We start from the raw sequence: 56,489 nt of genomic DNA on the forward strand, positions 1-56,489 counted from the left end.
TTGCGGCCGAGCCAATTTGCGGCCACGAGCGTCAGCGGATCGCTCGCAGACGGCGTGAAGCAAATGGCGTAGCGCATAAAATCTCCTCCAGAGCGCGAAAAGCCGGCCGACCGATCCAACCGGCAGCCGATGGGCAAGGAGATAGGTGATTTGCGTGACAGATTAACGACCTGAACGGCGTTTATATTCACGTTTTATGTGATGCTACCATAATGTGATGCGAAAGGGCGAAGCCTTCGGGCAGCTTGAAAGAACAGGGAATTTCCATGGCCTCCCGGATCGCTGCTTCGGCCAGGCGATGCGCAAGGCCGAAGCTGACCTTGAAGCCGCCGGTCAGCGCGATGAGCCGCGGATGGTCCGGATGCGCTCCCACCATGGGGTCCCGATCGATCGCCTTCGGCCGCAAGCCGGCCCAGCGTTCGACCACTTCGGCATCCGCCAGTTCCGGCGCCATTGTTCGCGCAGCGGTCAGCAGCTTATCCAACTGACCATCCGTCGATACCGGATCGTCGAAGCGGTTCTCGCTCGTGCTGCCGACTGCGACCAATCCGCCCTCATGCGGAACGATATAGAGCCCATCGCGGAAAATCACCGGCGAGCCGAGATCGACATCCGCTTTCAGCAGCGCCGCCTGACCCTTGACCGGCTGACCGAGTAAAGAATGACGTCCGGGCGTCAATCCATCCAATAGCGGAAAGGAGCGATGCCCGGAGGAGAGGATGCAACGGCTAAAGCAAATGGTGCCTTCGCGAGTCGTCGCGATACCGCGATCTGGATCGATACTTTGGATTTCCAGACCTTCGGCAAGCCGGACATGCTTCGCCCTATCAAGAAAGCCGGTAAGAACCCTTATGAAAGCTCGCGGCGCCACGCGGGCGGCGAGCGTGTCGAAGACGAATCCGCTGTCGCCGGCGGCCGGATCGATCCAGCCGTCTACCGGCGCAGCTTCGAGCACATGCCAATGAAATCGCCGCTCGCCATGATGCCAATGCGTTTCGGCATCCTGCGAGTGGCCCAAAGCGATCTTATGTAGATGCGGCTTCGGCAAAGGCATCAGCCGGCCGGAACGACGGTATCCGGCGGCAAGCCCGGTTTCCGCTTCCATCGCGGCAATCTCGTCCTCGAGAGAAACCAGCGCATCGAACTGGAACTGCTTCTTCTCAGACCACTTATCCGGCATATGCGGCATCAGCGCGCCCAGCAGGCCGCCGCTTGCCCCCTGCCCCAGCCGACCTGCGTCGACGAGCAGAGTCTCGATGCCCAGACGCTCCGCATGCACCGCCGCCCAAAGGCCCATGATGCCGCCGCCGACGATCAGCAGTTCGACGGATGATTGACCGGCAAGCCCCGGAGGATTATCGGCTCTTCCCATGACAGATCCAGTTTCCGATCAGACGCCCGCGGCAAACACTAATGCGGCAAGCCAAACGCTGGAATGGCGCGACGGCGATATGCCCTATTCGACCGCCTTTGGCGACCATTTTTATTGCCAGACCGATGGCCGGCTGGAATGCGGCCATGTCTTTCTCGCCGGCAACGGTCTGCCCGCGCGCTGGGATGAGCAACGGAGCTTCCTGATCGGCGAGCTTGGTTTCGGCACCGGCCTGAATTTCTGCGAGACCTGGCGGCAATGGCGCCAGCACCGCAAACAGGGTTCGCAACTTCACTTCATGTCCTTCGAGCTCTATCCGATGCGCGCCGCGGAGATCGACCGCGCGCTGTCGCACTGGCCGGAAATCGATGTCGAACGTCGGGCACTCGTCGCCGCCTGGCCGGAAGAACCGCGCGACATCGTCACGCTCGCCCTCGATGCTGAGACGCGCTTGAGCGTCGTCTGTGGCCCGGCGATCGACGGCGTGCGCCAAGCTGCAACAGGCTTCGACGCCTGGTACCTCGACGGCTTTGCCCCTTCCAGAAACGGCGATATGTGGTCGCCGGAGCTGATGCAGTTCCTCCATGACAAGACCGTCGCCGGCGGCACCTTCGCCACCTATGCCGCCGCCGGTTTCGTGCGTCGCAACCTGCAGGCGGCGGGCTTCACGGTCGAGCGGCGCAAAGGATTTGCGGGAAAACGCGAAATGCTCTGCGGCGTCAAATAAGTTTACCTGGTGGAACGCTCGGTCTGCAGCATGGCATCGCCGAGCCAGCGGCGGGCTTTGGTTTCCAGGAGTTCCGGGCTGATCGGCTTGGACATATAGTCGTCCATGCCCGCATCCAGACACATGTCGCGGTCGACATCGAGCGCATGCGCCGTGACACCGACGATCGGTACGTGCCAGCCCTGTCCCGCCTCCGTTTCCAGTTGCCGGATCATGCGCGTTGCCTGATGGCCGTTCATGATCGGCATGGAGACATCCATCATGATCAGCGATGGCCGAAGCCTTCGCCAAGCCTCCACGGCTTCCTGGCCGTTCGGGACCACGAGGAAACGCAGGCCCGTAACCTGCAGAATCTGCGTGAAGACGATCTGGTTGACCTCATTGTCCTCGGCAACGAGGATATCGATAGCGCTAACCGGCTTCGCCGCCACTTCGCGCTCGACGGCATCGATGGCGGCAACGGCCTCGGCCTCGATCGACTTCGAAGCGGCAGCGATTTCATCGCCGCTCATCCGCTGCCGGCGTGCCGTGCGCACGACATCGATGATGGTGTTACGCAGCACATTGGCGCGGGCTGGCTTCATCAGATGTGCTTGACCGTTCAGCGCCGCAAATTCCTTGTCGCTGCCGGCGACGTCCATGGATGTCAGGAAAATCAGCGACACCTTGTCGAAGCGAGAATCGGCGCGAATTGCACGCGCGACTTCATCGCCGTTCATGTCCGGCATGTGATAGTCGAGGATCACGGCATCGACCGGCACGCCCATGTCGAAAGCGGCATGGAGGATCGCGAGCCCCGTCTTGCCATCCTCGGCCGCGTAGCCGTCAAAACTCCATTGCTCCAACTGCTCGGTCAATATCCGGCGGTTGATCTCATTGTCGTCGACGACAAGAATACTCGCGCCCTTGACATTGACCGGCACCGGACGCGCTTCGTTGCGCATGGCCGCCGGTGGCATGGGCAGATGCACGGTGAAAACCGAACCCTTGCCCCACTCGCTCTCGACTTCGAGATAGCCGCCAAAGAGATCGACCAGCCCGGCAGTAATGGCAAGGCCAAGGCCTGTGCCTTCGTGGCGGCGCGTCGAAGAAGCGTCGACCTGCGAAAACTTCTCGAAAATGGAATCGAGCTTCTCGTCGGGAATACCAATGCCGGTGTCTTCGATACGCAACGTCAACATGATCTCGCCATTGTCGACCGGCCGGCTGTCCACCTCGACCAATACGTGGCCGCGCTCGGTGAATTTGACCGCATTGCCGACGAGGTTGGTGACGATCTGGCGGAAGCGGCCGGCGTCTCCCAGCACCATGGCCGGCACCTCGGGCGCGGTGCGCACCAGCAACTCGATGTCCTTGTCCGCCGCCGGCGAAGACAGCAGCGTCGCAACATCCTCCACCGCCTCGGCCGGATCGAAGGCAGCCTTGCGCAAGCGCATCTGCCCAGCATCGATCTTCGAGAAATCCAGAATATCGTTGATGATCGTCAACAGTGCATTGCCAGACTTGACGATGATGTCGACAAAGGTCTTCTGCCGGGCGTCGAGATCGGTCTTGGCGAGCAGCTCCGCCATGCCGAGAACACCGTTCATCGGCGTGCGGATTTCATGGCTCATGTTGGCGAGGAATTCGGACTTGGCACGGTCGGCGGCTTCGCTGCGCGAAAGCAGCAGTTGCAGCTCGGCCTCGCGTTCCTTCATCTCGGTGACATCGGTCAGCACCACGGTCCAACGGCGGCTTTCGCTCATCGTCGCTTCGAGCTGCATCCAGCGCTCGCCAGCGACCTGGAACACCGCCGAAACCGGCTTGCTCGCCGCCATGCTTCGGCTCCAGATACGCCGAACTGCCCCCGGATGGTGACCGAAATCGCCGCGCGCGGCGCAATGATGGAAGGCGGCGGACCAATGCTTACCGACCTCGAGATCGTCTGCCGGAATGCGCAGCATGTCCCGCACGGCATCGTTCGCCAGCATGATGATGCCGTCTTCGACGATGAGCAGTCCCTGCGACATGGCATGCGTCGCGTCCGTCATCAGCTCGCCGAGGCGTTCCAGCGCAAGACGCGCCTCGGTGATCTCACGGGCTTGCTGACGCACGGAGGAGATGTCCGCATAGGCGACCAGCATGCGGCCGTTCGAAATGCGGCGTGCATCCGCGATGACGGATTTGCCGTCGGCAAAGTTCATCTCAGTCTGGAAATGCGGTCCGGCATTGCGGAAGGATTCCAAACGCGCCTGATAAATATCGTCGATACTGCCGGCATCGGCATCGTATCGGCCAAGCTCAAAGTGCTTGGCGACAAGATCTCGATAAGACCGGCCTTCGAAGCGTTCGTCCTTCGGGAATTCCCAGATGTCGTAAAAGGCATCGTTGGTATATTCCACAACATAGTTGCCGTCGTGGATCATCACGCCGATCGGCATCGAGCGCAGGATGTTCTCCAAATCCTGATGCAATGTTTCGGCGTGCGCCTGCGCCTCGATCAACTCGGTCTCGCGCAGCTTCAACACCGAAATATCGGTCATGGACCCGACGGCATAGCGCTTGCCGTCAGAGGTGACGACGCGGTTGACGCGCGTCATGATCGGATGCGTCACATGCTCCCGATCGATCACCGTACCTTCGAATGCGAGTGCGCGCCCTTCGTTCAGCACCCGCTCGTTTTCCGCGAAGTAATCGTCGCCGCCGGTTTCGAACATTTCCTGTTCGGTCTTGCCCAGCACCTCGGCGCGGCTGAGCCCCGTGATGGCCGCATAGGCCTCGTTGGAATAGATCAGCCGATGGCTGGCATCGCGCACGAAGGCGGCAACCGGCAGGTCTTCGAGAATTGTGCGGTAAAGTCCGATCTCGTCGACGTCACCCGGGATATCGCCGCTTTCCCGATCAGAAGAGGCACGCGAAGGCACGGCCGGCGCGTCGAGGAACATGCCAAAGACATAAAGGCGGTCTTCAGACGGCGAAAAACTTTCGATCTGCACACGGGAACGTTCCCGCCCCGTCGGGTCGAAGCATAGCGCCATCTCTTCCGAGCCGAAGACCAGCGCCCGGCGCTCCTTGTCTTCGCGGTCGGCTTCCTCGCCGCTATCGAAGAGATCACGGCTGCGATTGCCGATGAAATCGCCGATGTCGCGGCGAAAAAAGCGCGCATAGGCTTCGTTGACGGCGACGTATCGCAGATCGCTGTTCTTGACATAGGCCGGCTGATCCAGATCTGCGATCCGGCGGCAGGCCATCTCCAGCAATTCACCGTCCGAGTTCAACGGGACCCCTCTTCTCACCGCTCGCTATAGTTTACTGAACCCAAGCTTTATCACAAATCGCTTTAACAAGCCGTTAACCATATTGCGAAGATGCAGAACGTCGCGTTCAGACCATTGACTATCCCAGAACGGACGTCCTTTGGTCGCAAACGACGGCAGCATTTGAGGTCGAACTCTGCCAAGAATCATATGAGCACAATGGTGGAGCGAGAGCATGAGCGACGATAGAAACACGGCCTTGCACGAGACTGACACTGCTGCCATTCCCGTCGAGCGCCGCCGCCGGGCCGGAGGTCGCGGGGCCGAGCGCAGCCGCAAGCCGAGTGGCACGAAATACCTCAACCTCGTCAACAATCTCGCCCGTACCGAACTTCTGTCGCCCGAGGCGCTCGACGATATCCACGAGGCGTCGCTGACCATTCTCGAAGAGATCGGCATGGACATCATCCTGCCGGAAGCGCGCGAGCGCATGAAGGCCGCCGGCGCCGATGTCACGCCGGGCAAGGAGCGCGTCCGCTTCGACCGCGGCATGATCACGGAGCTGATCGCCTCCGTCCCCTCGACCTTCACCTTGCACGCCCGCAACCCGCTCCGAAACGTTCAGATCGGCGGCAGGAACCTCGTCTTCGCCCAGGTCGCCTCGGCGCCTTTCGTCGCGGATCGCGAGGGCGGCAGACGCGCCGGGAATCAGGAGGACTTCCGCAAGTTGATCAAGCTTGCCCAATCCTACGACGTCATCCACCTGACCGGTGGCTATCCGGTCGAGCCTATCGATATTCACGCTTCGGTCCGCCATCTCGATTGCCTCTCCGATATCGTGAAGCTGACCGACAAGGCATTTCATTGCTATTCGCTCGGCAAACAGCGCAATCTCGATGCCATCGAGATCGCCCGCATCGGCCGCGGCATCAGCATGGAGCAGATGGAGCGGGAGCCGTCGCTCTTCACCGTCATCAATTCCTCCTCCCCGCTGCGCCTCGACGGACCGATGCTGCAGGGCATCATCGAGATGTCGTCGCGGGGTCAGGTCGTCATCGTTACGCCTTTCACGCTGGCGGGTGCCATGGCGCCGGTGACCATCGCTGGCGCGCTGGTGCAGCAGAATGCCGAGGCGCTCTGCGGCATTGCCTTCACGCAGATAGTGCGCAAGGGCGCGCCGGTCATGTATGGCGGCTTCACCTCGAACGTCGACATGAAAACGGGAGCCCCCGCCTTCGGCACGCCGGAATATATGAAGGCCGTGATTGCCGGCGGCCAGCTCGCCCGCCGCTATGGCATCCCCTACCGCACCTCCAACACCAATGCCTCCAATACGCTGGACGCCCAGGCAGCCTATGAATCGGCGCTGTCGCTCTGGGCGCTGACCCAAGGTGGCGGCAATTTCGTGCTGCATGCGGCCGGCTGGAGCGAGGGCGGCCTCACTGCCTCCTTCGAGAAATTCATTCTCGATGTCGACATGCTGCAGATGGTCGCCGAATTCCTGACACCGCTGGATGTCAGTAGCGAAGCGCTGGCGCTTGATGCCGTGCGCGATGTCGGCCCCGGCGGCCACTATTTCGGTACGGCGCACACACTCGCCCGTTACGAAACGGCCTTCTATTCGCCGATCCTGTCGGACTGGCGCAATCACGAGACCTGGACGGAAGCCGGCCGGCCAACGACCTATGATCACGCCAACCGCATTTTCAAGGAAACGCTCGCCCATTACGAACATCCGCCGCTCGACCCGGCGATTGAGGAAGAGCTGGACGCCTTTGTCGCCAAGCGCAAGAAGGAAGGCGGAGTCCCCACCGATTTCTAGTTGAAAATCAAAGGCTTTCACCTAGCTATCGTGAACAAAATTTAATGTCGAGACCCTCTTTTTAGCCGCGACTTCGCCCGCTTTCCTCCGCACCTTCAAGCTCGGCGTCGGCTGGGAGCTGTGTTTTGGGAAAGGGATTTCGATGTCTTTGCTTCGCACTTTAACGACGGACGGTTTGATCGCGCTGACGCTTGGCAGCGCCGCCGCCGTAACCACAACGACTGCCGGCGCCTCCGAGCGCGGCGCCTTCTTCGGCGGTCTTGCCGCCGGTGTCGTCGGCGGCGCCCTGGCTGCCGAAGCCGTGTGACCGGCCTACCCGGTCTATCCGGCTTATTATCCTGCCTATCGAACCTATTACGCTCCGGCCTATGTACGCGCCTATCCCGACTGCTACTGGGCATGGCGTCACGATGGTTGGGGTTGGCCCTACCGCGTCGAGGTCTGCCGCTAAGCCTATAAAGATCGGCCGCGACGCCGCCGGATTTCCGGCGGCACTTTCGCCGACCTTCCGAAAAGCTTTTGGCTTCACCTCTTGACTTCGGCGGCGAATAAGACCAAATGCGCGTCAGCTTTCACCTTCCGGCCGCCGCGTGAGCGTGCCCTGCGGGACTAAACGTACGCAAGAGAGGGACAAAAGCGCTTTTGAAATGAGACCGCACCCAAGGCGGTCGGATGCGCTGGAAAGCTTTTTCCAACTTACAAGTTCCCACTTCACGCGGGGTTCTTGACGCCAGAGACAGACCGGACCGCATGGTGCGACCCGGCCTATTCGCTTTGGCGCCCCGAAAGGTATTGAATTGACCGATTTTCACTCGCTTGGTCTCTCCAAGCAGATCGTTGACACGCTGTCGCAGAACAACTTCGCGACGCCGACGCCCATCCAGGCACAGGCTATCCCGCTTGTTCTCCAGGGCCGCGATCTCATCGGCCTCGCCCAGACAGGCACCGGCAAAACGGCCGCTTTCGGCCTGCCGATCATCGAAATGCTGCTGAAGGATGCCAAGCGTCCCGACAACCGCACCGTCCGCACGCTGATCCTCGCCCCCACCCGCGAACTGGTGAACCAGATCGCCGACAATCTTAAGCTGTTCGTCCGCAAGACGCCGCTGAGGATCAATGTCGTGGTCGGCGGCGCCTCGATCAACAAGCAGCAGCTTCAGCTTGAGCGCGGCACCGACATCCTCGTCGCAACCCCCGGCCGCCTGCTCGACCTCATCAACCGCCGCGCCCTGTCGCTCGGCCATGTCAGCTATCTCGTCCTCGACGAAGCCGACCAGATGCTCGACCTCGGCTTCATCCATGATCTCCGCAAGATCGCCAAGCTCGTCCCGGCCAAGCGCCAGACCCTGCTGTTTTCGGCCACCATGCCGAAGGCGATTGCCGATCTCGCTTCCGACTATCTGACCAATCCGCTGAAGGTCGAAGTCTCGCCTCCCGGCAAAGCTGCCGACAAGGTGGAGCAATATGTCCACTTCGTTGCCGGTCAGAACCACAAGACCGAGATCCTCAAGGAAACGATTTCAGCCAATCCGGATGGCCGCGCCATCGTGTTCCTGCGTACCAAGCACGGCGCCGAGAAGCTCATGAAGCATCTCGACCATGTTGGCTTTGCTGTCGCTTCCATTCACGGCAACAAGAGCCAGGGCCAGCGCGAGCGTGCGCTCAAGGGTTTCCGTGACGGTGAAGTCCGCGTTCTCGTCGCAACCGACGTCGCCGCCCGCGGCATCGATATTCCCGGCGTTTCGCATGTCTACAATTACGACCTGCCGGAAGTGCCGGATGCTTACGTTCACCGCATCGGCCGTACCGCGCGCGCCGGTCGCGACGGCATCGCCATCGCCTTCTGCTCTCCCGATGAAATCCGTCTGCTGCGCGACATCGAGCGCCTGATGGGCATCGAAATCGCCGTTGCCAGCGGCGAAGCTCCTGCCGATCGCGCCCGTCCGGCCCGCGGCAACAACCGAGGTGGCGGTCGTGGCGGCCAAGGTCAAGGCCGTGGCGCAGGCCAGGGTCGCTCCGAAGGTCGTCCGGCTCGCCCGGCTCGTCGTCCCTTCTTCGACAAAGAAAATGGCGAAGCCCGAGGCCAGACCGGCGAGCGCCAGGAGCGTCGTCCGCGCGAAGATCGTCCGCAGCGCGAAAACCATCGCAATGCCGATTTCCGCGGCCAGCGCCGCGACGAGCGGACACCGCGACCGGAAGCAGACAACGATCTCGTTTCGACGTCCGACTTCCGCCCGGCCAAGAAGCCGCATCACAACGGCCCGGCAAACGCTAACGGCGCCGCCCACGAAGCTGGCGCCCATCGCGGCCCCCGCCACGCCCATGGCCGCCCCTCGGGTCGCCACAATGAGGAGCGCGGCCACGGTCACGCCCACGGCGAACACCGCGAAGGCGGCAACGGCGGCATGAAGCGCCGCGGGCCGCGCAACGGCAACGGCCAGCGCCGCGAACGCGCTTGATCGAATGAAGAAAGGGGGCGAACAGCCCCCTTTTTTGTGAGTATTCCATAAGCGTTGGATTTCTTCCGACCATCCAAACGCTCGCCCTTTTTGGAGTGCCACCCAAGCAAACGGCAGCGATTTCGAAATCGCGTGGTTCTGCTGAAAATCTCGTTTCCAATGGCCTAGAACATTTGGATGTCTGTTCCGCCTCAATCGGGTCCCGTGCGAGTAGGATATTCGGGCATTCGCAGAATTCCCAACGTTGTAAGGCGAGACGTTGCGTGCGGCAGGATCAACACGGCCGATGTCTGCAAGCGACTGGGGGCAGCTCCTGCTTCTCGGCGGTCTTTGGGGCGGCTCGTTTTTCTTCGCCCGTATCGCCGTAGCCGAAATCCCGCCGCTGGCGCTTGTCCTCTACCGCGTCTCGATCGCCGCGCTTGTTCTGCACCTGTGGCTGCGAATACGCGGCATTTCGTTCTCTCCCGCCTTGGCCAGACCTGCCTCATTCCTGTGCCTGGCCATGCTCAATAACGTCATCCCATTTTCCCTGATCTTTACCGGGCAAACGAAAATCGGCGCGGGTCTCGCCTCCGTGCTCTATGCGACGACGCCTCTCTGGACGATCCTGGTGGCAAATCTGCTGACGGCAGACGAGAAGCTCTCGACCACAAAACTCGCGGGCGTGGGGCTTGGGATCGCTGGAGCGGCCGTCATGATCGGCCCCGGCCTTCTCTCCGATTTCGGCAGCCCGACTTGGGCGAAACTCGCCGTCGTCGGGGCAGCGATTTCCTATGCGTTTGCTGTCGTCTACGCCAAGCGATTCAAGGATTTAAAACCATCCGTCGTTGCAGCCGGCCAGCTCACCGCCTCCACCGTTCTGATGGTGCCGATTGTCCTTCTCGTCTACAGACCCCAGGATATCGTCACCTCAAGCCTTTCCATCTGGATGGCCATCGGTGTTCTTGCAGTCTTCACAACCGCATTCGCTTACATTCTCTATTTCAACATCATCGCCTCGGCAGGAGCGACTAACGCCTCCCTCGTGACGCTGCTGGTGCCCGCCAGCGCGATCATGCTGGGCACAGCCTTTTTAGGCGAGCGGCTTGAGCCTTATGAATTCGCCGGATTGGCGTTGATCATTTCCAGCCTGATTGTCGTGGACGGCAGATTATTTCGCCGCTGACGGGCGGATAACCGCCTGCCCCTACTCCGGAACCACGTCCGCCGTGCGTCGATTGGTAAGATAGACGCCGATCACCACGATCAGCGTGCCGATGATGATCGGCGGTGTCAGCGGTTCGCCGAAGACGATGGCCGCTTCGATGGCGACCGCGGGCGGCATCAGGTAGATCAGCGACGCAGCGCGCGATACCTGACCACGGCGAATGAGGTAGAGCAGCAGGCCGACCGCACCCATCGACAGGCCGAAGACCGACCAAGCGAGGGCAAAAAATGCTTCGTGCGTGCCGTCGAAGTGCAGATTCTCGAATATCAGCGCCAAAGGCGCGGTGACGATGAGAGCACCGACATATTGCAGCGTCGCGATGGTTCGGAGATCGCCGGTCTGCAGATGACGCTTTTGATAAAGCGTGCCGTACGTCACCGAGACCATCGACAACAGATTGACGCCGAGCGGGATCGCCGATTGCCAGAGATTGGCGGTATCCGATGCCAAAAGCTTCGGCGAGATGGCAATCGCTATGCCGACGAAGCCGAGCAGCAAGCCAAGCCGCTGCGCCGGCTTCAGGCGCTCGCCGACCAGATAGGGCGCGGCCATCGCCGTCATCAGCGGCTGCAGCGCCGCGATGATGCCCGAAATGCCCGCTGGCACGCCGCTGGCGATCGCCCACCAAAGACCGCCGAGATAAAACCCATGCAGAAAGATGCCGGAATAAATGGCGCGGAAGACGCTGGACCAATCACGCGGCCATCTCGCGCCGGTGAAAGCGCAAAACAGGACGAAAGCGAGCGCGGACAGGCTGTACCGGATCAGGAGAAAGGTAAACGGACCCGAGTGCATCGTCGCATATTTCGCAACGATCCAGCCTGTAGACCAAAGAAAGACGAAGATCGCCGGCGCGAATGTGTCGAGGGACATGGGGCTCTGACTGAAATTGATGTGGCAGGCTCGGTCCGGGCCTGAATTGAAACCGGGACGTCGCGTGCACAGGGGCAACCGCTGATAACCGAAGACGGCCAAAGCGTCAAAATCGAACCGCTGAAACCAATCATCAATTTTTCTTCATGTCCGCTTCCCGACCGTTGGCCTGAGGACTCGGCACACCACCATGCGCCGACGACAAAATAAGCACACGCTCAGATTTTGATCGCGGCGCCGCGGTAGTAAACTTTCATTTACGGATACGTCGGCTCAAAAAGCCCGGAATTCCGCCATTTTCGGCGGTTTCGAAATTCGTGCGCGCAAATGCGCATACTTCTTGCATTGTCAAAATTGTTGTATTCAAATGGGAAAAAACACGGGGACCGCGCCTTTGGCATTTGATGAAATGATTACTGCGGACGAAAATCCGCGCGCACCTTACGAAAAATATTTCGAGTGGTACTCAGGCCAGGACAGAGGCCACCTCATTGCCAAATCCCGCGATGCGGAAAACATCTTCCGAAAGACGGGCATTACCTTCGCAGTCTACGGGCACGCGGACTCCGCCGAAAAGCTCATCCCCTTCGACATCATCCCCCGCATCATTTCCGGCCGAGAATGGCGCAAGCTCGCCCAAGGCATCGAACAGCGCGTCATCGCGCTCAACGCTTTTCTCGACGATATCTACCACAAACAGGAAATCATTCGTGCCGGTCGCGTCCCGCGCGAGCTGATCGAGAGGAACGACGCTTTCCTGCCGGAAATGATCGGCTTCCGCCCGCCGGGTGGCGTCTACACCCACATCGTCGGCACCGATATCGTGCGCACCGGCGAGGATCAGTTCTACGTGCTGGAAGACAATGCCCGCACGCCCTCCGGCGTCAGCTACATGCTGGAAAACCGGGAAACGATGATGCAGATGTTCCCGGAACTGTTTCATCAGAACAAGGTGCAGCGCGTCGAGGACTATCCGCTGTTGCTGCGCCAGAGCCTCGCCTCGCTCGCTCCCCGCGGCTGCAACGGCAAGCCGCGCGTCGCCGTTCTGACCCCCGGCATCTACAATTCCGCCTATTACGAGCATTCCTTCCTTGCCGACATGATGGGCGTGGAGCTGGTCGAAGGCTCGGATCTGCGTGTCATCGACGGCAAGGTGAAGATGCGCACCACGCGCGGCTATGAGGCGATCGACGTTCTCTATCGCCGCGTCGACGACGACTTCCTCGACCCCCTCACCTTCCGTGCGGATTCGGCCCTCGGCATCCCCGGCATCATGGATGTCTATCGCGCCGGCCACATCACCATCGCCAATGCGCCCGGCACCGGCATCTCCGACGACAAGGCGATCTATTCCTACATGCCCGAGATCGTCGAATTCTACACCGGCCGCAAGCCGATCCTCGAAAACGTGCCGACCTGGCGCTGTTCCGAGCCGGCCAGCCTGAAATACGTACTCGAGAACCTGGCCGACCTCGTCGTCAAGGAAGTGCATGGTTCGGGCGGCTACGGCATGCTCGTCGGCCCGACCGCCTCGAAGAAAGAGCGGACGGAATTTGCCGAGAAGCTGAAGGCCAAGCCGAACAATTATATCGCCCAGCCGACCCTTTCGCTGTCGACCGTGCCTATCCTGGTCAACAAAGGCATCGCTCCCCGCCATGTCGACCTGCGCCCCTATGTCCTCGTTTCCGACAAGGTGCAGATCATTCCAGGCGGCTTGACCCGCGTGGCACTGAAGGAAGGGTCGCTGGTGGTCAATTCCAGCCAGGGCGGCGGCACCAAAGATACCTGGGTTCTGGAGGACTGAGACGGACATGCTTGGAAGAACCGCGAATGGCCTCTACTGGATGTTCCGTTACATCGAGCGCGCCGAAAACATAGCCCGTCTGGTCGATGCCGGCCAACGCATGTCGCTGACCCGCAGCGGTGCGGTGGAAGACGATTGGGATGGTGTATTGCAGAGCGCCGGCGTGCGTGAAGCCTATAACGAAGTGCACAGCAAGCTGACTGGCGCGGACGCGATCGATTACCTGATACGCGACCGCTCCAATCCGTCGAGTGTGATGTCCTGCATCGATTATGGCCGCAACAATGCCCGCATGGTCCGCACGGCGCTGACCCGCGACACCTGGGAAGCCACCAACGAATGCTGGATCGAGCTGAAGACATTGCTCGCCAAGCGCCTGAAGACCGCCGAAGTGCCGGAGATGATCGAGGTCATCAAGCGCCGCGCCGGATTGATCCGTGGCGCATTTCACGGCTCGATGCTACGCAACGAACTTTACAACTTCGCCCGCATCGGCACCTTCATCGAACGCGCTGACAACACGGCGCGCATTCTCGACGTGAAATACTACGTGCTGCTGCCGTCGATCTCGCATGTCGGCTCGTCGCTCGACAATGCGCAATGGGAATCGATCCTGCGCTCGGTCTCCGCCCATCGCGCCTATAAATGGGCGTATGATCCGGAGTACAAGCCGGCCAACATTGCCGACTTCCTGATCCTCAATGGCCAGATGCCGCGCTCGCTCGCCTATTGCTACGAAAAGATCGTCAGCAATATCGGCTATCTCGGGACCGAATACGATCAGCGGCTCCCCGCGCACGACACCGCCGATGCCATCCGCAAGATGCTGCAGACGCTCACGGTCAAAAGCATCATGGATCAGGGATTGCATGAGTTCCTGGAGGATTTCGTTTCGCGCAACAATAAGCTCAGCGCGGAAATCTCCGACGGCTACCGGTTCTATCAGTAAGCGGATCACACTATGAGACTGACGATCAGCCATACCACCGAATACCGCTACGACGAACCGGCGCAGTTTTCATTGCAGCGCCTGAGGCTCACGCCGCTCACCGGTCCCGGCCAGACCGTCCTCGATTGGAAGCTGACGGTCGAGGGCGCCCATCCGGAAGTGGAATATGAGGACCAGTTCGCCAATCGCGTGACGCTTGTTTCGCTCGACGGCGCACAGGACGCAACCCGGATCGTTGCCACCGGCGTGATCGAAACGCAGGACCTGAATGGCGTGACCGGCCAGCATACCGGCTTCAGCCCGCTCTGGCTCTTCCTGCGGGAAACGTCGCGCACCAAGGCCGGCAAGCTGGTGAAGGAGCTGTTGCGCGGCCTTTCCGGCGACAACGAACTCGGCAAGATGCATGCGCTGATGGGCGCAATCCACCAGACGGTGGAATACAAGCCCGGCACCAGCGATACGGAAACCACCGCAGAACAGGCGCTGGAAAAGAAGAGCGGCGTTTGCCAGGACCATGCCCACATCTTCATTGCCGGCGCCCGCGCGCTGCGCATACCGGCCCGCTATGTCTCAGGCTATCTCCTGATGGAAAGCAAGGCCGAGCAGGCCGCGACGCATGCCTGGGCTGAAGCGCATATTCCGGGTCTTGGCTGGGTGGGTTTCGATCCGGCCAACGATGTCTGCCCCGATGCGCGCTACGTTCGCATCGCGACCGGCCTCTGCTATCGCGACGCTGCCCCGGTCTCCGGCATGCGCCTCGGCACACCGGGCGAAAGCCTTTCTGTCAAGGTGACGGTGGAGAACCAGGGACAAAGCCAGAGTCAGAGCCAAAGCTGAGTTCAGAGCAGTTCATCGCTTCACGGAATCGCTGAACTGCTCTATCTCTTTGTTTTCACGCAATTCCGGACGGAAAACCGCTGCGCACTTTTCCTGGAATTGCCTAGTGCGCCTCGCCATCGGGCAACAGGAATTCCAACCCGTTGCGCCGCCCGATCTCAACCACACGCGGCATATCCTGAGGGTGCCCACCCGGCGGTGGCAGGTCGCGCGTGCCCACCGGCATCGCCTCGCCTGCTTCGGTAAAGAAGCCATCGTGAACGCGGCCGGGCGAATTGATGATCAGCAGCCGGCCCGGCGTCGAACCGATATTGCGGAACGCATGAATGGCGCCTGTCGGTATCTTGACGAAACTACCGGCCTGCGCCTGGACGGTCTCACCATCGACCATGAATTCGAACAGGCCCTCGAGGATATAAAACGCCTGGTCATCATCGGGATGCCTGTTCGGCGGCGCCCCCGCCCCTGGCGCCGTCAAAGTCTCGATGAGGCAATAGGCCCCGCCTGTGTCGGCGCTGTGAGCATGAAAACAAAAAAGATTGCCAAAGAGATAGTAGGTATCGGCCTGCAAGGCTGACATAGCGATCCCCCGGATGCCAGATTAAGAATGCAATCCGGAAGGAACTATATCATGAACTGCTGATCAAAGCAGCGCGGCCGGAAACAGGCACCGACATACGCCGCACACTTAGAGCGGTTCAGCGTTTCACGGAATCGCTTTCCCGCTCTATCCCTTTGGTTTGACGCATTCCGGACGGAAAACTGCTTCGCACTTTTCCTGGAATTGCTCCAGCGAACGGCCGCAACATACGAAAAGGGCGGAACTTTCGTCCCGCCCCTTTCCAATTCCAGTCGCCAAACTTAGTGGCTGTCGCGATTGTTCGGGATTTCCGAGCCGCGTGGGCCGACGAGGAAGTCGAGGTCAGCGCCGGTATCGGCCTGCATGACCGACTTCACATAGAGGCCGCCGTAACCGCCGGTAAGCGGCTTGACCGGGGAAACCCAGGCGGCGCGGCGCTTTGCCAATTCCTCATCCGACACTTCGAGCTGGATGGTGCGGGCAGGAACGTCGACGGCGATGATGTCGCCGTTCTGAACCAGTGCCAGCGGTCCGCCATCGGCAGCTTCCGGAGCCGTATGCAGGATAACGGTGCCGTAGGCCGTACCGGACATGCGCGCATCGGAAATGCGGATCATGTCGGTGATGCCCTTCTTCAGCACCTTCGGCGGAAGACCCATGTTGCCGACTTCGGCCATGCCCGGATAACCCTTCGGGCCGCAGTATTTCAGCACCATGACGCAGTTCTCGTCGATGTCGAGATCCTCGCGGTTGATGCGGGCGTGATAGTCCTCGATGCTTTCGAAGACGACGGCGCGGCCTTTATGCTGCATCAGATGCGGAGAAGCGGCCGACGGCTTCAAGACAGCACCCTTCGGAGCGAGGTTACCGCGCAGAACCGCGATACCGCCCGACTGCGTCAGCGCCTTTTCGCGCGGCACGATGACGTCGTCATTGTAGTTGACGACATCCTTGACGCCGGCCCAGATCGTGTCGCCGGTCACCGTGATGGCGTCCTTATGCAGCAGGCCCATTTCGCCGACTGCCTTGATGACGACGGGCAGGCCGCCGGCATAGTAGAACTCTTCCATCAGGTGCTTGCCCGACGGCTGCAGGTTGACGATCGTCGGCACTTCGCGGCCAAGGCGGTCCCAATCGTCCAGCGACAGATCGACGCCGACGCGGCCGGCAAGCGCTAGCAGGTGCAGAACGGCATTGGTCGAGCCGCCGACGGCGCCATTGACGCGGATGGCGTTTTCGAACGCTTCCTTGGTCAGAATGTCGGACGGCTTCAGATCTTCCTTGACCATGTCGACGATACGGCGGCCGGAAAGCTGCGAGATGACGCGGCGGCGCGCATCGACAGCCGGGATAGCCGCATTGCCGGGCAGCGTCATGCCGAGTGCTTCGGCCATCGACGCCATGGTCGAGGCTGTACCCATGGTCATACAGCTACCGGCCGAGCGAGCCATGCCCTGCTCTGCATCCATGAATTCATCCAGCGACATCTCGCCGGATTTCACCATTTCCGAGAACTGCCAGATTGCCGTGCCGGAGCCGACATCCTTGCCGCGCCACTTGCCGTTCAGCATCGGGCCGCCGGAAACGAGGATGACCGGGATGTCGACCGAAGCCGCACCCATCAGCAGGCTCGGCGTGGTCTTGTCGCAGCCGCCGAGCAGCACGACGCCGTCAACCGGATTGCCGCGGATCGCTTCTTCAACGTCCATAGCCGCCAGGTTGCGGAACATCATCGCCGTCGGGCGCAGCGTGCTTTCGCCAACAGAGAAGACCGGGAATTCGACCGGGAAACCACCCGCTTCGTAGACGCCGCGCTTCACGCGCTCCGCAAGATCACGCAGGTGCGCGTTGCAGGGCGTCAGCTCCGACCAGGTATTACAGATGCCAATGATCGGCCGGCCGTCGAAGGTGTCGGCCGGAAGGCCCTGGTTCTTCATCCAGGAGCGATGCATGATCGCGTTCTTGCCGGTGCCGCCGAACCAGTCATAGGAACGCAGCTTGCGCGGCCATTCAGCTTTCTTTTTCATGTCTCAGTACCTTTTGCGTCGCCCAGGCCGCCTCGTTCGCGCCTGGGCTTTGAAATCGATGGTCAGGCCAGCGTGTACGCGGTCTTGACGGTGGTGAAGAACTCGGCGGCATATTTGCCCTGCTCGCGCGGACCGAAGGACGAACCCTTGCGGCCGCCGAAAGGCACATGGAAATCGACGCCGGCCGTCGGCAGGTTGACCATCACCATGCCGGCTTCGGCATTGCGCTTGAAATGCATCGCGTGCTTCAGGCTGGTCGTGGCAATGCCGGAAGACAGGCCGAATGGCGTGTCGTTGGCCGTTGCCAGCGCCTCTTCGTAATCCTTCACCCGGATGACCGAGGCGACCGGCCCGAAGATCTCTTCGCGGCTGATACGCATCTGGTTCGTCGCTTCGGTGAACAGCGTCGGCTGCAGGTAGAAGCCGGGCGTGTCGCGGCTGACGAGTCCGCCGCCGAAGGCGAGCTTGGCGCCCTCCTGTTTGCCGATCTCGATATAGTCGGTATCCGTCTTCAACTGCTTGGCGTCGACGACCGGACCGATATGGGTGCCGGACTTCAGCGCGTTGTCGACATTCAGCGTCTTCAGCTTCTCCGTCAGCGCCGCCACGAACCTGTCGTGGATGCCTTCGGTGACGATCAGGCGTGACGAGGCCGTGCAGCGCTGGCCGGTCGAGAAGAAGGCGGAATTGGCAGCGGCCTCGACGGCAACGGTCAGATCGGCATCGTCAAGCACGACCATCGGGTTCTTGCCGCCCATTTCGAGCTGGTACTTGCGGCCATGCTCGACGGAGGAAAGTGCGACGCGCTTGCCAGTGCCGACCGAGCCGGTGAAGGTGATGCCGGAAAGAACCGGGCTGTCGAGCATTGCCTGACCGACGACCGAGCCCTTGCCCATGACGAGGTTCAACACGCCCTTCGGCAGGCCGGCGCGATGGAGAATATCGACGATCGCCCAAGAACAGCCGGGTACGAGATCGGCCGGCTTGAAGACGACAGTATTGCCGTAGCAGAGCGCCGGCGCGATCTTCCAGGCGGGAATGGCGATCGGGAAGTTCCAGGGCGTAATCACGCCGATGACGCCGAGCGGCTCGCGCGTGATTTCGACCCCGATGTTCGGGCGCACCGAAGGAACGACTTCGCCCGCCAGCCGCAGGGCTTCGCCGGCGAAGAATTCGAAGATCTGCGCGGCACGGATCGTCTCGCCGATCGCCTCGGGCAGCGTCTTGCCTTCTTCGCGGGCAAGCAGCGCACCGAGTTCATCCTTGCGCGCCAGGATTTCCTCGCCCGCCTTCTTCAGGATCGTGTGGCGCTCGAGAATGCCGGAACGCGACCACGCCGGAAAGGCTGCCTTGGCCGCGGCAATGGCGTCGGCAACGTCCTGTACGCTGGCGCTGGCATAGAGGCCGACAACTTCGTTGGTATCGGACGGATTGATATTCTCGGCGCCGGTCGTACCGGTCCATTCGCCGGCGATCAGATTCTGATGAATGGTCATGGCTTCATGCCTTCCTGGGTCTTCTTGGAGACGACCGGCCACTTAAGGAGTAGCCGGCCTCGATACACTAGAGCTGGCGAATGGCCACTTTCTCTTCGGCGGCAATAGCAAGTCGATTGCGCAGCGGCAGGCCGAAGTCGGCCACTTCGATTTCGAAGACATCGCCGGCTTCCGGCTTGATGCCTTCCGCGAAGGAGAGCGTCGCTGTGCCGAACATATGGACGTGGATGTCGCCGGGAATGCGGAACAGGCCGTACTTGAAATGATGGTATTCGAGATTGGCGAAAGTATGCGACATGTTCGCCTCGCCCGAGAGGAAGGGCTTTTCGAAGATCACCTTGTCGCCGCGCTTGATGCGCGAAGTGCCCCGGATATCTTCCGGTGCGGCGCCGATACGGATTTCCGGGCCGAAGCTTGCCGGGCGCAGCTTGGAATGGGCGAGATAGAGATAGTTGATCCGCTCGGTGACGTGATCGGAAAATTCGTTCGAGAGCGCGAAACCGATGCGGAACGGCGAGCCATCCTTGGCGATGACGTAAATGCCCGCCATCTCCGGCTCTTCGCCGCCATCAAGCGCGAAAGACGGTGACACGAGCGCCGCGCCGGGTGCCGTCGCACCAAAGCCGTTGCCCTTGTAGAACCATTCCGGCTGCACGCCCTTCTCGCCGTCCTTCGGCTTGCCGCCTTCGAGGCCCATCTTGAACATCTTCATCGAGTCAGTCAGCGTCTCTTCAGCAGCCTCCGTCGTCTTCTTGTGCATGGAATCGCGGGTTGCAGCGGAGCCGAGATGGGTCAGACCGGTACCGGTCAGATGCATGTGTGCGGCATCGGGATGGGTGATCGGCGGCAGGAAACGACCTTCGGCATATGCTTTTTCCAGATCGATCTCTTCGCCAAGCCCATGTGCCTCAATGACCGCGACGAGAGATTTGTCGTTGTCGGCGGCTTCCATGGCCAAGGCGTAGACGCTGCCGGCATTCAGAACAGCCTTAGCGGGGGTGCCCGGCCCATTGCGCACGGCGACGACGATGCCACCGTTCGAACCCTTGATCTGGGAAATGAGCATGTTTTTCATCCTTTTCTAACGGACAGAGATCGGATGCAGTTTCCCGCTCCGGCTCTCAGCGAGAGCCGGACTCTGTCATGGATTTGGTTTTAAAAGCCCGGCTGATCGCGCTGCGATCAGCCCTTGTTCTTGTTGTAGACGTCGATGAACACGGCAGCGAGAAGGACCGCACCCTTGATCATCTTCTGCGAGTCCGTCTGATAGCCGAGGATGGACATGCCCTGGTTCAGCACGCCCATGATCAAGGCACCGATGACGGCCCCCGTCACCTTACCGACGCCGCCGGATGCCGAAGCGCCGCCGATGAAGCAGGCCGCGATCACGTCGAGTTCCAGACCGTCGCCGCCCTTGGCAGTTGCCGAGTTCAGGCGCGTGGCGATGATGATGCCGGCAATGCTGGCAAGGATGCCCATGTTGATGAAGGTATAGAACGTCAAGCGGCGGGTATCGATACCCGAAAGCTTCGTCGCCTTCTCATTGCCGCCCATGGCATAGATGCGGCGGCCGATCGTAGTGCGCTGTGTGGCGAAGCTGTAGAGAGCAATCAACAGCAGCATCAGAACCAGAACGTTCGGCAGCCCTCTGTATGAGGAAATCTGGTAGCCGATGAAGATGGTCGCAGCCGCAACCACCAGATTCTGGCCAAGAAAGAAGCTGAACGGCTCGACGTCAATGCCGTGCTGCTCGTTAACATTGCGGCGACGCCATGAGAGGAGGAACATAACGATCGGGATGGCGATGGTCAGGAAAATCGACGTCGAACGGATGGTACCCATATCGACAAAGTCCGGAATGAAACCAGTCGCGACGATCTGGAAAGCAGGCGGGAACGGACCGATGCTGCTGCCGTTGCCGGTCGTATTGATGATCGTATAGGTCAAGCCGCGGAAAACCAGCATGCCCGAAAGCGTAACGATGAACGACGGAATGCGGTGGTAGGCGATGAAATATCCATGCCAGGCACCGACCGCGGCACCCATCAGAAGACAAATGACGGTCGCAAGCGCCAGATTCATATGCATCTGCACAACCAGCACGCCGGCAACGGCACCGACGAAACCGACGACGGAACCGACGGACAGGTCGATATGACCGGCCACGATGACCAGCAGCATGCCCAACGCCATGATGACAATGAATGAATTCTGCAGCACGATGTTGGTCAGGTTCTGCGGCCTGAACAGAACGCCGTTCGTGAGATACTGAAACAGCAGCATGATGACGACGAGCGCGATCAACATGCCGTATTCGCGAATATTGTTGCGGATATGGTCGCCGATGGAAACGACGTGGCTGCTTTCCGTAGCTGGGCTGGCCGTAGTCATTGATGCTTCTCCCCTGAGCGCATGATAGCGCGCATGATACTCTCCTGGCTTGCCTCTGCCTTCGGCAGCTCGGCAACGATTCGACCCTCGTTCATGACATAGATACGGTCGCAGGTACCGAGAAGCTCCGGCATTTCCGATGAAATCATCAGAACGCCCTTTCCGTCGGCGGCAAGCTGGTTGATGATGGAATAAATTTCGTATTTGGCGCCGACGTCGATGCCGCGCGTCGGCTCGTCAAGGATCAGGACGTCCGGATCAGAGAACAGCCACTTCGACAGCACCACCTTCTGCTGGTTGCCGCCGGACAGGTTGCCCGTCTCCTGGAAGACGCCTGCCGAGCGAATTCGCAGCTTCGAGCGATAGTTCGTCGCCACCTGCAGTTCCCGAACGTCGTCAATGACGGTCGCCTTGGAGACGCCCATCAAATTGGCGAGCGTCGTATTGTGCAGGATGCTGTTCGACAGCACGAGACCGAGCTGCTTGCGATCCTCGGTCACATAGGCGAGACCGGCATCGATCGCCCTGCGCACCGTGCTGGTGTCCACCTGCTTGCCATCGACGAAGACCTCGCCGCTGACCTTGTGACCGTAGGACTTGCCGAACACGCTCATGGCAAATTCGGTGCGGCCGGCGCCCATCAGGCCGGCAATGCCGACAACTTCGCCCTTGCGCACATTGACGTTGATATTGTGCAGGACCTGACGATCGCGATGGTGCTGGTGGAAGGCGTTCCAGTTTTTGACTTCGAAGATCGTCTCGCCGATCGGCACCGAGCGCGGCGGATAACGGTCGGCCAGCTCGCGGCCCACCATGTTACGAATGATGATGTCTTCGCTGATCTCTTCTTCGTGACAGTCCAGCGCCTTCACCGTCATGCCGTCACGCAATACCGTGATCTGATCGGCCACCTTGCGCACTTCGTTGAGCTTGTGCGTGATGATGATCGAGGTGATGCCCTGATTGCGGAACTCAATGAGGAGATTCAGGAGCGCATCGGAATCGCTTTCATTGAGCGACGCCGTCGGCTCGTCGAGAATGAGCAGCTTGACGCTTTTCGACAAGGCCTTGGCGATCTCGACGAGCTGCTGCTTGCCGACCCCGATGTCGGTGACCAGCGTATTCGGAGATTCCTTGAGGCCCACCTTGGCAAGAAGCTGCTTGGTGCGGGTGAAGGTTTCCTGCCAATTGATCATGCCATTGGCGACGACCTCATTGCCCAGAAAAATGTTTTCCGCGATCGACAGCAGCGGCACGAGCGCCAGCTCCTGGTGGATGATGATGATGCCGATCTCTTCGGAGTCTCTGATGGTTTTGAACTGACGGACGGCGCCGTCATAGAAGATATCGCCATCATAGGTGCCGGCCGGGTAGACGCCCGAAAGCACCTTCATGAGGGTGGACTTGCCTGCCCCATTTTCCCCGACCAAGGCATGGATTTCGCCCTGCCGGACCTTCAGATTGACATTTTCCAAGGCGTTCACACCAGGAAACGACTTGGTGATGCTCCGCATTTCGAGGATGGTATTGTCCATTGTCCGTATCCAACGCCGCGATCAAACATAACAGACCGGGCGATCGTCTTAAATATCAAAGCCAGGGCCCGCATTTCAGCGAGCCCTGACCGGTATGTCGGAAGATTACTTCAGCTGATCAGCCTTGTAGTAACCGCCTTCTACGAGGATCTTCTCATAGTTGGTCTTGTCGACTGCGACCGGGGTCAGCAGGTAGGACGGAACAACCTTGACGCCGTTGTCGTAGGTCTTGGTGTCGTTGACTTCAGGCGTCTTGCCTTCCATCAGAGCGTTGACCATGTTGACGGTGACCTTTGCGAGGTCACGGGTGTCCTTGAAGATCGTGGAGTGCTGCTCGCCAGCAATGATGGACTTAACCGACGGAATTTCGGAGTCCTGACCGGTAACGATCGGCAGCTTCACGCCGCCGCTGCCATAACCAACGCCCTTGAGCGAGGAGAGGATGCCGATCGACAGGCCGTCATAAGGAGACAGAACGGCATCGACTTTAGCGTCGGTGTAGTAGGCCGACAGCAGGTTGTCCATACGAGCTTGGGCCGTTGCCGGGTCCCAACGCAGCGTACCGACCTTGTCCATGCCCATCTGGCCGGACTTCACGACCAGCTTGCCGCTGTCGATGTAGGGCTTCAGGACAGACATTGCGCCGTCATAGAAGAAGAAGGCGTTGTTGTCGTCCGGAGAACCGCCGAAGAGTTCGATGTTGAACGGACCCTTGCCATCCTTGAGGCCGAGAGCGTCGACGATCGAGCCAGCCTGGAGAACGCCAACCTTGAAGTTGTCGAAGGTCGCATAATAGTCGACATTGCCGCTGTTGCGGATCAGACGGTCATAAGCGATGACCTTGATGCCGGCATCGTGAGCCTTCTGCAGAACGTCGGACAGCGTGGTGCCGTCGATCGAGGCAACGACGAGAACCTTGTCGCCCTTCGTGACCATGTTCTCGATCTGCGAGAGCTGGTTCGGAATGTCGTCGTCGCCATACTGCAGGTCGGTGCCGTAGCCGGCTGCCTGAAGCTGCTTGACGATGTTGTTGCCGTCATCGATCCAGCGAGCCGAAGCCTTGGTCGGCATAGCGATACCGACGGTACCCTTATCTGCCGCGAAGGCAGGCGCAACCAGCGTAGCGACGCCGAGCGCTGCGCCGGCCATCAATGAGATAATGGATTTCATTACTCTCTCCCTTAGTTAATAATGCGGCGGACGAAAAAACGCCCGCCCGAGACTGCGGCAGGTTCCGTAGAAGGAATGGTTACTTCTAATTGTGAGAAACGAAGTAGGTCTCCTCCACGCTCTCACGTGCATGAGCTGCACCCAGCGCACGACCGGCAAACTCGTACGATTTCGTATAACTGTCAAATAGAATAACTGGCGCGACATATACCTAGTTTGGTATAATGTTAAAAAATAGTACTTTTTTGCCGACGAACAGGAAATTTGGCCGTGATGGAGAAAATATATAGCGATTATCCGAGCGAAAGCATCGAGATTCATTCCGACAGTTTTCGTGACGACACGCTGCTCAAGGCCGGTTTGAAACTCAATCACCTGCGTATGATCGTCACAATCGAGGATCATGGTCAGATTTCGGCCGCCGCTGAGTCGATGAACATCTCACAACCTGCAGCCTCTCGCATGCTGTCAGAAATGGAGTCGATCGTCAAAAGCCCCCTTTACGAACGTGTCGCACGTGGCGTCGTGCTGACACCCTTCGGCCTGGCACTGGCCAAGCGGGCACGCAAGATCCTGCTCGAACTGCGTGAAGTCAGCCGCGAGATCGGCGAACTCAGGACCGGCAAAGGCGGTTCGGTCTTTCTCGGCGCCGTCACCGCACCCGCGATCAGCCTCGTTGTGCCGGCGATCCAGCGCGTGACGCGCGCCTATCCCGGCATCGAGATCAATATCGAGGTCGAGACCAGCAACGTGCTCGCGCGTGAACTGCTCGCCGCCCGCCACGACTTCATCATCAGCCGCATTCCAGACGAGCTCGATCCCCGCTTGTTCAACGCCCACGAGATCGGGGTGGAGAAGGCCTGCCTGATCGTCCGCAATGGCCATCCGCTGCTGGAAAAAGGCGTTGCCAGCCTCGAGGACCTGCCGGGCTATGACTGGGTCTTCCAACCGCCCGGCACGCTGTTGCGGCGCAAGGTAGAAGACATCTTCATCAAGGCCGGCGTGCCCCTGCCGGAAAACATTATCAACACCTCTTCGCTGCTCCTGACGCTCGCCATCGTCTGCAAGACGGACGCCATCACCCCGATCGCGCTCGATATGGCGCAATTCATCTGTGGACAGACATCGCAAGCCGGCGAATCCTGCATCCTGCCCATCGATTTCGATATCGAAGTGAAGCCTTACAGCCTGATTACGGCCCGCGAGCGTGCCATGCCACCAAGCGCCCGGCTGCTGCACGACATGATTCTGCAGGAAAGCAGGAACCCCGATCCGGCCATCGGCTTGCAGCCATAAGCTCCGCGCCAACTTGCACGGCTATCCCGAACACTTCTGGAGGCAGGCATGTTGTTCGGGCAATCGCTGTTTCAATCCGTCCTCGATCGTCTCGATGCGGAGGAAGAAAAGTCTGAGAAGAATGAGGCGGCGCATCGCATCCGCGGCCTCAACGTGAGCTTTGCCGCAACCGTTTTCGGAGGCGAGCCGGCGGCATCCTCCCGTCCGGACGATGCCTATGTCGACAATCTCGGCAACGACATCCCCTCGCGCGAGCCAATGCGGCCGGATTCTAAACCGAAAGAGCCGGAGCCGGCGGTCATGCCGGACTATCTCGCACGAACCTCGCGGGAAGACGTGGCGGCCGAACTGGAGATCTCTTCGCAGACCACCCTTCAGTCTCTTCACGAAAAACGCCGCGCGTTCGCCAAGGCCAATCATCCCGACGGCGTCGCCCCGCCCTTCCGCGAGCAGGCGACGACACGCATGATGATTGCCAATCAATTGATCGACGAGGCCATACGGCGTCTCGCGCGATAGCTACTTCTTCTCGTCCGTCGGCGCGTCGTCTTCCGCCTCGTCGCTCGCAGCGGCACGTTCAGCCTCGGCCTTGGGCGGCTGCGGATTGAAGCTGAAGAGCAGCATCCAGGCGGCATAGACGCCAAGGCCGCCTGCGAGGACCGCCCAGAAAGGCTGCGGCCCCAGAGCCTCGACGATCGCCCAGCCTAAGCAGACGGCAACGATCAGAACCCGCACCCAAAGCGGCTTATAGATAGGATGGTTGGGATCGATCAGTTGCATGGGCCTCGTTCGCCTGTTGGAGAGAACTTGTCTTTAGCGCATGATCCCGAAAAGTGCGAAGTGGTTTTGAAAGAGACTATGCCGATCAAATCGGGCACAGGGCGCCGATTTCAGAAAAAGCCATTTTCGCGACATGAATTTCAGAATTGTGAAATGCTAGCGGCTTGACGCCGCCATTGGAAAATGGAATGAAAATTCCATACGGATCATTATTCGGTTTATTTGTTCCGAATTAGGGAGGTAAAGATGACTGTCAGATTTGGTCTGCTCGGCGCCGGGCGCATCGGTAAAGTGCACGCGAAGGCCGTGAGCGGCGATGCCAACGCCAAACTCGTTGCGGTGGCGGATGCGTTCCCGGCCGCTGCGGAAGCGATTTCCTCCGCCTACGGCTGCGAAGTCCGCACCATCGAAGCGATCGAGGCTGCGAAGGACATCGATGCCGTCGTGATCTGCACGCCGACCGACACCCACGCCGATCTTATCGAGCGCTTTGCGCGCGCCGGCAAGGCAATTTTCTGCGAAAAGCCGATCGATCTCGATGTTGCCCGCGTCAAGGCCTGCATCAAGGTGGTCGAAGAGGTGAAGGGCAAGCTGATGGTCGGCTTCAACCGTCGCTTCGACCCGCATTTCATGGCGGTCAAGAAGGCCATCGACGATGGCCGCATCGGCGCGGTCGAGATGGTGACGATCACCTCGCGCGATCCCGGCGCCCCGCCGGTCGACTATATCAAGCGCTCCGGCGGTATCTTCCGCGACATGACCATCCATGATTTCGACATGGCCCGCTTCCTGCTCGGCGAAGAGCCGGTCGCCGTGACCGCCACCGCCGCAGTCCTCGTCGACAAGGCGATTGGCGAGGCCGGCGATTACGACAGCGTCTCCGTCATCCTGCAGACCGCATCCGGCAAACAGGCGATCATCTCCAACTCCCGCCGCGCCACCTATGGCTACGACCAGCGCATCGAGATCCATGGCTCGAAGGGCATGGTCGCTGCCGAAAACCAGCGCCCCTTCTCCATCGAAGTTGCCAACGGCGACGGCTATACCCGCCCGCCCCTGCACGACTTCTTCATGACCCGCTACACGGAAGCCTACGCCAACGAGATCGCAAGCTTCATCGCTGCAGTCGAAAAGGGCTCTGCGATCACGCCATCCGGCGCCGACGGCCTCGCCGCGCTCAAGCTTGCGGACGCAGCGGTTCAATCCGTCAAGGACGGGAAGCTGGTTAAGGTCGATTAAGACCGCGCTCAGCGTCCAGAAAATCAAAAATGGCCGGGTTGATCGCCCGGTCATTAACGTAAATGTGGAATCATCAAAAATGTTAAGGTTCCACATTTTTGCGATAACCGCTAACGCTGCCGGCCCCAAGCGCACGGTCGACTCATGTCGCTCACATCTCCGGAGTTCAAAGAGAAATACCGTTATTGCTCGCCCAGGCGAGGAAATACGTTCGGGCTGCAGGCCGAAGTCCAATTGCCTCTCGCAGTCGCCGAGTTGCCTCGTCTCTATCGCCCGACAGCAAGGCTGCGCTGAATGACAGCAAAGAGGGGCTGTCTTTCAGGGCCGCTGCAAGGCGCGAGGGATCGAGGTGAGATTCGAGCCATGGAATGCCAGTGGACTGCATCTTCTCAGCCAGATCAGCCGCGACCAAATCCAGGTCCGATGCCGCCGTAACCTCCCACCAATGATCTCGGCCATACACGAGTGTCCCCAACCTAGTGCGAAGGGTCGCGCTCGGCTCTGAAGGTTTTCCTTCAATGGCGTTCTGCCCTGCCATGGAGGCCACCGCAGCCACGAAGACGCCGAGGTTAACGGTAAACTTGCCGTTCTCTTCCAAATTCCAGCGGCTCGCTTGCAGGTTTACGATCAGCCAATCTTTGCCTTGAGACCGGTGCCAGTTGCGTCCCGACTTTTTAAACCCCTCACTTTTGAGCAATTGCGCAAATCCGCGCTTGATAACTTCATCTATGCTTTTTGCAGCGCCGCCCATACATTATCTCCAAGCTCGCAGACCACTATATGGATAGGAATTCGATCCTGTCACCGAGCAACTAGGCGAGAGCAATCATTAAACGGTTCGATGACCGCAATTGGCGGCTAGTTGCCATCAGGGGGAAGAAATCGAAACCGCGTTGGGCGGAGAAATCTTCGGGATACGCAACACCCCTCTTAACTGGCGTTACAAGGTTTTGGTGAAGGTTGGCCGGTCGATTCCACATTTAGGGCTTAATCGCCCGGCCATTTTTATTCGCTCATATCACTTCGTCGCCGGCTGATCGGTCACCGGTTGAGCGGTCGGCTCAGCCGCAGCGGCCTGATTCGCGTTTGGCGGCGACGCGAACCAGTATTTGGCCGATGTGGTACCCCGCTTGATGACGACGTGTTGGTTGGCGAAGATGCGATAGGGCTGGCTCCATTCTCCGTCCGGCCACTGCACGCGCACCACGGCACGTTCATTGGTTCCAAGACCGAAATGCGTGAAGCCGACATGGCCTGATGCGTGGCCACCGCCGATCTGGACGCGCTGCACCTGCGTCTGCGTGCCGGCCCGGACATTGATGGTGGCGCCGATGCCCATATGGTTGATCGGGCCGTTGTCCAATTCGATTTCGGTCCAATTGCCGAGGGGGCGATAACCCCAGTCGGTCTTGGCGCCGAGATTGCGGAACAGGAAGGCGCGCTGCATGCGGTTGACGACGAGGATGTCGAGCATGCCGTCATTGTTGAAGTCCTCGACCACCGCGCCGCGCCCCTTGCCGGGAAGCGCAATGCCGGCCTCGTCGCCCTTCTCGGTGAACTTTCCGTCGAAGCCGCCGAGCAGCAAGTTGTCGGGATCGCTGCTGGCGAAATCCGGCATGGCTTCGACATTGCCCTTGGTCAAAAACAGATCCATGTTGGTATCGTTGTTGATGTCGGCGAACTGCGCATGCCAGGCCGTCGACGGCCTGTGGTCCTTGCCGATATAGGGCCGATAGGCGGCTGCTCCCTTTTCATAGGCGGTGTCGCGATAGGTCGGGCTGTTCTCGTCAGCCTCGTCATCGAGTTCTTGCAGCTTGTTGTCACCCATCGATGTGATGAAGTATTCCGGCTTGCCATTTGCCTTCGGATCGGCCTCCGCAAGGCCCATGCCCCAGATCTTCAACGGCGCCCAGCCTTCTGCAGTCGTATATTGCCGCGGCGGCCGTCCCGGCGCGATGTCCCAGAGCTGCTCCTGTCCGCCGCGATAATATTGCCGGTCGTTGGCGACGCGCAGCGAATCCTGGCCCGAATGGTTCCAATCGGTGAACAGCATCGACAGCGTGCAATAGCTCGGCTTCAGCGGCAGCGGATTGGAATAGTCGACCTTGTCATTACTGACAGGACGATCGAAAACATTGTCGCTGCAGGTGCCGAAGGGCGTTCCCGGCGCATAGCGGTCGACATAATTGCCGAAAGCAAGCGTCGGATATTTATTGCCGGCTTCCCAGGTGGCCGCAAAAGCGACCGTCCAATCCTTGCCGCCGTCGAAGGCGAAGGTGCGATTGGCTTTTTCGAAGATGCAGTCCGGACCGCCCTTCAGGATGATATTTTCACCGAGCCGCAACAGCACGACATCCGTATAACCGTCATTGTCGATATCGATCGGATAGACGCCGAGGACGGACCGGAGATCCTTGTCGGAAAGATTGATCGGCTTCTCTTTGAATTTCAGAGCGCCGCCCGTCTCGCTTTCATTGACATAAAGCGCCAACGGGCTGGTGCCGCCGGCTATCATAAGATCGGGCTTGCGGTCGCCGTTGCAGTCGAAGCTGGCGACGCCGCCACCGACGAAATATTCCCAGCCGCCGGTATATTGATGATCTATGCCGGCGGCGACCGCTTCCTCCTGGAAATGCGGGACATCCATCAGAAAAGGCGCCGGCGCGGGCGTGTCCTCGGCGAAACCGCCGGGCGCGAATGAGAACGAAAACAAGCCGGCAACGGCAAGGAGGGCTGCGATCTTCTTCATTTATCCACCCCTGCCTGCTCGATAACCAGCGTCTTGAGGAAAGCGACGATGCGGGCGCGATCGTCATCGGACGCGCCGACATAGGCGTCACGGGCAGCGCGGCCGTCGCCGCCATGGGCGCGGATCACGCCGTCAAGGGTCGTGATGTCGTTGCGATGGCCGTAGGGCGGTGTCGAAGCCACACCCCAAAGCTCCGCCGTCATGAAGATATTGCGATCGACGAAGCGTTGCGCCAAAAGTTCGTTGCCGAGCTGGTCGACGGTGTTGTCGGTCATGGTGTGACGCTTGAGATCGCCGAACAGCGGCACCAGCACCTGCCCCTTATCATTGCGCTTCAGCTTCTTCGTCCAGTCGAGCTGCGACAGGTCGTAGACAGCAGGGTCTTTCACCTGCGAGACGTTCAACGTGCCGGCAACGTCGTTCGGACCGGGATCGGAGAAGGAGAGACTGTCGAGCGGCAGGCTCGTCCTGTGACAGGCCGTGCAGCCCATGCCATCGAATAGCTTCTCACCGGCGGCCGCCATGTCGCGCCATTGCGCGTTGTCCGGCACCTTCTGCACCGGCGCCGGCAAGGTTGCCTGCCAGGCCACCATCGCCGAAACGTCGCCGTCGCTGATCTCGTCGGCATGTCCGTCACCATCGAAATCCGTGGCCCCCGTCCAGCGGCCGCCGAAGCGCTCCACTGGCTCCATACCATGATGCTGGTTCAACGCGTTGACCGTGAACTGCCGGAGCGAGGTCATCACGCCCTTCTGGCTGAAGGGCCGGATGACAAGATCCATGTCGACGCCGTCGAGTTCCTGCATATCGACCAGGCCATTGGGCTGCGCGGTCAACCAGCCGAATTTGACGCCCTTGGTTTCGAGCGCGATGCGCTGGGGCTGGCCGGTTTTCGCCGCAAGCGTAATTGCCTCGGCGCGCTGGTGCTGCAGATCGACGGTCATCTCGCGCGCCAGAAGCTCGACCAGACCATCGCCGAACAGGCTGTTGGTGCCGCGCTCATTGGAGAATTGCGGATCGGTCGTGTCGAAATCCGCGCTCTCGAAACCTTCGGACACGAAGACATTGGTGGTGAAATCGCCGGCGCCGCCCGGAAAGGGCATGTTATGGCAGGAGGAACAGGCATTGGCGTCGACACCGGCCGTCCGGCTGAATTCGTTCATCACCGGGTGCTTGCGCTTGGTCGGCACGATCGCCTGCGTGGCGCCGGGGCGCCCTGCCCCGTCCTCCACCGTGAAGCGTGCCGTAAACAGCGCCTCGCCGATCTCGATGAGATTCTTGAGTTGCTCGACCGTCTGATGGCCGGAAACATCGGCGCCGGCCTGGCCCAGCGCCGCGGTCTTCTCCTCCCAAGGCTGCGCCGCGATAGCGGGCAATCCCGTCGCAGCAAGACAGAGGCACATCAGTGCCATTCGTTTCATAGTCCCCTCCTCAACCAGTCTGGCCGTTCAACTCCGTAACGACACCCGATCTGACGATATCGTCGTCCATCATCGCCAGCGCGCGGTTGAGATGCCCTTCGAACACCAGCGTCGGTTCGTCCGCCATCACCCGCAGCTCCGGCATGCCCTCCATGCGTACGACATGCGATTCCGCCAGCCCCTCGGAAATGCCCTCCAGCAACAGGTCGTAATAGCGCGTCCCCGGTCCGGTGATCGCGATCGGCATGCTTTCGTGCAGGCTGAGGACACGCGACAGGCCGATACCAAGCGCCAGCCCCGCCTGACGGAAGGCGAAAATGTTGCGGCGGCTGCCTTGCCGGGCGCTGGCGGCGATCTTGTCGAGTTCGGCAACCGGCACGAATTTCGCAGGGATCGTATCCAGCGGCACGTCGAAGGCGGCACGCAGGATGGCGTAAAAGCCGGCATAGGCTTCGATGCAGCCGCGCGAACCGCAGCGGCAGAGACCGCCGCCCGACATGTGCAGCATATGGCCGAAATTCGGCGCCGATATTTCGTGCTTTCCTTCCTCGCCGCGGCGCACGATTCCGAGACCAATGCTGTGGCCGAGCGAGAGAGCCGCAAGCCCCCGGAAGTCGCGGCCCTTTTTATTCTCTTCCTGCCGGCCGACGGCAGCGGCCACGAGCAGCGTCTCGTTGCCGAGGATGACTTTCGCCGACCATTCGTCGCGCAGCACCGCGGCAAAATCGATCTGCTCGCGCCCGAAGATCGGCGACCAGCGCAGCACCGGCTCGGAGCTCTCGACCAGGCCCTTGCTGCTGATCGAAATCATCAGCACCTTGTCCCGCGGCAATCGCGAACGGGCGACGATCCGGTTCAAGGCATCGCACAGCCCCGTGACGAAAGAGCCGACACCCGAGACGTTCTGCTGCCTCTCCTCGGTGAAGCGGTCGATCAGCCGGCCGGCATAATCCACAAGCGAATATTGCACTGCATCCGAGGAAATAATGACGACGATGAGATAGCCGCAATCGCGCCGCTGCGAGAAGAGCACGCGCGGCCGGCCGCGGCCGCTGGCGGCCTGCTGCTCTGCCTTTTCGATGATCTGCGCCCGCTCCAGGTCGGTGGTGATGACCGATACCGTCGCCGAGGAAAGCTTGGTGAAATCAGAGAGTTCCGTATGGGCGAGCGGGCCGTGACGGCGCAGTGCCGTCAGCACCAGAACACTGTTTTTCTGGCGGACCAATTCGGTGCTGGATTTGGCCAGCATTATCAAGCCTCCCGCTCATGCCATCCTCCCCTCCGCATCTCCGGCCGGCTTTTGTCAGCGGCGATTAAACCTGGAGATGCGGGTGTTGACAGGTGAAAAAATCTCTGACACTAAATTTCTCGACTGTCGAGAAAAAAATCCGAACCTTTCTCGTCAGCGTTATCGCGGCGGCCGGCGGGAGCTTAGGGCACGTGCGGTCGCATTCACTCGGGAGGATAATATGAGAGCTTTTATTAAGCTGGCTGCGGGCGCGGCCATCGTTTTGACCATGCAGACGACAGCCTTCGCGAAGGATCTGGTCGTCGGCGTTTCCTGGTCGAACTTCCAGGAAGAGCGTTGGAAGACCGATGAAGCAGCCATCAAGAAGGCTCTGGCAGCAGCCGGCGCCAAGTACATTTCCGCTGACGCTCAGTCGTCGGCTTCCAAGCAGCTCACGGACGTTGAGTCGCTGATTTCTCAGGGTGCCAACGCCCTCATCATCCTCGCACAGGATTCCGACGCCATCGGCCCGGCCGTTGAAAAGGCTGCCGACGAAGGCATTCCGGTTGTCGGCTATGACCGCCTGATCGAAAATCCGGCTGCCTTCTACATCACCTTCGACAACAAGGAAGTGGGCCGCATGCAGGCTCGCGAGATCCTGAAGGCGAAGCCGGAAGGCAACTACGTCTTCATCAAGGGCTCGTCGTCCGACCCGAACGCCGACTTCCTGTTCTCCGGCCAGATGGAAGTGCTGAAGCCTGCCATCGACGGCGGCAAGATCAAGAACGTCGGTGAAGCCTATACGGACGGCTGGCTGCCGCAGAACGCGCAGCGCAACATGGAGCAGTTCCTGACCGCCAACAACAACAAGGTTGACGCGGTCGTCGCCTCCAACGACGGCACCGCCGGCGGCGCCGTTGCAGCCCTCGACGCACAGGGCCTCGCCGGCTCCGTTCCGGTTTCCGGCCAGGATGCCGACAAGGCAGCTCTGAACCGTATCGCGCTCGGCAAGCAGACCGTTTCGGTCTGGAAGGACTCGCGCGAACTCGGCAAGCGCGCCGCTGAAATCGCCATCGACCTCGCTGGCGGCAAGACGATGGACAAGATCTCCGGCGTTCAGACCTTCAATGGCGGCCCGAAGCACGTTCCGATGAAGTCGGTCTTCCTGACCCCGATCCCGATCACCAAGGACAACCTCAACGTCGTCATCGACGCAGGCTGGATCAGCAAGGCTGAAGCTTGCCAGGGCGTTAAGGCCGGCAGCGTTGCAGCCTGCAAGTAAGCTGTCCTTGAACGGTTGACCCGACCATAACACCGACGCCGCAACGGCACCCCCGTTGCGGCGTCGAATGCGGATCAGGAGCAGACAACTCTCCCTTGCAGGTGGAGATGGAGCTTCCCGCATCCTTGCTGCGCCATCGCATATCCCATTGGCCTGCCGGATGGCGGTCATCGGGACCGGAACGAAGACCGGCCACACAGGCGATGACGCATTTTTGAGATCGGCGCGATATTGCCAGCGATTGCCCAGAATGCATCGCAGGCCGCGCCCAACAGTGGGAGAACGGCAAAGCGATGGCCGACATGACACAGTCCACCACATCGAGCGGTCCCCGCAATGCAGAAGCCGGAGCAATCACCCGGTTCCTGCGTGCCACCGAAATCGATACCCGCCTGCTCGGCATGATCGGAGCGCTGCTGATCATCTGGATCGGCTTCGATCTTTATCTTCGGATATTCGACGGCCGGGAATTCCTCACCGCCAGAAACCTTTGGAACCTTTCGGTGCAGACCTGCGAAATCGCGGTCCTCGCCACCGGCATGGTGCTGGTCATCGTCACGCGCAACATCGACCTTTCGGTCGGCTCGCTGCTCGGCTTCGTCGCCATGATCATGGGCGTCATCCAGGCCAAGTGGCTGCCGCAATATCTCGGCTTCGACAGTTCCTGGACCTGGGTCATCACACTGCTCTGCGGCCTGGCGATCGGCACGGCCATCGGCGCCTTCCAGGGCGCGATCACCGCCTTCTTGAATGTTCCCTCCTTCATCGTCACGCTCGGCGGGCTTCTCGTCTGGCGCGGCCTTGCCTGGTATGTCACCAGCGGCCAGACCGTGGCCCCGATGGACTCCACCTTCCTCGTCATGGGCGGCGGCGGCGCGACCGGTTCGATCGGCGCCACCTGGAGCTGGGTGGTGGGTGTGATCTCCTGCCTGCTGATCATCTTTGGCATCATCAGCTCGCGCCAGCAGAGAAAGCGCTTTCACTTTCCGCGCCGTCCGCTTTGGGCCGAATATTTCCTCGCCGCCCTCGGCTCGCTGCTCGTCCTCGGCACGGTCTATCTCTTCAACAGCTATTATTGGCCGATCGGCATCGCCAAGCGCTACGCCACGGATCATAATATCACCTGGCCGGAAACGGGATTGAACATTCCCTACGGCATCGCCGTTCCGGTTCTCATCGCCGTCTTCATCGGCATCGTGATGACCTTCATCGCCACGCGCCTTCGCTTCGGCCGCTATGTCTTCGCGATCGGCGGCAATCCGGAAGCTGCCGAACTCGCCGGCATCAAGACCAAATGGGTCATCGTGAGGATCTTCGCGCTGATGGGCTTCCTCGCCGCCGTCGCGGCCGCTATTTCCACGGCGCGCCTGAACTCGGCCGTCAACTCGCAGGGCACGACCTACGAACTCTTCACCATCGCCGCGGCCGTTATCGGCGGCACCTCGCTTGCCGGCGGCAGCGGCACGGTTGCCGGCGCCATGATCGGCGCCCTCGTCATGCAATCGCTGCAATCGGGCATGGGTCTCGCCAATGTCGATACGCCAATTCAGAACGTCGTCGTGGGCATTGTCCTGGTGGTCGCCGTTTGGCTTGACATCGTCTACCGCTCGCGCGCCAAGTAAAAGGAATTCGGAACCATGACGGACCAAACCACTCCGCTTGTGGAAATGAGGAACATTTCCATCTCCTTCGGCGGCATTCACGCCGTCGACAACGCCTCGGTCGACCTCTACCCCGGCGAAGTCGTGGCGCTGCTCGGCCATAACGGCGCCGGCAAGTCGACGCTGATCAAGATTCTCTCCGGCGCCTACAAGCGCGACAGCGGCGATATCCTGATCAACGGCGAACCGGCTGATATCCGCACGCCACGCGACGCCAAGAAATACGGCATCGAGACGATCTACCAGACGCTCGCCGTCGCCGACAATGTCGACGCCGCCGCCAATCTCTATCTCGGCCGCGAGCTGCAAACCCGCTGGGGCACGCTCGACGACGTCGCCATGGAGGCTTCGGCCCGCAAGGTGATGGGACGCCTGAACCCCAACTTCAAGCGCTTCAAGGAGCCGGTGAAGGCGCTCTCCGGCGGCCAGCGCCAGTCGGTGGCGATCGCCCGCGCCATCCTCTTCAACGCCCGCATCCTGATCATGGACGAGCCGACGGCGGCTCTCGGCCCGCAGGAAACCGCGCAGGTGGGCGACCTGATCAAGGAGCTGAAGAAGGACGGCATCGGCATCTTCCTCATCAGCCACGACATCCACGATGTCTTCGACCTCGCCGACCGCGTTTCGGTGATGAAGAACGGCCAGGTCGTCGGCCACGCCCGCACCGAAGACGTCACAAAGGACGAAGTCCTCGGCATGATCATCCTCGGCAAAGTCCCGCCCAAAGCCATCCCCGGTCCCGGCGCGATGAAGAGCTGAGCCCGATATCCTAAGCAAACAAACAGGGCCGCGCCCCCAGGGGATCGCGGCCCTTTTTCATTCTGAGATACCGATATGCGCTTTCCCGCATTTTCCGCATTGAAGCCAAACGCTTCCTAGGCTAAGAACCACCTCATCGGACAGGCGAGTCAACCCGCCTCAGGCATGCACCCGTAGCTCAGCTGGATAGAGTGTTGGATTCCGATTCCAAAGGTCACAGGTTCGAATCCTGTCGGGTGCGCCAACAATTTCAACTACATATGGTCATTTCGTTAGCAAAGCGCTCTTTCCACAGGAAGCATATAGGAAGCAAGCGCTTTAATCGTAGCTTAACTGCCATTGATGCGGATGTATGCGACTCGCGCGTTAATCATAACGCCACCATCTCAGGACTGACGCAACGTGCACCGGCATTTGCTCTAGGTCGGGTAAAGCCTGCGTGAACCTTTAGCGCTCTGCGCCGTCATAACGGCTTGTGCATTGTCATCGGATTTGCGCCAAACAGTCTACTATAAAACTCCATCGCATACCGATCAGTCATTCCGGCAATGAAGTCACAGATAGTGCGAGTCTTGCCGAGGCCGTCACTGTGACGAAAAATCTCGCGAAAGTCGGGAGGCATCAATCGTTCACCATTGGGCGAAGCTATCACCTCAAATATTTTCCTAATCACGTCCTTACCGCGATATTCGACCACCTGAAGCATCGGAGACCTGATTACCGCCTCGTATGTTATGTTCTTCATTACCTCCACAGAAACAAAGGTTTTGATATCGAACCTGGCTTGGTGAAGCTGCGGATATTCCTTGTGGGGAACAACTTCAATGCCATTGAGAAAAAGCGATATTAAGTTGGCTGTGAAACGGGTTCGATGATATCCATTTCCGGCAGTCAGAGAGGATAGTTTCTGTGCAGCTATAGAGGAATACATTTTTCGCTTATCAGGAGCTATCTTAGTATTTCTAAGAAAGGTCTGCTCATCACTGCCGATCGCGAATATTTTGCTGAATACCTCGTACAGAACCTCTTGAACGTCCGAGACACTCACTTTGGATTCATCTTTATACTGTTTGTCGATCCGCTTATTTATTGTTTCGACGACCGCCTCGTATATCGAGTCAGAAAAGCTGAAGAGATCGAGAGGTCCGTGAATTCCGCTTTTAAAAATATCCTCAAGATCGTATGTGGAGTATGCGATGTCGTCCGCGATATCCATTATTGAGCATTCGATCGTTTTGAAGTCGGCGATCTCGCTGACTCCGAGCACGTGCGACTTTATCTCCTGCACTAGGTCGAAGTCCGATTTGTAGAATCCCTTCATGGGAGTGGTCGCTTTGTCTTCAGGACGCTCCTTGCTCCCTATGGGTATTACCCGGTCATATTTCAGAACGGACGCCAAAGACCGATAAGTTAAATTCAACCCGCGCCGTAGATCCGTTCCGCGGCTAACTGGCGGCCCTGCTTCATCGCCATCAAGTGTCTTCTTCTCCAAGGTGGATAGGATGCGCAATGTCTGCGCATTTCCTTCGAATCCACCGGCATCGCGCATGCACTCATCGAGAGCTTCTTCGCCATTGTGCCCAAACGGCGGATGCCCAAGGTCATGAGCAAGACCTGCGAACTCAACAATGTCGACATTAATGGGTGATTTTTGGAAGAAATCCGAAGTGTTATTGAGTTTAATTGCTATCGACTTAGCAATCTGAGCCACTTCTAATGAATGAGTGAGCCGATTTCTAAAAAAATCGCTTTCATGACCGGGGAAGACCTGGGTTTTCCCTTGTAAGCGTCTGAAACTTGCACTGTGAATGAGGCGCGCATAGTCACGCCGCGCCTCCTCTCTGTATTCTTCTGGATTGTCCTGCGTTACGGGACGCTCGTCATCACCAGCAGAATACAATCCTTGCATGTCAATCTCATGGCTACTTTTTCACCTTATGATTGACGGTATGCTGCGATTTGTCATTGGTCAAGCTCCACTTGCCAGTGGATTGCTCGATCGCAGTCCTCAATGTTTTCAGTTCGCTAACGGCGGTGCGGTAAACCGGATCGTTGTCTGTCTTGACCGCCGTTACACTCCGACCAGATTTTAATGCCGTTGTAGCTGCCATAACGCTCTCCCCTTTGTGCCAACGCGTGAGCGCGTGCGCATGAAATGCGCACTCTATATGCTATGGGATTACCCATTGCATATAAGTTAATCCGCCGGCAAGTTGAATAACGCCGCAACTTCGCTTCAGTTTCCATCTGTAGCGATTCGCGTCGAAATTGCCGGTGGATCTTGATCGAAAGGTACGTGACCCGGCTGGTTTATGCAAGTGTGCCGGATTGCCACGCCATTAGCTGCTCATCAGAGCCGCGCTAGCGGAAAGCCGATTCTCCCACCTCTTAAATACCATGCCCGTGCCGACAGAGATCGGCCTTGACTCCTCGTTGACCCAGAACATAATAAGAACAAAAGGCGGCACCAATGAGGAAACGAGGAAGATTTATGCCGCGCGATATCCGTTCCGTCACACCTGCTTATGAAACCCTGCGCTTTGTCGCTTCAGTTTGCATGGAGAGAATCAGTAAACAGACGAGGCGAGACTTTGCGGGCTATGCCGTAGGAAAGCGCCGCAAGCTCTCTGTCGTGCCTTACATCGCGCACGACATGGCGAAAGAGCTTGTGCGTTCGGTGAAAGTTGCCAAGGGAGGGCAACTCGCCGCCCCGGAAGAGATCGCCGAAAAGATTGAAGCAATATTGCTCGGCATTGATGAGCAAACGGCCTTTAATTTGGCAAGCGTCTCAACCGAAGAAAAGGAAGCGGTTGTTGATCTGGTCGCCGATCAGGTGCGGGCGAAGATGCTTTCAGACTATTCGGTAGCGGAAATCGAGAAAGAACCGGAGCCGCCAAAGGCTATCGAGTGGAATGGATGGAAAGGTTTTGAATCCATCAAATCCGACGAGAAGCCTCAATACAAATGGCGGCATACGTGGGCAGATCGAAGCGGAAATGACTTCGTTGGCTACAAGTGCGGCGCCTGCATTGGGCGCATTTTTCAGATCGACTATACGGCCCAGCGGGATAAATGGTTTTGGCTGGTCGAGCATGTGCCGCTTGAGCGTCCGGAGCGGGAATGCCGTTCTGCCGGTTGGGAGTGGTCGGCCCGAGAGGCGGCATGTCGAGCAGAGAAATGCTATGACGCCATTGCGAGACTTAATGGACGGCAGGCTTAGGGAGAGAAGGCATGTGCGGTCGCATTTATATCAAAGCATCATTGCGCGAGCTGCTTGCGAATTTTTCATTCGCCGGCCCCGGTGATACGGAGCCGCTGTCAAACAGCTTTCCGAACTACAATGGCGCACCGACGCAATCCTATCCCGTCATTATCAGGGATATCGTCGGAGAGCCGGATATCACCGGCCCTATCTTTGCATCGGCCAAATGGGGATTTGTGCCCGAATGGGCAAAAGACGAGCAGCCCGGCAAGCCCGCGCCGATCAATGCCAAGGCGGAAGGAATCCAAACGAACGGCATGTTTCGGCAAGCCTACAAGTCAAAGCGCTGCCTCGTCCCGATCAATGGTTTTTTCGAATGGAAAGACATCTACGGGACCGGCAAGAACAAGCAACCCTATGCCATTGCCATGAAGGACGGCAGTCCCTTTGCGCTTGCCGGCATCTGGTCGCTTCGGCGAGATCGAGATACCGGCCTCGATAAGCGGACCTTCGCTGTCGTGACCTGCGCTCCAAACGAAATAATGGGAAAGATTCACGACCGAATGCCGGTCATCCTGCACCCGGAAGACTATGAGCGTTGGCTGTCGCCCGAGCCGGACCCTGCCGACCTTATGAAACCGTTTCCCTCCGATCTGATGACCATGTGGAAAATCGGCAAGGACGTTGGGAATGTAAAGAACAACCGGCCCGACATTATCGACCCCATTCCCAACGATCCGGAGCCGCCATTGCTATGAGCGACGAAACCCGCACCGATACCCATCCATTCCGTTGAGATTTGTTTAGAGGAAGGCGAGAACGGGCGTTGGGGATATGGCCGCGACTTGGGTGGACCAGACGAATGGAAGATTGCTATTGCATCGGCATCACGCCCGTAAACTGCAAAGCAACAGAAAATGAGCGAAACCATCCGTCAAGGCGACATTGTGCGCACCACAGGAATACGGTCTCCGGCAATGCTTGTGGTAAAGCTCCATCTGCAAGCAGACGATAGCGAGCTTGCGGAGCTGATCTGGTTTGATGCGAACATGAATGCGCGACAGTTGACCCTCGACACCGGATTCCTTGAACATGTCCCACGCGCCGAATGATCAAACGAAACCTGTACCCAAAACATCGGCGCAGTATGCCATGGACGACGCTTACCAAGCGCTGATTTACCTTGAGGCCGTGAGGAGAGTGCTCGGCCCAAGGGCGAACGGCCCATACAGCGATTTCGTTTACGACTACCCTATGTTGCATCCGTCGAGCTTTCTTCTCGCACATGCGATCGAGCTTTCGCTGACATCTTATTTGCGCGCTTCAGGAGAGAAGCGCGGCCAGAGCGGCCACGACCTAGTTCGCAGGCTTGAGGCAGCCGAAGCCATTGGCTTCACACCTAGCCAGTCATTTAGGCGATGCGTGATTGCTATCGCGAAGTCGCACAACACGATGCAATTTCGATTCGCCAAAAGCGATCCGGCCCCGTTCATGAGCCCAAGAGACGCTCTTGCTCAAGTGTTGCCCGATATGGAGGCGATTTACTTTTTCGTTGTCGACAAAGTCACAGGATCCGCACCTGGGGGCAATGCCAGTCCAGTAGGACCGCTTTAAAGCAAAGGCCGCCTTGCATGCGCAAGGCGGCCTCTCAATTAGGTAGCTATTTACCCGCAATCCGACGGGAAAACCATTTCTGAAACAACACTTCCGTGCCGCGTGGCCCGAGGTAGGCCAGCCCGGCAATCAGGCCCGTTGTGGCCGGCGGTCCGACGTTCAGATAGGAGGCAATCCCCTCCCCTATGAACGCCATTCCGAAGGCAACCGGGATTTCCCAAAGCAGTTCGAGGCCGAAGAATTTCCGACGCCCCTTGCGCGCTTCGTTGCTATGCCACATGGCCCGGCCAACCATCGCGCCGACGATAGTCGAGAGCGCGCCGCCACCCCAAGCATCCAGCAGCTCATAGAGCGAATTGTATTTGTCTGACATCAGCCGGGCTTTCCGCAATTGTATTGAGCAAAGCGCCCGCGATGGCGAGCGATATTGATGGCAACCGGCCTGTCATGGCCGACAAGATAGCTGTTGGTCTCTGGCATCGGGTCCATAGGCACCAGAAGATCGCACGGCTCAATTGCCTTGGTTGTCGGGCTGCACGCAGCCGCCGAGCAACAAGCACAAATCAACATCGTCAGCCTGAAATACTTTCGCATCGATCTTTTGTCCGTCTTTAAGGATGGTGACACGGCTTTCCTGAAGGCCTGCCGCAATCTCGGTTTTGGCCGCGCGCTTGCCGACCAGATAGGCCGGCGCGGACGCCAAGGCGGCACCGATTACGATGCCGCCTCCAATCTTGATAATGTCGAATGGCGTCATGAGAGCTTCCGCCAAGCGACGTAGAGGGTGAGGCCAACTACGACCACGGCGATAGCCATCCGCAGCCAGTCGCCGGACGAGAGATCGCCCTGTTGGGCCGAAACGACTTCGACGGCCTTCACAAGCGGCTCTTGAGCGATAGGTGCCGCCGCGCCGACGCCGCCGGCAACCAGCGCCACCGCCCTGGATTTGGCTTGCGTCTCCGTCTCCGCCGTGTACTTGGCGCCAGCAACCGGCCCCTTCGAAGGGTATTGCTTCCAGGGCAACTGCCAGTGCGGGCCATCCTTAAACGTCTTCCAGTCTCCGCCCCACTCGACGGCAATGCGGAGTTCCTTTGCCGCCTGCTTCATGGCCTTGGCGATCTTGTGATAGAGCGGCCAATCCCAAGAGACGGAGCCGTTGACGACCGGCGCGAGATCGACCGCATGGCCGTAGCCGTTTTCCGCCCGCAGATGCCGCGAATTCATCGTCGTGGATGCGCCGGATGATACCATCTCCTTTTGGCGTCCGATGTCACGGACGCCCTCAAGCACGGTGAAATCAACCTCTGTGATCTGGATTGCGCGACGCACGACGCGCACAAGATCAGGGTGGACGCAAATAAGGCGCGAATTGCTCCGCGTCGACAGCGTATAAGCCATAATTTCTCTCCATATTTTGGGGTAAAAATTGCACCACGTATCTTTACATAGTGCATAATATGCCCTATGTTTTACCCATCGAAGCGAGGGGTATATGGGCAAACTGGTTCAAATCGGAAACATCATCATTCGGGTCTATGCGAACGACCATTTGCCCCCGCACTTCCACGTCATCACCCCGGATGGGGATGCGCTGGTTGAGATTGCCACGCTGGAAATCCTGCGCGGCAAGCTGGCCCGCAAGGCACACGACACCGCCCTTGAATGGGCAGCAAAGAACAGGGCGGCGATTGCCGCCGAGTGGAACCGGACAAACCCCCGCTTTCCCATCGCTTGAAGAAGGAAAACAGATATGGACACGCCCCGCATTGAAAGCGTTACGCCAGCGTCGAACATGACGCTGGAAATTCAATGGAAGGACGCCCCGGCATCCGCCGCCAATCTTGTCGGCTGGATTGCAACGGGCGGCGAACTTCTGGCTCCGCTGAAGTCCGCGGATGTCTGGAAAACCGCGACTGTTGCGGACTATGGCGCAACGGTCGAATGGGCCGGCGACGATCTGGCGATAGATGCCTTTCACCTTTTCCAGATCGCAGAGGACCAACGCGATTTCGCGGTTGAGGATCTGCGCAAATGGCAGGAGGAAATCGGCCTTTCCAACAATGAGGCAGCAGATTTTCTTGGCGTCAGTCTGCGTACATGGAAGAATTACCGCGCCGGCGCACCGATCAGTCATGCCGTCAAGATGCTGCTACGCGCGAGCCAACGCGACCCGCTTTTGATGCATGCCCATTACCGACCGCGTCAGACTGGCAGGCCGAAAGCTGCCTAGCCGCCTCGGCACCGAGGGAACCTGCCTTCGCAGGTAACGGTATCCGTCACGGCCGATTTATCGTCCTCATACCAACGTTAGGCATCTCCCGACGCATTTGATAGAGAACCGTCCGCCACTTCAAGGCGGGGCGCAAAGAGGGAATCAGCGATAACTTCAAGCACCAACTCAGGTAACGCAGCTTCAACATACGTCTGAGCCGCATTGATATTCGGCCATATTGCGTCTCCCTTCTCACCTCCCATCAATGCACCCCAGTGCGTCGGGAAATATCGAGCCAACATTCCAAGGATGAAAGAAACCATATAAGTTATGGATAGCTGAGAAAACCAAGCGTCTGGGGAGAATCTCGACACTAGATGCGGGCTCGGATTGCCGCCCATCGTACGAATAACTCGCGTGTCTAGTACTTGTGGGAAATATTTTTTGACTCCGGTTTCATCTATCTTGAGAACGGTTCTTTCAGCGCTAGCGTCATAAGGGTCCTCTTCTGGCGAAAGCTCAAATCCGGCACCCGCATATTCGATACATACGGGATGATCAGGCGTGCCGTGAACAGTAATCGTCGCACCGGAATCGGGAGAATAGACAAAGTTCTTGAGTCGGATCCATCGTCGCGGGCGTTCAGCTGAAACATCAGTGGATATGTCGGGAAGCCGATCCAGTATATCCGAGAGCGACGTTTCCCGCCCAAGGCGCTGTTCTTCATTATCGAATGGGACAGGGATAGTGCGATCATAGACCCGCAACATCGTGCGTTTGTGGGTTGCCGCGACGAGGTCTGAGAACAGTCCTCCGCATGTGCGTACGCGAAGCTTACTGATCGAGGCTAGCGCGACAGGTAGATCGCTCGATAACGTCGCGGACCACGCTATCGCTTCTAATCCGTGCCCCTGCCTCAATCCCTCCTCGCCAGAGTCCCTACGATGCAATAGCGTCAACGAACGGCAGAGGGAGGCAACACCATAAAAAGCGAGAAGAGGTCGAACGGCGAACGACGCCGTAGATGCGCTGCGAAAATACTCACGTCCCTGTCGTGCGGAAGCGATAATTTCCTTCGCCCGTCGTGCGTTCAGTTTCCTTCCGTGAATCCTTTCAAACCAATCGCTGACGATATCTCGGCTTTCCAAATGTAGTAAGCTTTGCCAAACATCTGAGTTCATTAATATCCCCTCGGTCAGAAGTGACCATACACAAGCCGTTTCGGTATGTCGTTATGCCAAGCCTCGACAACGCAGGCCACTATAGGAAAACGGGACAGTGACCAGCGTTTTCTGGTGTCCGCTTCGCGGTGAAAGCGGTAACGAACCCGCCCGCTAATGCGCTGCCAACTAGTTCTCGTCCGTTCGGCCGGACCGGCGGGGCGTGAGGAATGCCGAAGGCGTGGCGGGAGTGCCCGGCGCGCTATTTGGAGCAACCTTTCCGCCGGCGTCCGCTGATTCGGACGGGTCACCAGCTTCGGCCGCTCTCTCCATACTGCCCTCGCCTTCCGTCGCCGACTTGCCGTCATAAAGCCGTCCGGACACTTCAACTTCGAAGCCCGAGGTTTTCGTATATTTGGACCGCGCCGTCTTGATGATGTACGGCACGCCGTCGAGCCCAGGACGAACGCCTGCGAATAGCAGAGGCAAGCCTGCCTCAATCTGCGGATCGCCCACCACCGCCACCGAGACGTTGCCCTCCCCGCGCGCAAGCTCTTTCGCCTTGGCACGCGCCGCCTTGTCAGCTTCTGCCGGCGAAGAAAACGCTTCGGGTATGCGGTAGATGCTATCGCCATCGGCATCCGCGGCCGCCTCGATTTCGACCCGCTTCGCCTTTTCCGCATCCTGATAGTAGGACACAACCTTGCTGTACTTCGTGCGGTCGTTGATATCGACTTTCAGCGTGCCGGTTTTGATGACGGCAGGCGTCAGGATGATCGAGCCGAGAGACGAGCCGGAGGCCGACAGGCCCGAGCCGCGCCGGGCAAACAATAACCGCCCCTGCTTGATCGCGAAGAGGGCGTTATGCCGGTCAGCCAGCCGCCGCAGGAAATGGATATTCGTCTCGTCCTGCTGCCCTATCCATTCGTAGCGATGTGCCGCTAGATCGGTGTCCACGGCGGGTGTCAGCCCGCTTTCGCCGGCAATGTCGGATATGAGATCGCCGAGCGTGACCTTATCCCAAGCGCGTTCCTGCCGCTCTTTCAACTTGCCGCTGCGCAGGTCCGCCGCCCTGCCCGCTATCGACATCTTATAGGGCAAGCAATCGAGGCTGATCTTGTCAGCCGTGAATTGCCCCTTTGGCACGAGGTTGTTGCCATATCCCATTTTGACAGAGATCACGGCACCCTTGCGCGGCAGAGCAAGGAAATTCGGCGGGCCGTCGTTCAGCTCGATATCGACCGTATCCGACTTCAATCCCTCTTCATCCGTCACCGTGACCGAAATCAGTCGCTCATAGAACTGCCCAGCGACGGGAACGCCATCGACAGTAATTTCGACACGAGGCTCCATGTTCAATCCCAAAGGCTAATCAGCCGACGTTCCACGCTCGCGCTCGGCATGTCGGGCATGATGATTCCCATGCCGAGCGGCAGGACGGGACCAAGGGCGGCAAGGCCGCGATTAGCGGCAAGCACCGCTTCGACAACGCCCGCCGTCCGTCCGTAGTGAGCGAGGCAGGCAAGATCGACCGTCTCGCCCTGTCGCGTGGTGTAAATGGTCGCCATCTGATCACCGAAAAAGTTTGGAAAGCAAAGAGCTTGCGCTATCGACCAACCCGGCGGCACCCGCCGCCGTTTCCGTCCGGTTCCGCTTGAGCGAGATTACGTAGGCATTACGGCGAGGCGCACCCTTGGCATCGTGGAACGATTGATCTTCCTCGACGGATTGCACCGTGAACATGCCGCGAATAATGCCTTCCATCGCATCGCCACTGACCAGCATCATTTCAGTTCCGGCCATTGACGCCGCTATGATGCCGTCAAGCTGCGATTGCCCCCCGAATTCTTCCGGAAATAAAACGCCCTGAATCGTCACTTCGTCGGACGTTGGTCCGGTCCATTGCTGCGGATTAAGGGTTTGGCCCACGGAGATCTCAACCCAAGGGGTATTCACCTTGCGCTTGATATTCTGATAGCCAAAGCCCAACGCCTCGAAGGCATAGCCTCCTAGCATCATCGATGTTACACCCGTCATAATCTACCTATAATTGAGCTGTTTTTGTAGCAAGCAATGAACGTCGGAGAGAATGCATGGGCTCAAACGTCAACTGCGAAGGCAGTTAGTTAGGCTATCTTCGACGCTACTGCGATCTGCCCATACGCATAGGGATCCCGTGTCCGTGCAACCTTTATCCGGCTTCGGCAGACCGTCCACTTCAACGCCCTCTACCTCTTTCTGATAGGGACCACAACCGCCGCGTTTAATGTATGATAAAGACGGTCGGAGATGGGGAGGACCAAAGATGTTACACATTAGGCATTATTTGGTTGCAGTAGCAATTTGCACACTGGTTCCAATCAACTCCTCTGCGCAAGAGGTGTGCTTCAAGGATGCGAGCAAGAAGTTCGAGGATTGGAGAGCAGAGAATGGAAAGACTTTAGATAGTCTTTCTGCCAAATTCAAAGCTTCCAAAGACCCCTATAAGGAATTAGTTGACTACGACGGTATGAAAATACCAATTGCTGCTGCTCTCATCATTGAAGGTGAAAAGTATGGGAAGAAAGCAGATGTCGAGGTTAACCTAGTTGTAGGTGACGCGCAGGGATGTTCGAAGCAAACGCAGGTGCCTCGCGGTGTGTATGATTTTGCGCGGGAAGTTCTCGGCATTACAACTGTCCTGCCTGAGAAGGCAACCAGAATTGACTTCGAAGAGCTTCGGCGCGGCAACATTGCAGGGGGTAAAGAATCGGTCATCAATAAAACAGGGCGCGATATTGACAAAATATTTAACCCCTTCAGATGGTGATTAAGTATCAACTGCGTATATGAGCGACGGGAGAGCGGGCCATCGAAGGTCCGCCTTCCATCAATTCCGGTCCTCTGCAGGCCAAGAATACTGGCGGCCTGAGCCTCATGCCGACGGCTGATTTTCGTTCGTTTATGATCCTGAGCCTAATCGCTGAATTGCGTATCGGCCGCATTCTTTATTGCCGCGCCGAGCTGAGCAATCGCGGCACCGGCCGCCACTTGCGGGTCAGCAACTCCGGTTATCGAGATCGGCGCATGCACCGTGATATTTGGCGGCTGCTGATTAACGACTCGAACATCTTGCGTTCCGCTCGGTCGGCTCATCGCCGCAATGGACGATGCATCGATACGGGCAGTTATCAAGCCAAGATCGTCGGCCGTCTTGCCGGGCAGGGTTTCCGTGGCTGATCCTCCCAAACCGGCGGCGCGGGCTGCACGCGCGCTATCAATCGCAGATTGTGCATAGACGCCAGTCGGAGCCGGGCCATTTGCGGGCATGGCGAATGACTTCAGATACGAACCGATGCCATGCAAAGCATCTTCCGGGCCGGGCAACCAAGCCTTTCCCTGTTTGTAAAACGTGTCGCCGGTATAGCTCTGCTCGCCAAACTCCCACGCGCCCGCCCCGGCCATGCCATATATCCCAAGACGCGCAAACCCTTTAAGCATTGTCGACCAGCCGCCTAGCAAGCCAGTAGCAGCACCGCCCGCAGCAGCTCCGGTTGCAGCTGTTGCCGCCACGCCGCCCGCAGTCGCCGTTCCACCACCGACAATCGCCGCGATGGAGCCGACCGTCTTGAGCGCACCAAGCAACGTGCTTGCACCCGACAGCAGAAACATCGCGGTTGCCAGCTTGCGAACAGTGCCGGCGAGAAAGGCAAAACCCGCTCCCCACAGCATGAGCTTGAAACCATAGCCCGCCATTTCCGCAAAGAACGTGGCAATAGGGTTTTCACGAATGGCGTCCGTCAACTCACGAATGGATGCCCCCCATTCCTTCGCCTTCATAAAGAAGCGGCCAAGGTTTTCGCCTGCGTTCGGATCGACCTTCCCAAGCATCAGGTCGCTAACGTCGTTGACCAACTCGCGGATACCGCCATCGTAGCCGAAGCCTTTCGCAAAGCCCTGCGCCCCGACTTTGATTTGATCGAAGATGGTCGCCCGGCTTCCGAGCGTATCCAAGACATCACTGATTGCTTGCGCGCCTTCCCGGATCGAAGGCAACATGCTGTCCCCAACTTCCCAAAAGATGTTGGATACCTTGTTACCCAAAAGCTCGAGCGCATTGCCGGTAGTGCTGGCACGCTGCTTATACTCGTTCATGGCAGAGCCGGCATACTTCGTGCGGTCGCTGACGCTGGCAAGCGCATCGTCCAGAAGCTTCACGTTGCCGACCAGCGGAATGAACGCTTTGGCCTCGTCACCGAAGAAGTCGGAGACAATGGATATCTGTTGATCTTTCGGAGCCTTGGCGATGGCGGCGAGAACTTTTTTTAGCGCCGCCGGCGCATCCTTCTGCATTTCCTTGGCGATCTTCGGCAGGTCGAGACCGAGCCTTGCCGCCACTTCGCGCTGACTCTTTTTCGCGGATGCGCCCCGCGTCAAAGCCTTCGTTACGTTCTGCATCGCGGTCGCCGCCACTTCCGGTTCCGCGCCGGCTGCGATCATGGCGCTACCGATGCCGGCAACCTGTTCTTTCGTAAAGCCGGCGATCTTGCCGAGCGCACCGACGCGCAGCATGAAGTCTGTAATTTCAGACGCCTTGCTCGCCATGTTGTTCGACAGATGGTTCATCACATCGGCGAGGTCGCCAGTTTCGGCAACCGTCAAGCCGAACTGCGTTTTCAGCTTAGCCAGGCTAGAGCCGGCCTTTTCCGCCGTGATGTCGAAGGCGATGCCAACGCGCGAGGCCATTTCGGCAAAGCCCTGCAAATCCTGTGTTGCGATACCGGACTCACCAGCAGCGGCGTAGAGGGCCGCGATGTTATCGGCGGACATCGGGATTTCGCCAGACATGCGCCGGATACTACGGCGCATGGTCTCGAACTGCTCGCTTGACGCATCGACCACCTTTTTGACATCGGCAAATGCGGACTCGAAATTGATCGCCTCGCCCGCCGTGGCACGCAAACCCTCCCTCACACCAAGATAGCCAGCACCAAACACAACCGCCTGCCCGACCATACTGCGAATAGGCGCAAAGGTCGCCCGCTGCTGCGCCCGGAGGCCGTCGAGCGCTCGCGTGATATGCTTGGCGCGAGCCGTCACATCGTCCAGAAGCGAAACCCGGAGGGTGCTTTGAAGTGTGGTCATGATATTCCCTCCAGCGCATCACGCAGGGCGCGAGCCGTGTCGAAATAGGCGATCAATTTTTCAGGTGACCACCGCTCGATAACATCGAGCGGTGTGTGGGCGAAGCGGGCAACGAACAGGGCGACTAAGCGCCAATCGTGTTGATTTATGCGTTTCCCAAAATGTCCTTGGTCGCATCAAGAATGCGCCGATAATCGGCGGCGCAGATCTTCTTGAAGGCCGGAATCGGCACGTCTGAAATCGCGGAGAGAACGGCGACGTTCTGCGATATCTCGCCCTTGAACTGATCGCCGGCCATGAAGTCGCCCACGGTCGCCTCTCGGAAAGTCAGATCGGAATAGGCGATTTCGTTGTGGGTGACGGGCTTGGAAAGAGTGAGTCTGACAACTTCGGTCATGATGATTCCTCGAAGAAAATGGCCCGCATAAAGCGGGCTTGATAAAGGGAGATTGTCGGGGGGAAGGTGCCGCCTTACAGCAGCAGAGCGTTGCGGATATCGCCGTATTGCGAGACGCCGCCGACCTTGAAATCAAAGTCGTCCATCTCGTAGATTTCCTCGCCGTCGATTTCGAGTTTGTAATAATTCACGTCAACGGCATAGTCGTTCTCGGCAAGGTCGCCGGGCTTCCATGTGCCGTGATCGGGCTTATACATTTTGCCGCGAATGGAGAGCACCGCGCTATGCGTGGTGCCGTCTTCATCGACGAGTGCGCCGGTCACCATGAACGGTGTGTCAACGCCCGGCTTGACGCCGTGGAGCTTCAAAATCTGCGGGTCGAGACCCGGCATCTTGAACTTGAATTCCAGCGCCTCATAGCCGAGGTTGACCTTGCGGGCTTTGATCATGCCGGCGTTGCGCACGTCTTCGCGCTTGGCTTCGGGCACGGGCACGGTGATGTCGCCGATCTGGCCGAGTTTGCTTTGACGGTCGGCCCACATCATGCAATCGCGGATGATGTAGCTGGGTAGGGTCTTTTCTGCCATGTCAGATTGTCCTTGATCAAGCGGCGAGCGAAAGCGGGCCGGTTTCGATGGCACCATTCACCTCGTCCAGCAAAAGCCGGTAGTAGAGAATGTTGCGGTGTGTGGTGACGTGGATTTGCTCCATCAGGCCGACCGGCTCAAACTCCACGTCGAGGAAGAGTTTGCCGGCGGCGAGCGTGGTCGGCTCATTGATATCCGCCAGCCAGACACGCCCGCCAAGGATGTCCTCATTGTTTTTGAAGACCCGAAGCGCGGCGTTACCGTCCTCGATCAGCATCTTGAGATTTCCCTTGGTGAACTTGCGGTCCACATAAAGGAAATAGAGGTCTTCCAAAGCCTCATTCACCATGTCGGCGGTCGCGCGCACGCTATCGAACTGCCAAAGGTCGTCATCGGTAGCGAGGCGACTGCCCCAAGTGCGGAAGCCGCCGCGCTCATTGATGATGGTGGCGACCTGCTTTTCGTTCAGATAGTTGCTGTCATCCGGGTAGGAGATTGTCCGGGCAACGCCATCGATCGTGCGAATGATCTTGTTCGAGACCGAACCGGACACGCCCTCCGACGAAGCAACCACGCGGGCGCGCACCCCGGCAAAGACGGCCGCCACCGGCTTTGTGACCGGAACGCCGCTGACGTTCTTGATGGTCTTCGGATCGATGATGAGAATGCGACCGCCGTTGATCGTACGGCGGAAGCGGACGGCTTCTGCGTTCGTGGTATTCGGACCGGTGATGTAGGCTCGCGCCCGGATTTTCGGGCAAATAACGTTGAGTGCCGAGACAAACGGATTGGCAACATCGCCCACATTGGCCGTCGCCGCCGGCAGAACCTTGTCGGCATCGTCGCCACCGCCGGTAAAGGTGATTGTCGGCGGCTGCGACAACGCCCTGCCCGGCTCGACAACCCGCACGGCAACAACCTTGTCGGCATTCGCTCCCATGCCCATAACCGCCTCAAGCTTAGGCAAAACCTTGCCTGGATCGTTGCCGCCGCCGGTCGCTTCCACAATGGGCGATTCCGTCAGCTTTGCGCCCTGCTCCGAAAGCGAAATCGAAACGACGCCACCTTCCACCCAGGCGCCGGTATTGCCGGCAGTGATCACCACGTGCGGCTGATAGCCGGTAATCGCCTTGGCGCGCAGCGCGGCATAAAGGCCGGTACGGGCGACCGCATCGCCAAGGAGATTGCTTTGCAACGTGGCAGCGTCGGCGCTATCCGGCACACGGTTGACGATGCACCACGAGCCACCTTCGTTGAAAACGGTGGTCACATCTTCCAGAAGCGTGCCCGCCGCGCCGAGCGCTGCCGCTTGCGGCAGAGACGTAATCAGCGTCGGATAGTTCGCGGGAAAGGCGGCGGCGTCCGCGTCGGGTGCCGTACCATTGATAAGGGTGATGCCGTTACGTTGGACACGCAGAAGCGACGGGGTTTCCGCGCTTTCGGCAAGTGTCACGCCATGGGCATAGGACAGGTCGGCCATGAATGGTCTCCATTAAAAGTGACAGATGAGTTTGAGAATTGCGCCGCCTGCCAAAAGCAGCACGGCCGAGATGGAACAACCCGCCGAAACCGGCGGGCTGAATTCAGCAAGGAAGAGAATGTTGGGCGCGGATTGGCGTGCTATCGGTACGTTGCCGCCGCCCACATGGCATCGATCGCATCCGGGGAGAGGCTGAACGAAGCCCCGATTTGCTCAAGCAATTGGTCCGTACGCAGAAACTCGGTCGGATATTCCCACGCATTGAGCGCCTTCGCCCTCGCCTTGCTATCGGCAATCTGATTGATAGCAGCCGTCACGTCGTCCGGCATGATATCGTTATCGATCAGAGCGTCACGGAACTGGCGTGGCGTGAGAGGCGGCATAGCCGCGCGCCTCTCTTCCGGGGACATGAGATCGATTGGATTCACGATCCGGTTGCCGCTCCACTTCATCCCGTAGACAGTTCCGCCGGGACCGCGCGTGAAGTCGCCGGCCTCCGCCTTGCTGATACCTATGATCCGATAGCCGGCGATCTGTGAATGTTCCGGGTCCGGCTCCATCGAAACAACGCAATCGTTATCGTCCAGTGCCACATAGAAATCGAATGGCGGCAGCGATTTGTATAAATCATGCCATTCGGTATTAGCAGCGTCGTAGAAGACATAGATTTGAACCACCTGCCCGCCCGCAAGCTCAACCGCTTCAACTTGCCCTGTTAGTTTTCCGAAATCGTGCATAGCATCCCTCAGAATGGGAAAGCGGCAAACCAGCCGCGATTTTGAATGTAGAGCTGCGGCTGACGAGAGCCGAACCTGTATTGGTCGCCGCTCACGCGCTGCGCCATGGTCAAAACATAAGCACCGTTGTTGATGACCGAGCCGTTGGACATCAGCACCTCGACGTACCCCGCCATCTGTGAATTGGTGACTGCATTGGCAACGTGAGCTTGTGCCCATGCGCTGGCGCGATCTTCTATCCGCTGATTGAGGTCGCCGAACTGTTGGGTCCAGACGGCTCCGTTGGCAGTAATATAGAAATGGATTTGGCCACCTTGGTCCTGCCAAATAAGAGAACCATTGCCATCAACCACCCATCGCCCACGCTTCACATTCGGATGATGCAGCCAAATGCTGGGATCGGTCATCCTTATTTCGAGGGAGCCGGACATGATATCGCCAGTGCGATTGACCGGTGCATAACCAAGGCTGGCCTGCTTGGTGTCCAACGTTGTCTGGAGGTTCGTTATGTCCGCGATAGCGTGCTTGTGGCCGGTATCGGATTTCAGGTTCAGAGCCGTTTGGGTTGCGTTCGAAATTGGCTTGGCCGCATCCGACGTATTGTTGACGTTTCCAAGTGAAAGGGCGGTGCGTTGAGCCGCGCTGTCGGCGGCAGTTAGCAACGCCTTTCCCGGCGCCGTCGCGTCCGTCAGATCGGCCGATGTCAGCGTGACCGCACCTTGCCGGCCGGCAACAGACTGCACAACGTCGGTTGGTGTGCGCAGCTCCTGCCAGTTCGCCAGCACGTTCGCCGGCTCGGCCTGCAAGATGAAGCTTTTGTTGAGATCGGTGCGGATCGCGACATCGCCCCTTTGCACCGCCAGCGCCAACATTGCGGCCTGCGTTGCAACGACAAAGGTGTCGGTGATCGCAGATGCGGGCAGTTGCGTTGCCGGAATTTTGCCCGCCCCGTCTAGCGAGGCGTAGCCGTTCGCGACCCCTTTGTTGGCGATGTTCTCCGCCGAATAGCCAAGGCTCGCCTGTTTGCCGGCCAGCAACGCATCAACGGTGGACACTGAATATGCGTCGGCAATGCCATAGCCCGCCAAGCTGGTCGGCTTGCCGGCGACATCGGCAAAGTCCACGAAGCTCCACGTCATCGACCCGGCAGCACCGCCGGCAGTCAGGACCTTTTTCGAACTACCGATACCTGTGGCCGGCACATGCAGGTTGCCGTCCCCGGTCGGATGGACATAGTTATTGGCTCCAGCCGCAACGCCGTTGAGTTTGGTTTTGTCGCCAGCCGACAGAAAGCCGCTGGTCGTGGTTGTTGCGTCCGGATGAGCGGCAACTCCGCCGGCCCCGACATGGGAAGCGGCAGCAAATGCCGTCGATGCCTGCAATGCTGCGGAACCGAGTTGCAGTAAAACGCGGGTCGCGCCGGCATCTACTGCCGCAGCCAAAGAGCGGCCATATACTGACGACGCTCCCTCAAATGCGGCTGTCCACGCCGTCGAGAAATCCGGCAAATCGGCGACGGCAAGCGACAACGCAGCCTTCGCCGCTGCCACATCGCCCGCCTTGAGGATCGCGCGACCGGTTGCGCCGCTGTCGGCAATGTCGCCGGCATTCAGCGTGATGACGCCTGTTTTTCCAGCGACCGAGGAAACAGCGGTGAACGTCGGAACACGCTCCCAACGAGTTGGGCCACGGCGCAACTGGTCGCCAGCCGAGACGTCTCCGACATCATCGGCGGCGACCTTGCCGGGTACAGAGACAACCCAAAAATCACCCTGATTTCCCGAACCGGACGAGATGGCCGGCGTGTTCGTCGCGGCGTCGTAAACCCCAAGAAAGCTGCCATCGACGGGAAGAAACGTCCCGGAAATCTTGCCATCAGGGCCGAGCGGCACATATCCGTCGGGCTTCCCCTTATTGGCAACATCTTCGGCAACGTACGAGAGCTTGTCCTGCTTGCCAGTCAGGAGGTTGAAGATTTCGGCTTTGGTGTGAGCATCGCCAATCCCATAACCGCCAAGCGTCGTCGGCTTGTCGTCAATTTCCGACCACGGATGGCGATGCCGGTCATAGTCCTGCGCCTTCACATAACGGACATCGCTATAAGCGAGGTCGAGCGATAGAGTAAGGTCGCTCACCATCTCGCCGCCGCCCCTCAATCCGGTCCCCGCAGTGATCGAACGCGTTTTCGGCACTGTCAGGGAAAGGACTTCCCGAAGGGCATCTTCGACGGTCGTGGACGCCAGTCCGCCGCCGGCCTCGCGATAGACTCGGTCGGCCTGATAATCGATATGGGACGTGGCTGAGATAATCCAGTTGGCGCGGATGGGATCGCCCGCGCCAAAGGTCCGTTCGATATCGACGGCGAGCGAACCGCTGTCACGATTGTAGGAAATCAACCGGCCCAACATCACACCATAAGGAGCATCGCGTGTGACCAGCGCCAAGTAGGCAGCCGGGGAATAGCGACGCTTGTTGGTCGAGCTGATACCGATGGTCATCGGACCGGTCTTCACCTCGATAGCAGAGTTGCTTTCCGCGATGAAGACGGCCCCAAGCTGTAGGTCCTCCTGCAATTGCGCAATGAGCGGCGACACGGCTTCATCGATCCGCTTCAATCCGTTTTCCTGCAATTCGCGAACAGCCGACCGCCAATCCTTTTCGATTTCCTCCTGTCCATGAAGGCGCAAATCGACATCTTCGAAGCGCCTGTTCCAGTAATCGGGATCGCCGAGATCATCGCCGACCCTGATTTGATATTGATCCAGTCGGCGCATAACCGGTCACTCCTGTACTGCGGTGATTTCCTCGAAGGAGAGGATTTGATTTTTGATCTGGTCGGCGAGAACACCCTTGATGGTGCCGCCCTGGCTTGGGCGAATAGTCAGCCCCGCGACCTTGACGACGGTTGCGACTTGGACGCGGTAGTCCGCGTCCGGCTTGAAGGCCGGCGTGGTGCTTTTGGCAGGCATGTTTCGTCTCCGGGAAATTTAGAGCGCTACGTCAACGCGCTCTTCGACATGGAAAGGAACGAGGGCATTGTTTGTGGTGCCGTCGATCTGGATTTTGTAGGCGTTGA

The 56,489-nt window shown here is 59.0% G+C and carries 53 protein-coding genes, 1 tRNA gene and 1 pseudogene (2 of these 55 cut by a window edge); 22 read left to right on the forward strand and 33 right to left on the reverse strand.

Going from position 1 to position 56,489, the window contains the following annotated elements:
- Together C9E91_RS13335 and C9E91_RS13340 are read right to left on the reverse strand one after the other, a co-directional pair.
- A protein-coding gene (locus C9E91_RS13335) for a DUF1045 domain-containing protein (protein WP_107108759.1) crosses the window boundary here: on the reverse strand, positions 1-77 show its beginning. The gene continues 631 nt to the left of window position 1, outside the view; 77 of the gene's 708 nt are visible here — the first part of the coding sequence; the start codon lies at positions 75-77; its stop codon lies beyond the left edge, outside the window.
- A 110-nt stretch (positions 78-187) separates the two neighbouring features.
- On the reverse strand, positions 188-1,372 hold the full coding sequence (locus C9E91_RS13340) for an NAD(P)/FAD-dependent oxidoreductase (protein ID WP_107108760.1): 1,185 nt from the start codon (positions 1,370-1,372) through the stop codon (positions 188-190).
- On the opposite strand from C9E91_RS13340, the gene mnmC2 reads away from it, so the two are divergent.
- Positions 1,371-2,099: a tRNA (5-methylaminomethyl-2-thiouridine)(34)-methyltransferase MnmC2 gene (gene mnmC2, locus C9E91_RS13345; protein WP_107108761.1), complete on the forward strand. Its 729-nt coding sequence runs from the start codon at positions 1,371-1,373 to the stop codon at positions 2,097-2,099. The two genes, C9E91_RS13340 and mnmC2, sit on opposite strands and share 2 nt — an antisense overlap.
- Positions 2,100-2,101: 2 nt before the next feature.
- Here the strand turns inward: mnmC2 and C9E91_RS13350 are convergent, their stop codons facing one another.
- A complete protein-coding gene (locus C9E91_RS13350; RefSeq protein ID WP_107108762.1) occupies positions 2,102-5,356 on the reverse strand; it encodes a response regulator in 3,255 nt (1,084 codons plus the stop codon).
- 214 nt (positions 5,357-5,570) lie between these two features.
- Here C9E91_RS13350 and C9E91_RS13355 point away from each other — a divergent pair, with 214 nt between their 5' ends.
- From C9E91_RS13355 to C9E91_RS13370, 4 genes and pseudogenes are all read left to right on the forward strand, one after another.
- Positions 5,571-7,157, forward strand: a complete 1,587-nt coding sequence (locus C9E91_RS13355; protein ID WP_107108763.1) for a trimethylamine methyltransferase family protein — start codon at positions 5,571-5,573, stop codon at positions 7,155-7,157.
- 142 nt (positions 7,158-7,299) lie between these two features.
- Positions 7,300-7,608 (forward strand): annotated as a pseudogene (locus C9E91_RS13360) (hypothetical protein).
- 346 nt (positions 7,609-7,954) lie between these two features.
- Positions 7,955-9,616 (forward strand): DEAD/DEAH box helicase, encoded by a 1,662-nt coding sequence (locus C9E91_RS13365; RefSeq protein WP_107108764.1) that lies wholly within the window; start codon positions 7,955-7,957, stop codon positions 9,614-9,616.
- Positions 9,617-9,902: 286 nt separating this feature from the next.
- Positions 9,903-10,781, forward strand: coding sequence for a DMT family transporter (locus tag C9E91_RS13370; RefSeq protein ID WP_107108765.1), 879 nt, complete (start codon positions 9,903-9,905; stop codon positions 10,779-10,781).
- Between the two features lie 21 nt (positions 10,782-10,802).
- Here the strand turns inward: C9E91_RS13370 and C9E91_RS13375 are convergent, their stop codons facing one another.
- Entirely contained in the window at positions 10,803-11,696 is an 894-nt protein-coding gene (locus tag C9E91_RS13375; RefSeq protein ID WP_107108766.1) for a DMT family transporter, read from the reverse strand.
- Positions 11,697-12,090: 394 nt separating this feature from the next.
- Here C9E91_RS13375 and C9E91_RS13380 point away from each other — a divergent pair, with 394 nt between their 5' ends.
- From C9E91_RS13380 to C9E91_RS13390, 3 genes are read left to right on the forward strand one after another with little or no spacing between them, the layout of a single operon-like run.
- Positions 12,091-13,500: a circularly permuted type 2 ATP-grasp protein gene (locus tag C9E91_RS13380; RefSeq protein WP_107108767.1), complete on the forward strand. Its 1,410-nt coding sequence runs from the start codon at positions 12,091-12,093 to the stop codon at positions 13,498-13,500.
- 7 nt (positions 13,501-13,507) lie between these two features.
- Positions 13,508-14,449, forward strand: a complete 942-nt coding sequence (locus tag C9E91_RS13385; protein WP_107108768.1) for an alpha-E domain-containing protein — start codon at positions 13,508-13,510, stop codon at positions 14,447-14,449.
- Between the two features lie 12 nt (positions 14,450-14,461).
- The gene (locus C9E91_RS13390) at positions 14,462-15,286 is read left to right on the forward strand and encodes a transglutaminase family protein (RefSeq protein ID WP_107108769.1); all 825 of its coding nucleotides are present in this window, start codon (positions 14,462-14,464) and stop codon (positions 15,284-15,286) included.
- A 103-nt stretch (positions 15,287-15,389) separates the two neighbouring features.
- Here the strand turns inward: C9E91_RS13390 and C9E91_RS13395 are convergent, their stop codons facing one another.
- The 7 genes from C9E91_RS13395 to chvE form a co-directional block, all read right to left on the reverse strand.
- Entirely contained in the window at positions 15,390-15,866 is a 477-nt protein-coding gene (locus C9E91_RS13395; RefSeq protein WP_107108770.1) for a cupin domain-containing protein, read from the reverse strand.
- A gap of 281 nt (positions 15,867-16,147) precedes the next feature.
- Complete coding sequence (gene araD / locus C9E91_RS13400) at positions 16,148-17,893, reverse strand: L-arabinonate dehydratase (RefSeq protein ID WP_107108771.1); 1,746 nt, start codon at positions 17,891-17,893, stop codon at positions 16,148-16,150.
- 62 nt (positions 17,894-17,955) lie between these two features.
- A complete protein-coding gene (locus C9E91_RS13405) occupies positions 17,956-19,389 on the reverse strand; it encodes an aldehyde dehydrogenase family protein (RefSeq protein WP_107108772.1) in 1,434 nt (477 codons plus the stop codon).
- A 67-nt stretch (positions 19,390-19,456) separates the two neighbouring features.
- Positions 19,457-20,455 (reverse strand): AraD1 family protein, encoded by a 999-nt coding sequence (araD1, locus tag C9E91_RS13410; protein WP_107108858.1) that lies wholly within the window; start codon positions 20,453-20,455, stop codon positions 19,457-19,459.
- Between the two features lie 116 nt (positions 20,456-20,571).
- Positions 20,572-21,780: a multiple monosaccharide ABC transporter permease gene (gene mmsB / locus C9E91_RS13415; protein WP_107108773.1), complete on the reverse strand. Its 1,209-nt coding sequence runs from the start codon at positions 21,778-21,780 to the stop codon at positions 20,572-20,574.
- Positions 21,777-23,315 carry a multiple monosaccharide ABC transporter ATP-binding protein gene (gene mmsA / locus C9E91_RS13420; RefSeq protein ID WP_107108774.1) on the reverse strand — a complete coding sequence of 513 codons (1,539 nt, stop codon included), beginning with the start codon at positions 23,313-23,315 and terminating at the stop codon, positions 21,777-21,779. Before mmsA ends, mmsB begins: the two co-directional genes overlap by 4 nt.
- Positions 23,316-23,420: 105 nt before the next feature.
- Positions 23,421-24,485 (reverse strand): multiple monosaccharide ABC transporter substrate-binding protein, encoded by a 1,065-nt coding sequence (chvE, locus tag C9E91_RS13425; RefSeq protein ID WP_107108775.1) that lies wholly within the window; start codon positions 24,483-24,485, stop codon positions 23,421-23,423.
- 273 nt (positions 24,486-24,758) lie between these two features.
- Here chvE and C9E91_RS13430 point away from each other — a divergent pair, with 273 nt between their 5' ends.
- Together C9E91_RS13430 and C9E91_RS13435 are read left to right on the forward strand one after the other, a co-directional pair.
- The gene (locus tag C9E91_RS13430; protein WP_107108776.1) at positions 24,759-25,781 is read left to right on the forward strand and encodes a LysR family transcriptional regulator; all 1,023 of its coding nucleotides are present in this window, start codon (positions 24,759-24,761) and stop codon (positions 25,779-25,781) included.
- Between the two features lie 48 nt (positions 25,782-25,829).
- A complete protein-coding gene (locus C9E91_RS13435) occupies positions 25,830-26,300 on the forward strand; it encodes a hypothetical protein (protein WP_107108777.1) in 471 nt (156 codons plus the stop codon).
- Here the strand turns inward: C9E91_RS13435 and C9E91_RS13440 are convergent, their stop codons facing one another.
- Positions 26,301-26,561: a hypothetical protein gene (locus C9E91_RS13440; protein ID WP_107108778.1), complete on the reverse strand. Its 261-nt coding sequence runs from the start codon at positions 26,559-26,561 to the stop codon at positions 26,301-26,303.
- Positions 26,562-26,807: 246 nt separating this feature from the next.
- On the opposite strand from C9E91_RS13440, the gene iolG reads away from it, so the two are divergent.
- The gene (gene iolG, locus C9E91_RS13445; protein WP_107108779.1) at positions 26,808-27,800 is read left to right on the forward strand and encodes an inositol 2-dehydrogenase; all 993 of its coding nucleotides are present in this window, start codon (positions 26,808-26,810) and stop codon (positions 27,798-27,800) included.
- Between the two features lie 166 nt (positions 27,801-27,966).
- On the opposite strand, the gene C9E91_RS13450 is transcribed toward iolG, so the two are convergent.
- The 4 genes from C9E91_RS13450 to C9E91_RS13465 form a co-directional block, all read right to left on the reverse strand.
- The gene (locus C9E91_RS13450; protein ID WP_107108780.1) at positions 27,967-28,551 is read right to left on the reverse strand and encodes a DUF4304 domain-containing protein; all 585 of its coding nucleotides are present in this window, start codon (positions 28,549-28,551) and stop codon (positions 27,967-27,969) included.
- A 267-nt stretch (positions 28,552-28,818) separates the two neighbouring features.
- Positions 28,819-30,549, reverse strand: a complete 1,731-nt coding sequence (locus tag C9E91_RS13455; protein ID WP_107108781.1) for a CRTAC1 family protein — start codon at positions 30,547-30,549, stop codon at positions 28,819-28,821.
- A complete protein-coding gene (locus C9E91_RS13460; protein WP_107108782.1) occupies positions 30,546-31,970 on the reverse strand; it encodes a cytochrome c family protein in 1,425 nt (474 codons plus the stop codon). Before C9E91_RS13460 ends, C9E91_RS13455 begins: the two co-directional genes overlap by 4 nt.
- Before the next feature lie 10 nt (positions 31,971-31,980).
- The gene (locus C9E91_RS13465) at positions 31,981-33,219 is read right to left on the reverse strand and encodes an ROK family transcriptional regulator (protein WP_107108783.1); all 1,239 of its coding nucleotides are present in this window, start codon (positions 33,217-33,219) and stop codon (positions 31,981-31,983) included.
- 220 nt (positions 33,220-33,439) lie between these two features.
- On the opposite strand from C9E91_RS13465, the gene xylF reads away from it, so the two are divergent.
- The 4 genes from xylF (at position 33,440) to C9E91_RS13485 (ending at position 37,144) form a co-directional block, all read left to right on the forward strand.
- Positions 33,440-34,480, forward strand: a complete 1,041-nt coding sequence (gene xylF, locus C9E91_RS13470) for a D-xylose ABC transporter substrate-binding protein (RefSeq protein WP_107108784.1) — start codon at positions 33,440-33,442, stop codon at positions 34,478-34,480.
- A gap of 293 nt (positions 34,481-34,773) precedes the next feature.
- A complete protein-coding gene (locus tag C9E91_RS13475; RefSeq protein ID WP_107108785.1) occupies positions 34,774-36,102 on the forward strand; it encodes a sugar ABC transporter permease in 1,329 nt (442 codons plus the stop codon).
- 15 nt (positions 36,103-36,117) lie between these two features.
- Complete coding sequence (locus C9E91_RS13480; protein WP_028751812.1) at positions 36,118-36,900, forward strand: ATP-binding cassette domain-containing protein; 783 nt, start codon at positions 36,118-36,120, stop codon at positions 36,898-36,900.
- A 167-nt stretch (positions 36,901-37,067) separates the two neighbouring features.
- A tRNA-Arg gene (locus tag C9E91_RS13485) sits at positions 37,068-37,144 on the forward strand.
- Between the two features lie 219 nt (positions 37,145-37,363).
- On the opposite strand, the gene dgt is transcribed toward C9E91_RS13485, so the two are convergent.
- Together dgt and C9E91_RS13495 are read right to left on the reverse strand one after the other, a co-directional pair.
- Complete coding sequence (dgt, locus tag C9E91_RS13490; protein ID WP_107108786.1) at positions 37,364-38,809, reverse strand: dGTP triphosphohydrolase; 1,446 nt, start codon at positions 38,807-38,809, stop codon at positions 37,364-37,366.
- A gap of 13 nt (positions 38,810-38,822) precedes the next feature.
- Complete coding sequence (locus C9E91_RS13495) at positions 38,823-39,011, reverse strand: hypothetical protein (protein WP_107108787.1); 189 nt, start codon at positions 39,009-39,011, stop codon at positions 38,823-38,825.
- Positions 39,012-39,391: 380 nt separating this feature from the next.
- Between C9E91_RS13495 and C9E91_RS13500 the strand changes: the two genes are divergently transcribed.
- The 4 genes from C9E91_RS13500 (at position 39,392) to C9E91_RS13510 (ending at position 41,716) form a co-directional block, all read left to right on the forward strand.
- Positions 39,392-40,120: a hypothetical protein gene (locus C9E91_RS13500; protein WP_107108788.1), complete on the forward strand. Its 729-nt coding sequence runs from the start codon at positions 39,392-39,394 to the stop codon at positions 40,118-40,120.
- Between the two features lie 11 nt (positions 40,121-40,131).
- The gene (locus tag C9E91_RS13505; RefSeq protein WP_107108789.1) at positions 40,132-40,860 is read left to right on the forward strand and encodes an SOS response-associated peptidase; all 729 of its coding nucleotides are present in this window, start codon (positions 40,132-40,134) and stop codon (positions 40,858-40,860) included.
- A gap of 159 nt (positions 40,861-41,019) precedes the next feature.
- Positions 41,020-41,214, forward strand: a complete 195-nt coding sequence (locus C9E91_RS19675) for a hypothetical protein (RefSeq protein WP_146143999.1) — start codon at positions 41,020-41,022, stop codon at positions 41,212-41,214.
- Complete coding sequence (locus C9E91_RS13510; protein WP_146144000.1) at positions 41,195-41,716, forward strand: hypothetical protein; 522 nt, start codon at positions 41,195-41,197, stop codon at positions 41,714-41,716. Before C9E91_RS19675 ends, C9E91_RS13510 begins: the two co-directional genes overlap by 20 nt.
- A 46-nt stretch (positions 41,717-41,762) precedes the next feature.
- Here C9E91_RS13510 and C9E91_RS13515 read toward each other — a convergent pair whose 3' ends face one another.
- From C9E91_RS13515 to C9E91_RS13525, 3 genes are all read right to left on the reverse strand, one after another.
- A complete protein-coding gene (locus C9E91_RS13515; protein WP_107108791.1) occupies positions 41,763-42,089 on the reverse strand; it encodes a phage holin family protein in 327 nt (108 codons plus the stop codon).
- Positions 42,090-42,227: 138 nt separating this feature from the next.
- A complete protein-coding gene (locus C9E91_RS19815) occupies positions 42,228-42,473 on the reverse strand; it encodes a hypothetical protein (protein WP_181316079.1) in 246 nt (81 codons plus the stop codon).
- Positions 42,470-43,114 carry a M15 family metallopeptidase gene (locus C9E91_RS13525; RefSeq protein WP_107108793.1) on the reverse strand — a complete coding sequence of 215 codons (645 nt, stop codon included), beginning with the start codon at positions 43,112-43,114 and terminating at the stop codon, positions 42,470-42,472. Before C9E91_RS13525 ends, C9E91_RS19815 begins: the two co-directional genes overlap by 4 nt.
- A gap of 94 nt (positions 43,115-43,208) precedes the next feature.
- On the opposite strand from C9E91_RS13525, the gene C9E91_RS13530 reads away from it, so the two are divergent.
- Together C9E91_RS13530 and C9E91_RS13535 are read left to right on the forward strand one after the other, a co-directional pair.
- Positions 43,209-43,451 (forward strand): DUF4160 domain-containing protein, encoded by a 243-nt coding sequence (locus tag C9E91_RS13530; RefSeq protein ID WP_107108794.1) that lies wholly within the window; start codon positions 43,209-43,211, stop codon positions 43,449-43,451.
- A gap of 15 nt (positions 43,452-43,466) precedes the next feature.
- Positions 43,467-43,946, forward strand: a complete 480-nt coding sequence (locus C9E91_RS13535) for a helix-turn-helix domain-containing protein (protein ID WP_107108795.1) — start codon at positions 43,467-43,469, stop codon at positions 43,944-43,946.
- A 77-nt stretch (positions 43,947-44,023) separates the two neighbouring features.
- On the opposite strand, the gene C9E91_RS13540 is transcribed toward C9E91_RS13535, so the two are convergent.
- From C9E91_RS13540 to C9E91_RS13555, 4 genes are all read right to left on the reverse strand, one after another.
- A complete protein-coding gene (locus tag C9E91_RS13540; protein ID WP_107108796.1) occupies positions 44,024-45,109 on the reverse strand; it encodes a YaaC family protein in 1,086 nt (361 codons plus the stop codon).
- A 168-nt stretch (positions 45,110-45,277) separates the two neighbouring features.
- Positions 45,278-46,441 carry a phage late control D family protein gene (locus C9E91_RS13545; protein ID WP_107108797.1) on the reverse strand — a complete coding sequence of 388 codons (1,164 nt, stop codon included), beginning with the start codon at positions 46,439-46,441 and terminating at the stop codon, positions 45,278-45,280.
- 2 nt (positions 46,442-46,443) lie between these two features.
- Positions 46,444-46,656: a tail protein X gene (locus C9E91_RS13550; protein WP_107108798.1), complete on the reverse strand. Its 213-nt coding sequence runs from the start codon at positions 46,654-46,656 to the stop codon at positions 46,444-46,446.
- A 4-nt stretch (positions 46,657-46,660) separates the two neighbouring features.
- Positions 46,661-47,107: a phage tail protein gene (locus C9E91_RS13555; RefSeq protein WP_245407489.1), complete on the reverse strand. Its 447-nt coding sequence runs from the start codon at positions 47,105-47,107 to the stop codon at positions 46,661-46,663.
- A gap of 286 nt (positions 47,108-47,393) precedes the next feature.
- On the opposite strand from C9E91_RS13555, the gene C9E91_RS13560 reads away from it, so the two are divergent.
- A complete protein-coding gene (locus C9E91_RS13560; protein ID WP_107108800.1) occupies positions 47,394-47,897 on the forward strand; it encodes a hypothetical protein in 504 nt (167 codons plus the stop codon).
- Between the two features lie 146 nt (positions 47,898-48,043).
- Here the strand turns inward: C9E91_RS13560 and C9E91_RS13565 are convergent, their stop codons facing one another.
- The 8 genes from C9E91_RS13565 to C9E91_RS13600 form a co-directional block, all read right to left on the reverse strand.
- Positions 48,044-50,212 carry a phage tail tape measure protein gene (locus C9E91_RS13565; protein ID WP_107108801.1) on the reverse strand — a complete coding sequence of 723 codons (2,169 nt, stop codon included), beginning with the start codon at positions 50,210-50,212 and terminating at the stop codon, positions 48,044-48,046.
- Positions 50,213-50,357: 145 nt separating this feature from the next.
- A complete protein-coding gene (locus C9E91_RS13570; protein ID WP_107108802.1) occupies positions 50,358-50,609 on the reverse strand; it encodes a phage tail assembly protein in 252 nt (83 codons plus the stop codon).
- A gap of 74 nt (positions 50,610-50,683) precedes the next feature.
- Positions 50,684-51,196 (reverse strand): phage major tail tube protein, encoded by a 513-nt coding sequence (locus C9E91_RS13575; protein WP_107108803.1) that lies wholly within the window; start codon positions 51,194-51,196, stop codon positions 50,684-50,686.
- A 16-nt stretch (positions 51,197-51,212) separates the two neighbouring features.
- Positions 51,213-52,676, reverse strand: coding sequence for a phage tail sheath subtilisin-like domain-containing protein (locus C9E91_RS13580; RefSeq protein WP_107108804.1), 1,464 nt, complete (start codon positions 52,674-52,676; stop codon positions 51,213-51,215).
- A 140-nt stretch (positions 52,677-52,816) separates the two neighbouring features.
- Complete coding sequence (locus C9E91_RS13585) at positions 52,817-53,413, reverse strand: hypothetical protein (protein ID WP_107108805.1); 597 nt, start codon at positions 53,411-53,413, stop codon at positions 52,817-52,819.
- Between the two features lie 8 nt (positions 53,414-53,421).
- Entirely contained in the window at positions 53,422-55,911 is a 2,490-nt protein-coding gene (locus C9E91_RS13590) for a phage tail fiber repeat family protein (protein WP_146144001.1), read from the reverse strand.
- A gap of 282 nt (positions 55,912-56,193) precedes the next feature.
- Entirely contained in the window at positions 56,194-56,382 is a 189-nt protein-coding gene (locus C9E91_RS13595) for a hypothetical protein (protein WP_107108807.1), read from the reverse strand.
- A gap of 18 nt (positions 56,383-56,400) precedes the next feature.
- Positions 56,401-56,489: the 3' end of a hypothetical protein gene (locus C9E91_RS13600; protein WP_107108808.1), read on the reverse strand. 2,203 nt of this gene lie beyond the right edge of the window; only the last 89 of its 2,292 coding nucleotides appear in the window; the start codon falls outside the window, past its right edge; its stop codon occupies positions 56,401-56,403.

The sequence above is a fragment of the Rhizobium sp. SEMIA4064 genome (assembly GCF_003025035.1).
GTDB lineage: Bacteria > Pseudomonadota > Alphaproteobacteria > Rhizobiales > Rhizobiaceae > Rhizobium > Rhizobium paranaense.

What these genes read in the sequence shown, in the direction of transcription:
- C9E91_RS13525 (WP_107108793.1), bottom strand. Translation starts at nt 43,114, where the DNA reads ATGGCTTATACGCTGTCGACGCGGAGCAATTCGCGCCTTATTTGCGTC.
- C9E91_RS13440 (WP_107108778.1), bottom strand. Translation starts at nt 26,561, where the DNA reads ATGCAACTGATCGATCCCAACCATCCTATCTATAAGCCGCTTTGGGTG.
- C9E91_RS13580 (WP_107108804.1), bottom strand. Translation starts at nt 52,676, where the DNA reads ATGGCCGACCTGTCCTATGCCCATGGCGTGACACTTGCCGAAAGCGCG.
- C9E91_RS13455 (WP_107108781.1), bottom strand. Translation starts at nt 30,549, where the DNA reads ATGAAGAAGATCGCAGCCCTCCTTGCCGTTGCCGGCTTGTTTTCGTTC.
- C9E91_RS13560 (WP_107108800.1), top strand. Translation starts at nt 47,394, where the DNA reads ATGTTACACATTAGGCATTATTTGGTTGCAGTAGCAATTTGCACACTG.
- C9E91_RS13385 (WP_107108768.1), top strand. Translation starts at nt 13,508, where the DNA reads ATGCTTGGAAGAACCGCGAATGGCCTCTACTGGATGTTCCGTTACATC.
- C9E91_RS13435 (WP_107108777.1), top strand. Translation starts at nt 25,830, where the DNA reads ATGTTGTTCGGGCAATCGCTGTTTCAATCCGTCCTCGATCGTCTCGAT.
- C9E91_RS13465 (WP_107108783.1), bottom strand. Translation starts at nt 33,219, where the DNA reads ATGCTGGCCAAATCCAGCACCGAATTGGTCCGCCAGAAAAACAGTGTT.
- C9E91_RS13450 (WP_107108780.1), bottom strand. Translation starts at nt 28,551, where the DNA reads ATGGGCGGCGCTGCAAAAAGCATAGATGAAGTTATCAAGCGCGGATTT.
- C9E91_RS13375 (WP_107108766.1), bottom strand. Translation starts at nt 11,696, where the DNA reads ATGTCCCTCGACACATTCGCGCCGGCGATCTTCGTCTTTCTTTGGTCT.
- C9E91_RS13390 (WP_107108769.1), top strand. Translation starts at nt 14,462, where the DNA reads ATGAGACTGACGATCAGCCATACCACCGAATACCGCTACGACGAACCG.
- C9E91_RS13535 (WP_107108795.1), top strand. Translation starts at nt 43,467, where the DNA reads ATGGACACGCCCCGCATTGAAAGCGTTACGCCAGCGTCGAACATGACG.
- C9E91_RS13550 (WP_107108798.1), bottom strand. Translation starts at nt 46,656, where the DNA reads ATGGCGACCATTTACACCACGCGACAGGGCGAGACGGTCGATCTTGCC.
- C9E91_RS13530 (WP_107108794.1), top strand. Translation starts at nt 43,209, where the DNA reads ATGGGCAAACTGGTTCAAATCGGAAACATCATCATTCGGGTCTATGCG.
- C9E91_RS13500 (WP_107108788.1), top strand. Translation starts at nt 39,392, where the DNA reads ATGCCGCGCGATATCCGTTCCGTCACACCTGCTTATGAAACCCTGCGC.
- C9E91_RS13475 (WP_107108785.1), top strand. Translation starts at nt 34,774, where the DNA reads ATGGCCGACATGACACAGTCCACCACATCGAGCGGTCCCCGCAATGCA.
- C9E91_RS13585 (WP_107108805.1), bottom strand. Translation starts at nt 53,413, where the DNA reads ATGCACGATTTCGGAAAACTAACAGGGCAAGTTGAAGCGGTTGAGCTT.
- C9E91_RS13395 (WP_107108770.1), bottom strand. Translation starts at nt 15,866, where the DNA reads ATGTCAGCCTTGCAGGCCGATACCTACTATCTCTTTGGCAATCTTTTT.
- C9E91_RS19815 (WP_181316079.1), bottom strand. Translation starts at nt 42,473, where the DNA reads ATGACGCCATTCGACATTATCAAGATTGGAGGCGGCATCGTAATCGGT.
- C9E91_RS13355 (WP_107108763.1), top strand. Translation starts at nt 5,571, where the DNA reads ATGAGCGACGATAGAAACACGGCCTTGCACGAGACTGACACTGCTGCC.
- dgt (WP_107108786.1), bottom strand. Translation starts at nt 38,809, where the DNA reads ATGCAAGGATTGTATTCTGCTGGTGATGACGAGCGTCCCGTAACGCAG.
- C9E91_RS13340 (WP_107108760.1), bottom strand. Translation starts at nt 1,372, where the DNA reads ATGGGAAGAGCCGATAATCCTCCGGGGCTTGCCGGTCAATCATCCGTC.
- C9E91_RS13575 (WP_107108803.1), bottom strand. Translation starts at nt 51,196, where the DNA reads ATGGCAGAAAAGACCCTACCCAGCTACATCATCCGCGATTGCATGATG.
- C9E91_RS13595 (WP_107108807.1), bottom strand. Translation starts at nt 56,382, where the DNA reads ATGCCTGCCAAAAGCACCACGCCGGCCTTCAAGCCGGACGCGGACTAC.
- mmsB (WP_107108773.1), bottom strand. Translation starts at nt 21,780, where the DNA reads ATGACTACGGCCAGCCCAGCTACGGAAAGCAGCCACGTCGTTTCCATC.
- chvE (WP_107108775.1), bottom strand. Translation starts at nt 24,485, where the DNA reads ATGAAATCCATTATCTCATTGATGGCCGGCGCAGCGCTCGGCGTCGCT.
- iolG (WP_107108779.1), top strand. Translation starts at nt 26,808, where the DNA reads ATGACTGTCAGATTTGGTCTGCTCGGCGCCGGGCGCATCGGTAAAGTG.
- araD1 (WP_107108858.1), bottom strand. Translation starts at nt 20,455, where the DNA reads ATGCTCATTTCCCAGATCAAGGGTTCGAACGGTGGCATCGTCGTCGCC.
- C9E91_RS13505 (WP_107108789.1), top strand. Translation starts at nt 40,132, where the DNA reads ATGTGCGGTCGCATTTATATCAAAGCATCATTGCGCGAGCTGCTTGCG.
- C9E91_RS13510 (WP_146144000.1), top strand. Translation starts at nt 41,195, where the DNA reads ATGTCCCACGCGCCGAATGATCAAACGAAACCTGTACCCAAAACATCG.
- mmsA (WP_107108774.1), bottom strand. Translation starts at nt 23,315, where the DNA reads ATGGACAATACCATCCTCGAAATGCGGAGCATCACCAAGTCGTTTCCT.
- mnmC2 (WP_107108761.1), top strand. Translation starts at nt 1,371, where the DNA reads ATGACAGATCCAGTTTCCGATCAGACGCCCGCGGCAAACACTAATGCG.
- C9E91_RS13515 (WP_107108791.1), bottom strand. Translation starts at nt 42,089, where the DNA reads ATGTCAGACAAATACAATTCGCTCTATGAGCTGCTGGATGCTTGGGGT.
- C9E91_RS19675 (WP_146143999.1), top strand. Translation starts at nt 41,020, where the DNA reads ATGAGCGAAACCATCCGTCAAGGCGACATTGTGCGCACCACAGGAATA.
- C9E91_RS13590 (WP_146144001.1), bottom strand. Translation starts at nt 55,911, where the DNA reads ATGACCATCGGTATCAGCTCGACCAACAAGCGTCGCTATTCCCCGGCT.
- C9E91_RS13555 (WP_245407489.1), bottom strand. Translation starts at nt 47,107, where the DNA reads ATGATGCTAGGAGGCTATGCCTTCGAGGCGTTGGGCTTTGGCTATCAG.
- C9E91_RS13570 (WP_107108802.1), bottom strand. Translation starts at nt 50,609, where the DNA reads ATGACCGAAGTTGTCAGACTCACTCTTTCCAAGCCCGTCACCCACAAC.
- C9E91_RS13480 (WP_028751812.1), top strand. Translation starts at nt 36,118, where the DNA reads ATGACGGACCAAACCACTCCGCTTGTGGAAATGAGGAACATTTCCATC.
- C9E91_RS13370 (WP_107108765.1), top strand. Translation starts at nt 9,903, where the DNA reads ATGTCTGCAAGCGACTGGGGGCAGCTCCTGCTTCTCGGCGGTCTTTGG.
- C9E91_RS13405 (WP_107108772.1), bottom strand. Translation starts at nt 19,389, where the DNA reads ATGACCATTCATCAGAATCTGATCGCCGGCGAATGGACCGGTACGACC.
- C9E91_RS13540 (WP_107108796.1), bottom strand. Translation starts at nt 45,109, where the DNA reads ATGAACTCAGATGTTTGGCAAAGCTTACTACATTTGGAAAGCCGAGAT.
- C9E91_RS13495 (WP_107108787.1), bottom strand. Translation starts at nt 39,011, where the DNA reads ATGGCAGCTACAACGGCATTAAAATCTGGTCGGAGTGTAACGGCGGTC.
- C9E91_RS13460 (WP_107108782.1), bottom strand. Translation starts at nt 31,970, where the DNA reads ATGAAACGAATGGCACTGATGTGCCTCTGTCTTGCTGCGACGGGATTG.
- C9E91_RS13545 (WP_107108797.1), bottom strand. Translation starts at nt 46,441, where the DNA reads ATGGAGCCTCGTGTCGAAATTACTGTCGATGGCGTTCCCGTCGCTGGG.
- C9E91_RS13565 (WP_107108801.1), bottom strand. Translation starts at nt 50,212, where the DNA reads ATGACCACACTTCAAAGCACCCTCCGGGTTTCGCTTCTGGACGATGTG.
- xylF (WP_107108784.1), top strand. Translation starts at nt 33,440, where the DNA reads ATGAGAGCTTTTATTAAGCTGGCTGCGGGCGCGGCCATCGTTTTGACC.
- C9E91_RS13430 (WP_107108776.1), top strand. Translation starts at nt 24,759, where the DNA reads ATGGAGAAAATATATAGCGATTATCCGAGCGAAAGCATCGAGATTCAT.
- araD (WP_107108771.1), bottom strand. Translation starts at nt 17,893, where the DNA reads ATGAAAAAGAAAGCTGAATGGCCGCGCAAGCTGCGTTCCTATGACTGG.